The sequence below is a fragment of the Amylolactobacillus amylotrophicus DSM 20534 genome (assembly GCF_001434555.1).
Lineage (GTDB): Bacteria > Bacillota > Bacilli > Lactobacillales > Lactobacillaceae > Amylolactobacillus > Amylolactobacillus amylophilus.
Window position 1 is genome coordinate 158,593 of sequence record NZ_AZCV01000002.1, and the last position, 57,671, is coordinate 216,263.

A 57,671-nucleotide genomic window follows, 5' to 3' on the forward strand; every position below is an offset into this window, starting at 1 on the left:
TTCTTTACTCGACTTCTGCCCGATTAACAAAAACCTCATTAAGCCACTTGCCAGATTTGAACTGGCGACCCCCACCTTACCATGGTGATGCTCTACCTGCTGAGCTAAAGTGGCATAAATCCTCCAACAATCTTACTAATTACCTAGATAATCGTCAACTATTATCAATAAACAATTTGTCCAGATATTTTCGTGCTACAATAATGGTTAAATAAGTAGCTGTTTGCAACGGCTAAATCCAACAAAAATAAGGAGTTCCATGATTCAAGATATTAAAGTTCTCAGCCACAAAAACCTCACATTACACATACTCTGGCAATACATTAAGTACCACCCAACCAAATGGTGGCTTCTGGTAACGACGGCTTTCTATTTTTGTCTCTTCAAACTGCATATCTGGCGGGAGCAACGCTACCTCACTCAGCTCTGGCAATTTCTCAAACAGAGTGACTGGTCAGAAGCTGACTGGGCTACACACATTAAGCCGCTTAAACTAAAACACAGCACGCAATTCATGCTTCCAGAGACCATCATTGCACCCCTCCCGAACTTCCTATTACAAATCTTACTGGATGGGCAAGTACAACAGTTCTATGGAATCGACATTGATGTCAAGGGGCTCTCTGGTGAACCATATATGCCACTTGTGACACCATTAACAGATGCTAGTCGAATCCTGGTTACCCCTTCCTTTCAGCGGAGTTTTATCCAGCGGGTGAAAAAGCAGTTTAAAGCACCGATTCAAATCTATCATGCTGGTAAAATTTATCCCACCTACAGCCATTTCTGGTGGCATACATTCGCACTCAATGTGCGGGATGGCCTTATTCTAATTTACCTGGCTACATTTGCTACCTTTGTGATCACTACCATTGCCGGGGATCAGTACAACTTTCAGATGGTCACCGCAATCTTATTCCACCCGCGGCCTTTCCTTGCTAATATGTTCCCGGTCTTTATCACCATGATTTTTTGCTATCTGCTTTTTAGATCGCTCACTGTCGCCAGTCTGCTAGGGGCGTTACCATACCTCATTATCGGTCTGGTCAATCTCTTCATGCTTAAATACCGTAATTTTCCCTTTAAATACAGCGACATTGCTCTAGCAGGTGAAGCGCAGAATATGGGCACCCGTTACAGCTACATGCCACCCTACAAAGTTATTCTCCTAATTGTTGCGTTCGTACTTTTCAGTGTATTGATTGGATTACTGGTCAAAAGAACGGCGCTCAGTCCCTGGTTACGCACCGCCGGACTAGTACTCAGTGTCTTACTTTTCATCGTGGCCTTCAACAAGTTCTACCAGGATAATGAGCGCTATACGGCCGCATCAGACGTTAAATACGGCAACATATGGAACGGTACCAATCGCTATATGACGGCCGGGCCAATTTACTCATTCCTGCATTCAATTGGCGAAGACCAAATTAAAGAGCCCAAAGGATATGCTAAGCAGAAGGCCGAGAAGACATTAGCACAATACACTTATAAAGCTATTCCCGCTAAGAAAAAAATCAATATCTTAACAATCCAATTAGAGGCCTACGCTGACTTTGACCGATACAACCAAATTGACATCGATCCGTCAGTTTATGCCCCCCTGCGTGAAATCCAGGCACAGTCACTAACGGGTGATCTCACAACAACGATTTTCGGTGGCGGTACGGTAGATACTGAACGTAAACTTCTAACGGGATACAGTACACTGCCCCCACTCACGCACAACCAGAACTCTTTCGTGCACTATTTCAAGGAACAGAACTACGCGACACTTGCTCTCCACCCCGGCTATGGCTGGTTCTATAATCGGCAAAATACTAAAAAATATCTCGGTTTTGACAAATTCTATTATAAGGAGAATTATTACAATAAGAATGTCTCAAACGAACCTGTCGTGCCTGACAAATTAGTCTTTAACGACCTCTATCAGCAATTTAAGCAGGCAACCAATAATGGTAAGTTCCTCTTCAACCAGACCGTTACATACCAGAACCACGGCCCATATAAGACGACATATACGGGTACACCACTAGTGAAGTGGCAGGATGGTTATAACAAAGAAGACTACGCAATTATCAATAACTACCTCACCGGTATCCGTCAGACAAACGAGGCACTCCTGAACCTCATTAATAAGCTGAAAGGTGAAGATGCACCCGTCATCCTCGCCTTCTACGGTGATCACAAGCCATGGGGTGGTGCAAATAATAGCACGTACCAGATGCTGGGCATTGACCTTGACCAAGGAAGTGTGGCCGGCTACAGAAACTATTTCGATACACCATATGTAATGTGGGCTAATGCTAGCGCAAAGAAGTTAATGAAGACTGACCTTTCAGGCGCGGGGCCCAATATCTCACCAATGTACATTCTGCCAGAAATCTTTAGACACGCAGGCTGGCAAGGTAATCAGTACATGCAGTTACTACTAGATCAACAAGCCAAGCTACCTATTTTCGGTCTCAATGACATCTTTTGGTATAAGCAAAGTTATACACCAGATGTCCCGGCCGATCTCAAGCGGCGAATCAACCAGTTCCTGTACGTTCAATACTACTTGCAGACCCATTTCAAACCACAATCAATCACCAAATAACAATAAAAAACGAGATTATCACAAAGTTTTCCCCGGCTCAATGCCGCTTGTGTTAATCTCGTTTTTAGCTAATTATCAGGTGGTGAATTTACTCAGCTTCTAACACAACTTCGATGTTGCCAGCTGTTGCCTTTGAGTATGGGCAAATTTGTTCACCCTTCTTCATGTAAGACAGTGTCTCATCCTTACTGAGTCCCTCGATGTGACCAATTAGAGTTACGCGTAACTTAAAGTCTGTGCCAACACCATTGTAGAGGCTAACCTCAGCCCGTAACTTACGTGGCAAGTCCCCCTTGCCATCGGCTTCTAGTGGGAAGCTCATTGCACCGTTAAAGCAGGCAGAAAATCCAGCCGCAAAAAGTAGTTCTGGTGTAACTGTGTCTGGTGTTTCTGTCATTGAAGTCTTCACTTCAAAAGACTTGTTTGGGGTGTAGGAAACACCCTCACGGCCGCCCTCGTTAATTGCTGTCTTAACCGAAATCTTCTTCATTGCATCATAACTTGTCATGTTTGTAAAAACCTCCATTGTTTTTTCTAAAAACGCTTACAAATAAAGTTTAACATATTAGAATTAGATTGTATACAATCTTATGTGTTAATTTTGTAACATTTGCATTATCATTGTGTATTGGAGGTTTACAACATGTCATTAAAGAATTTTCTGGAATTTATCGAGATTCGTACCAAAACGCTCTCTGTGCTTGCGTTTATTGTCGGACTCTCGTTCACTTTCTACTACTTTGGTAACCTAAATTGGGTGAATACCGTACTCTTCTTCATCGCTATGTTCACGTTCGATATCGTGACAACAGAGATTAACAATACCATGGATTTCGTCAAGGCAAAGGATCAAAACTACCGTGACAACATTAATCTTCTCGGCCGTGAGCATATCTCTGTTGCGACTGCTGCCACCTATATCATCGTGGGGCTCGTCATTGCCAGTGCCATCGGCATCTACCTTGTCACACAGACAAACTTACTGTTACTAGCGCTTGGCGGGCTGTGCTTCATCATCGGTATCTTCTACACGTTCGGTCCGCTACCACTGTCTCGCCTTCCTTTAGGCGAAGTATTTTCTGGGGTGACCATGGGATTCGGTATTCCCTTTATCTTTGCCTACGTCAACCTAAATGACGCAGCATTACTGAGTCTAGAAATTGATCAGCATTGGAACTTTACGTTTAGCGGTTCCCTGATCGCCGTTGCTGCATTTGCGGTGGCCACGTACCCTATCGCCTGCTACATTGGCAACGTGATGCTCGCCAATAATCTGTCTGACATGGAGACTGATATCAAGAATCACCGCCTGACTTTTCCCATTATGGCTGGTAAAAAGCTTGCAGTACTCACATATGAATTTCTCGCCTTGAGCCCCTACCTGGCACTAATTGTCGCAGTGATCTTAAAATTCTTGCCAATCACTAGTTTATTAACATTCTTTACCTTGTTGAAAATTTATCCAAACGTCAAACTTTTTGCCAACAAACAAGACAAAAAGACAACCTTCCCCACTTCGATTCAAAACGCAACCATCTTTACTGTGGCCCTTGCGGTAACGACAATCGTTGGTGCGTTAATTAATTTCTAGAAGTAGAATGATTTGTTATAATAGGGCAAAGGCGGTAGCAAAATGACACTCTCATCAAATAAAGAAAATTATTTAAAAACGATTTTTGAACTCAGTTACGACAGGCAGAAGATTACAAACAAGAATATCGCGGATATACTCCAGGTGAGTGCACCGTCCGTGACCGAAATGATGGCTAACCTGACCAAATCAGGCCTCGTGACCCACACGCCATATAATGAGATATCACTGACCAAGGAAGGCCGACTACTGGCAACCGAGATGGTGCGCAAACATCGCCTGTGGGAGATTTTCCTCTACCAAAAGCTTGGCTATGGCATTGAGGAGGTTCACCGGGCAGCAGACACGCTGGAGCACTCCACCGATTCGAAACTAGCCGATCGGCTTAACGTCTTCCTTGAGAAGCCTGCACGTTGCCCACACGGTGGTATCGTACCTGGGAATTCTGTTGAAGAAGTCGAAAGCGACGTAATGATTTTGGCAGATGTACCGAACGATCAAACGGTCAGTATTGTGCGCGTGATGGACAATCACGAATTCCTCATGTATTTTGGTGAGCTAGGACTAAATATCGGTGAAGAGCTCACCGTGCTGCGCCACCAACCATTTGACGGTCCAGTCGAAGTTCAAGCTGGTAACCGTAAAATTCAGATTAGCCTCAAATCGGCACGCTATATTTTCGTGAAATAGGTTCATCTAAGTAATAATTCCAACTGTGGTAAATTCACCGCATGGTGGAATTTTTTTTAGTTAGCAAGTGGTAAAATGAACTTGGATAACAATCAAACAAAAGGAGAACCAAGATGACGAAGAACTTAAATTGGGGGATCGTTGGATTAGGAGCCATTGCGCACGACTTTGCCGCAAGCTTCAACCAGCCCGATAGCAAACTCTGCGCTGTAGCATCTAGAACAACGACCAAGGCTGAAGAATTTGCAACTAAATACGGGATCGAGAAAGCATATGGTGACTATGATGAAATGTTAGCGGACCCGGCACTCGATGTCGTCTATATTGCCGTACCAAACAAGCAACATATTGAGTACATCCTGAAAGCTCTGCATGCGGGCAAGCATGTCATGTCAGAAAAGGCAATCACGATTGATAGTCAGGAGTTGCAAGAAGCTATAGAACTCGCCGAAAAGAAGCAACTTGTATTAACAGAGGCCATGACAATCTTCAATATGCCACTCTACCGTGAATTACATTCAATCATCGCTTCTGGCAAATTAGGTAAACTCAAGATGATCCAGGCGCCTTTTGGCAGCTACAAGGAACCTAATCCGGAAAACCGCTTCTTTAATCCAGCACTAGCAGGAGGCGCTCTACTGGATATCGGGACGTATGCTGTATCCTTTGCACGTTGGTTCATGACCGCACAGCCGCAGGTTGTTGCATCCACTATGCAACCATTCTCAACTGGGGTTGATGAGCAATCTGTTACAATTCTCCAGAATAAGAATTCAGAGATGGCCGCCGTTACGCTCACCTTCCAGGCCAAGATGCCGAAACTTGGCATCGTTGCTTTTGAAAATGGCTACATTACAGTCGACGGTTATCCACGGTCAGATGTTGCTAAAATTTACTACAATGATGGCTCCGTGGAGACAATCGAATCAGGCGAGTCGGCTGAGGCGATGAACTACGAAATTGCGAATATGAACAAGATTATTAGGAAAGAGACTACAAACGAATCACTCTTCTATACCAGGGATGTGATTGATATCCTTGATCAGATGAGACAGCTATGGAACAGGTAGTGCCATAACACGCTTAGCTTTCGAGCACTAGTGAATTCAGGTGCTCACCACAAAGTGGTGACAAGCTGAAGAACTAGACGGAGAAAGTTGTGCTGGGAAACACAGTTAATAGGTAGTGCCACAGCACGCTTAGCTTTCGAGTACTAGTGAATACCTAAAGAACTGATTAAAAATTCCACATAACATAAAAAGAGCATTCCAGCTGGAATGCTCTTTTACTTTGGATTGATTTTATTTTAGAGACGACGACCAAAGCTTGGTGTGAAGTATTGCACGCTACCAACTTTAACGTTTTGGCCTGGTCGTGGTGCATGAATATATTGGCCACCACCAATGTAAATACCTACGTGATATGCACTACCAACGCCACCCCAGAATACGAGATCACCAGCTTGCAACTGTGAAACGCTGACATATGAACCAACATTACTTTGATCTTGTGATACACGTGGCAATGAAATACCAGCCATATTAGCCGCGTACTGAACTAGACCAGAACAGTCAAAGCCAGCAGGTGTTCGACCACCCGAAACATAAGGAACACCGATAAATTGTGCTGCATTTTGAATTAAGCTTGATGAACCCTTAAAGCTCTTAGCAGCCTGCGTTGTTGTCGCATTCCAAGCAGTCTTCACTAATTGCTGTGTCTTGGCAGAATCTGCCTTTTGCCTTGCCTCAAGTTCTTTTCTGTTGTCCCACATTTCTTGTTGTAACTTAGTTTGACTTTCTTTTGCCTTAGTTTTGGCAGCTTTCAGAGATGTCATTTCTGAATCAGCTTTCGCCTTTGCAGCAACAATCTTAGCTTGTTCAGCTTCTTGACTTTCCGCCAAAGCGTTTAACTTAGATTTTGCTTCGTTTACGTCATCGATTGCAGCCTTATTAGCTGAGCTAATCTTACCAACAGCCATTGAACGGCCAATCAAATCAGAGAAATTATCTGAGCTTAATAAATAGTCAATATAGATATTGCCCGAAACACTCTTGTTTGATTCTTTCTGTAATTCAACAACTTGGTCACGTAAAACTTCTTTACGCTCATCAAGTTCCTTCTTAGCAGCTTTAATTTCTGACTTAGTCTTAGCTATTTCAGCCTTAGACTTTTCAATCTTGGTGTTGATTTTACTTATCTCAACCTGTTTCATTGAAACTTGATTATTTAACTTAGCTACTTTTTGATTTAATTCGTTTAATTTTGTTTGTAATGATGTGTTGGGTGTTGCTTCAACTGTGTTACTAGTAACCCCCGCGAAACTAGTTAACCCCGTGGTGCCAACGCCAGCTAAAGCGAGCGCAGCTACTGCTGTAAAAGTAATTTTTTTAATGGATTTCAAAATATCTTCCTCGTTAACTTATTTTTCGAACGAGACTAAGTATAACTTAGTTACATTACAGCGCAATTACAGGCAAGTTAAGGTTCGTACCAATATGAATCCCCTTACAACAGGGTTTAGGTCAATTGCTGTCACACTAATAAAATTGCAAGCGTTCTATTTTACGGTGGTGTTACAAAAAAGAATTTATTCCTCCACCGTCACAAGTGTATATTTCTTCTTGCCCTTACGAACAATTACGAACTTTCCGTCAAATGCGGCGCTTGGATCCACGATAAATTCTAAGTCAGTTTGTCTCTCACCGTTCAGATAGATTGCCCCATTCTGGACATCTTCTCTGGCCTGTCTCCTTGACGGCTCAATTTTGGTTACATCGACCAAGAACTCAACAATATTAACTGGTTCGTGCGTCATTGTGGCACTTGGCATGTTCTTAAAGCCCTGTTCAATCTCAGCTGAAGTAAGATTCTTCAGCTCACCCGTGAAGAGCGCATGTGTGATGTGCTTCGCCTGTTGCAGTGCCTCTTCACCGTGGACAAAACGAGTAACTTCTTCAGCCAGTTTAATCTGGGCAGCACGCTGCTCAGGCGCTGTCTTCACCTGCTCCTCGAGGGCATCAATTTCTTCATGACTGAGGAAGGTAAAGTACTTCAGGTATTTGATTACATCGCGGTCGTCTTGATTAATCCAAAATTGGTAAAATTCGTACGGCGTGGTTTTCTCCGGGTCAAGCCAAACAGCACCGCCAGCGGTCTTACCAAACTTCGTACCATCGGACTTCAACATCAACGGAATAGTGAGACCGTAAGCCTCTTGCTCAGCGCCGCCCAGCTTATGAATCAAGTCTGTTCCCGCGGTAATATTGCCCCATTGATCTGCTCCACCAATCTGAAGTTGGACACCATAATTCTTATTCAACTCATAGAAATCAATCGACTGGAGGATTTGATACGTGAATTCAGTGTAGGAAATACCCACTTCCAACCGGCTGGCCACAACCTCCTTATTCAGCATGGTTTTCAGATTGAATAATTTACCATAATCACGCAAGAATTCTAGTAAGGAAATCTGGGACAACCATTCGTAGTTGTTCACTATTGTGAAATTCTCTGTGCCGAAAAGTTGCTCCATCATCTTGGTTAGAGCGACCTCGTTATGATGTACTTGCTCCATCGACTGGAGCACCCGCTCGGAGTTTTTGCCGGAAGGATCACCAATGGAGCCTGTCCCACCACCGATAACGATAACCGGGTGATGCCCGGCCTCTTGGAATCTTTTAAGAATCATGAATGGGATCAAGTGACCAATGTGCAAGGAATCTCCCGTGGGATCGACGCCACAGTAGAGCGAAATTTCCTTTCGTGCCACCAACTTACGGAGCCCCTCCTCGTCGGTCTGCTGATTGATTGCTCCACGCCATTCTAAATCGCTGATAATATCAAATTTTGCCATGTTTTTCCTCCATCAAAAAATCCCTAGTAGCAAAAAACTACTAGGGACGAATTAATATCTAAGTCGTGGTACCACCCAAATTCGGAGCAAAGCTCCCTCTACATTGTTATCGAGGTTTCCCCCGTCGAGAAATAATCGTATTTCGCTGACACAATCTGCCTAGTTCCCACTAACCACTAGTTCTCTGACCACTGAATTATGCCGCTACTCAATTGTAACTAAATCTCGCTAAAGTGATTCTAACAACAAAAGAAATTTTTAGCAAGTAACTCTGAATTATTGACAACCGCACCTTTAGCTATATTATTTGCCAATTCTCTCTTCAATGGTATATCTAGGTCGGTGTTTCACTTCAGTTGTAACTTTACCAATATATTCGCCGATTACACCTAAGCTAATCATCTGAAAGCCCCCGATAATCCAAATTGAAATCATTAATGAAGACCATCCTTCATTTGCTTTACCAATCAATTTGACGATCACAGAATAAACAAATGCAATCATGCCAAACAAACTAAACAGAATACCCAAAATTAGGATCGCTCTCACGGGAGCAATTGTTAACGATGTAATACCATCCCAAGCAAAGGCAAGCATTTTTTTCAAAGGATATTTTGATTCACCAGCAAGTCTTGGTGTTCTTTTGTAGTAAACTTTTACACTTTTATATCCAAGCATTGGAATTATTCCACGTAAAAACAAATTTCTTTCTTTATATTCAAGTAGTGTCTCCACAGCCCTCTTACTCATTAGTCTAAAATCTGCATGATTAGGTACGACCTTAACACCAAGAATATTCAATATACGATAGTATCCCTGGGCGGTAGTTCTCTTAAACCACGTGTCTTGCTCACGATTATTTCGGACACCATAGACAACTTCGTTACCTTCGTTAAATCGATCAACCATTATTTTGATGACATTAGGGTTGTCTTGTAAATCTGCATCGATGGTTACAATCATATCGGACGTTTCAATTGCTTCACTCATTCCAGCCACTAAAGCATCTTGGTGGCCAAAATTTCTGCTGAATTTAATTCCAGTAAAACGGTAATTTTCAGAATTTAACTCTCTTAGTATTTCCCAAGTATTATCTTTAGATCCATCATCAACGACTAAAATATTTGAATCTTCTGCTATTTTACTTTCGCTGATTAAGTCATCTTCAATTTGAAGAAGTGTGACCAAAGTTGTCTTCAGAACTTCCTGTTCATTGAAGGCAGGTATAACAATTGTCAGTTTATTCATAAATATCTTCTTCTCCACCATTATAAACAAATCATACTACACTTAAGCTACTAAACTAAAGACAAATTTATATTTAAGTAATTTAAAAGGTGTGTCAAAAACCTTGTGTAAACATAACAGCCGATTATGATAAACTTAATTTATTAACGTGGAGGAAATATTTTAATGACACAAAAAGTTTCAATAATAGTTCCCTGCTATAATGAACAAGAAAGCGTGCCGCTATTTTACACCGCCATCAGTAAGGTTTTTTCCAACATAGACTACGAAATAGAACTGCTCTATGTTGATGATGGCTCAAGTGACGACACCCTTAATTCGATACGCAAGGTTCAGAAATTAGACCCAGACCACGTTCATTATCTGACCTTTTCACGCAACTTCGGTAAAGAGGCTGCGATGTATGCAGGGTTACAGAACGTGACTGGTGACTATGTAGGAATTATGGATGTTGACCTACAAGATCCACCAGAATTGATTCCGAAAATGCTCGCAGAAATTGAAAACAACAACTATGATGTTGTCGGTTCACGCCGGGTTACTCGTGCTGGCGAACCAAAGATTCGTTCATTTTTTGCCAGAATGTTCTACAAACTAATCAACAAAATATCCGAAACCGAGATTGTTGATGGCGCGCGTGATTTCCGGATTATGACAAGGCAAGTTGTCAACTCCATCCTCACTGTGACTGAGTATAATCGTTTCTCGAAAGGTATTTTTTCTTGGGTTGGTTACAAAACCAAGTACCTAGAATATGAGAACCGTGACCGCGTAGCCGGTGAAACCAGTTGGTCCTTCTGGAAATTACTCCAGTATTCGATCGATGGAATTATTTCCTTCTCAGAAGCACCCCTCTCAATTGCAGTATGGGTCGGTCTTGCAACATCAATTGGATCTTTGGTTGCAATATTTATAATTGTCATTCGGACTCTGTTGTATGGTGACCCCACTGCAGGTTGGCCATCAATGGTCTCTATCTTCTTACTGGTTAGCGGAGTTATTTTACTCTCACTCGGAATCATTGGTAAATATATTGGCAAAATTTTCATTGAGGTGAAGAATCGACCGGTTTATATCATCAAAGAGAAGAAATAGCAAAAAACAAGAGTTAGTAGTCCGACGGACTTACTAACTCTTGTTTTTGTGTGTTGAGATTAGGAAACTAGTCCCGTTGCATGTCACTACTTGTTTAATTGTGTTCCCTGCAACAACTTGTTTAATTGTGTTCCCTGCAACAACTTGTTTAATTGTGTTCCCTGCAACAACTCTTTGCATGTCACTACTTGTTTTTAAATCTCTGTTTCGTTGACTTCAAGATGTCGACCTTCTTCGCATTGCCTTGAACCAAGTCTTTCAAATCAGTCCGAAACTGCCAAATCATGATTAACGTCAACACGAGGAAAACATACATTGTCTCCGTATCACCACGCATCATGTACTGCGCCGTCATCAGGAGCAACGCGAGTATTGGCGGTACAGTGAGATTCTGTGACACTACCAAGACAAACAATGCAACCAAAAGCTCGATTAGACCGAGCCGCCAATCAAAAATCAGCATGAACAGGACGCTAACTGCCACACCTTTACCACCCTTAAATTTCTGCCAGATTGGAAAATCATGGCCTAAGGTCAGTCCAAGGCCAGCATATAGCATTGCTAGTTCTGCGTCTGCTGTGAAAATAAATTGGACGAGTACGAGTGCCACGAGTGTCTTAAACAAGTCACCAATTAGTACCAATATCCCAGCCTTTTTGCCTAGAACAGCACCAACATTCGCCGTACCCGGATTGCCCGAGCCAAACTCGGTCGGTGCCGGCTGGCCGAAAAACTTGGCCACCACAAAAGCTGACAAGATATTACCAAATGCATATCCTATCAGTAATGAAACTATTCTCACTATCATCAATTCACCCATTAATTTGTGCCATCCCAAATCACACCAGGATTACTCTTCGAATAGATTGTGAATGGTTGTGTATAAACACCGCTGTGCCAATCAAACGTTGTATTCTGCTCATTCTGGTAAGTCTCATTATTATCCAATGTCTCAGTCTCAAGGCCCATCTGCTCCCTGATCAAGTCCGAGATTCGCTGAAGTTCAGTCGTTGCCATAATCTGGTATGATGCATCCCCGATAAACGCGGGCGTACCATGCAGATAATCACTCTTCATATTATCCGCTGCACTAGTATAGTTACGCATAATACTTATCATGTTGTTAAAGGTTAGATTAGTACGCACATTATCCTCAAAGGAGTCAAGGATGGTCTCCAGGTTCTTGACCGTGTTCAATGAAATTGCGTTTTTTACAATAGACTTAATCACCTGACGTTGACGCTTCTGACGCCCATAATCATTCTCGGGGTCATCATAACGCATCCGAGCATACGCCAATGCCTGTGCACCATTCAGATGCATTGGGCCCTTCGTAAACGTGTAGCCGCCGTAGGAAAATGTGAATGGTACCTGAACGTCCACACCGTCAACCGCGTTGACAATCTTCTCAAGCCCGGCCATATTAACCTCGACATAATACTTCAATGGTACATTCACAAGGGCGCTAACGGTGTTCATCGCCATCTTGGCCTTACCAATACTGTAGGCAGCATTAATCTTCTGCACGTTAAAACTGCTAGTGCCGATCATCTCAGCCATCGTATCACGGGGTACACTGAACAGCGCTGAGCGTTTATTCTGAGCATCAATCGTCGCAACAATAATTGTATCGGTATTTGAAATCTCATCGCTCCGACCGAACTTACCAGTATCTGTACCTAGTAACAGAATCGAAACGGGATTCTTACCATCAAAAAAGCCAGGATCAACATTAACAGCATTCTTAGAATCATATGTTTTATCAACCGCGTTTTTCGCTCTAAAGTATGTATAACCCGCATATGTACCAAAGCCAATCAGCAGCAAAATCAACACAATCAATATGTTTCTCAGAAAATGATGTTTTTTCGGTTCTCTGGCCAAATTATCATTCTTGTGTAACTCAGCCCGCGTCATCGTTGATTTATCATTCTCGCTCATGAACGTTCCTCATTCTTCTCATGTCTAACGGTATTATAGCAAGAAACTAACGAAAATGAAGAATTATTGTCATTTCTTAAGAAAAATAATATTAAAAACCACCTAAAGCTCTCTTTACTCGGAGGTTAGGTGGTCAATAATGCCTACTAAATTTTAAAGAAGTTTCATCATATAAGAACCGTTGTACTTAGAGCCCGGTTCGAGGGTCACATTACCCTCCTTCGTCAGCCAATCGGTTGGCTCACCGTGGACATCAGGTAATCCATTAAACGGCTCAATACACAGAAATGGTTCCTCGGCGTTCTCCATCGTCCAAAGTGTGACATACGGGAAGTCTTCAAGCGTCAATTCAATGCTGTGTTCGGACTGTGGACTGCTTAACTTGATTGCCGTCAATCCCTGATTAGCAATAATAATCAGTCCGTCATCAAACGTCTCATGCGTGAGCGGCAGTGTAGAACCGCGTCCGGCAGTCAAATCAACTACTTTACCGGTTCTAAAAGGTGCTGGTCCAATCTCAAACTTCTGTAATTGTGGTACCTCAGGTGAGACTGTGATTTGATAATCCGAGAAGGCCAACTGGTCACCATTCATTGGTACGTTGAAGCCAGGATGTGAGCCCAATGCAAACGGCATTAACTCCGTTGAATTATTAATGACTTCGTATGACGTAATCAAATTTGACTCACTCAACTGATATGTCACGCTTAGTGAGAATTGGAACGGAAACTTCACTAATGTTTCTGGATTATCCGTCAAAGTGAGTGTCACGTGGTCATCGCCCTTATCAACCGGCGTCCATGCATAGTCGCGCGCAAAGCCATGTTGCGTCATCGGATACGTTTTCTCGTTTAATACATATTGGTCCTCATTTGAACGACCAATGGCTGGAAACAGAATTGGTGCATGCCGTTTCCAGGCGGTACCATTCCAAATAAAATCAAAATTATCATTTTTTTGAATAATATGAGTAATCTCGGCCCCAACTTCATTAATTTCAACCTGTAAAAATTCATTCTCAATTGAAAGCATTCTTGTCCCCATTCTAAAAGCCAACCGGCAAGAAATGAACGGGACCCAAACCGTTCTAGTTGAAACATCTAGACCAATTGACGCAATTATTTATTATTTTACCACATAAAAAACAATGTCGTTAACACATTGTCATTTTTCTCTATTTATTTTGTTAGACCAATCTTTCTATAGCGTAGCATGTAATAGATCCACGAGATTAAAAAGCCAATAATGCTTGGAATAATCCAGGTTAAGCCAATGTCATAGAATGGTAAGTGGCTCTGAATATTGGCAATTGCTTGGCCAAATGCGCTACCACTAATTTGCTTCGGTAACTTCACCACAAAGTCTAGTAAGGCGGGAACAATCGTCAACAAGAGCGTCCCCCGATAGAGCTGCTTAGCAGCAGGTGCATCGTAGACCGTGAGCCCCAGTAAGACGAGTACGATCACAATTGGGTAGAGGAACATCAGGATAGGAACCGACCAACGAATTAGTTTCTCCAGTCCGATGTTCGCTACCCCAAACGAAGCAACCGTTGAGATAGTCAGCCATGCCCGGTAACTCAACTTACTAAAACTGCGGTGGAAGTCTTCAGCGAAGGAAGTTAATAGGCCAATGGCCGTAGTCAGACAGGCTAGAATAATCAACGCTGCTAAGAACAATTGTCCCGGTTCGCCCATCAGGTGCCGCACTATTTGAACCAGTGTGGTTCCGCCTTCGGCCGCAATTTGCTCTTTGCCAAGCGACATGGCTCCGAGCAGAATCAGGCCAACATAGATTAAGCCGGTCAGTAGGAAGGTTAAAATACCCGATAAACTTGTAATGCGCTCAACATCACGCTTCTTACGGTAACCCATCTCTCGAACAGAGTTGACTACGGCGCCCCCGAATACCAACCCCGCTAGCATATCAAGCGTATTGTAGCCTTCCAAAAAGCCCTTGAAATAGGTGCCATTACCGAAGTTTGCCTGTCCCGCCTCTAAATTTGGATTACCCATCGGGTTCAGCATGGCCAGAACGAACAAAGTCGCTAATAATATCAAGAATAATGGATTCATGATTTTGCCAACTGTATCGATAATCGTCGATTCACGATTAGCAAAGTAGAACGCTACCGCAAAGAAAAGCGCGCTGTAAATCAACAGTGCTAGCTGCGAATGCTGTCCACCTAAAAGTGGCTTGATGCCAACGGCAAACGACACTGTGGCTACCCTAGGTGTGGCGTATAGCGGACCAATCGTTACTTGTACCAGAATCATGAACAATAAGGCGAACTTGGTGCCAGCAGGGTTGCCCAAGTCACGAATACCCGAGGCATTCGACTTGCTAATCACCAGGATGGCCAGCAGCGGCATCAACACGGATGCGGTCAAGAAGCCCAATGTGGCCACCAACCAATGTGAACCGGCCATCTGCCCCAGGTGAATTGGGAAAATCAGATTTCCTGCACCGAAGAACAGCCCAAAGAGCAACGAAGCAATCACAAAATATTTTTTTATGCCCGTTTGGGGCTCGTTTAAATCATTCACTAGAAAATCTCCTCAACTGGTCATCGTTATAACACTAAATATGCATACTAGTTGACGAGCCGCTCCTTGTCAACTAGGCTGGACGGTAATCATTTTGCCCGAAATACTGATAGCCAGGAAGTAGTTTTTGTCCCAGTAATTCTTTGACCGTCTTGAGCTCATATCCCTCTTGTTTGAGGTAACTAATTATCCCCGGCAGGGCCGCAACAGACTGCGGATGGGTATCATGCATCAAGATGATTGCGCCCGGATGCGCGCTCGCACGTACCTTACCAATAATGGCCGCGACATCGTTGGTTGCCCAATCATCTGTGTCGATGTCCCACTGAATCAAGGGCATCGGTAACGTAGCACCCACTGTCGTGCTCACGGCACCGTATGGTGGTCGAATGAAGTCTGCTAGTTTGCCCGTTGCACTGTATATCGCATCGTTTGTTCTGGTGATTTGGTCGGTCATCTGTGCGGGAGAGAGTGTATTCAGCTGGGGGTGATCATAGCTATGATTGCCTATCTCATGGCCTTTTTCTAAAACCTCTTTGGCAAGCGCAGGATAGGCACTTGCGCCGGTTCCCACCATGAAGAAGGTGGCTTTTACTTGTTGTTCTGCCAGTGTCTTTAGAATAGCTGGTGTTGTCGCTGGGTTTGGACCGTCATCAAACGTCAACGCAATAAATTTCCCGGTCGCTGTAGGCACCCGGTCGCTTTCTAAAATATATTGTGGCGCAATAAAAGGGGCGACTTCTGCAGCACCCAAAGTTATACCAGAAATTTCAAGGCCCTCTTTTGAATAACTAAAGTTTGTTGTCTTAGTCTCTGACAAAAAACTTTTGTTGAGCAACTCGTTTAATTGAGTGATGGAGAGGCCACGATCATCTGCTTGTTGCTTAATTAGCTGGTAGTTTAAAGCCCTAACCGCGGCATTATCTGGTACCAATTCTGCCAGTGTGAGAAGATGACCATTCGTCTGGTTAACCGTCTGACTTGCCAAATTAACCGTCTGTCGCAGTCGTAAGCGCTGATTCTTCTGGCGTGTATAGACTTTCACGACCGGTTTAATTGCAACAAACGACTCAGGTCCCTGCTGCACCGAAAAGCTGAGGTAGGCCGTGCTACCTTTCTTGCTACCAGCTTTAGTCAGAATTTCCTGTGCATCTACCTTAACCGCCGGAGAATACTTGACCTTCTTGCCGTCTAACTCCGGCTCGATTACAACCAATTTGCCGTTTTTTGACTTAGTTTCACTCGCATTTTGTGCAGACTTGTCCTTCAATTTATTAACCATATGCTGTTCTACTCGTGTTGCTTGTTTCTTTTGATTAAGGTAAATCCATGATCCACCGGCAACTAAAAGCGCGAGTACAATTATTACATCGCTAATCAAAAACTTTCTCATGATTTAGTACCATTCCCCAAAGCGTTATTTAACCTTATTCTACATGAGACAAGAATGGAGATAAAGAAAAACGCCACGTAAAAAAGGATAGCCACAGCCATCCTTTTTGTCTAGCAACAGTTTATCCTAACAGCATCGCATCGTTATTTAATTCCTTACCACTACGTTCCTTAAAGAGTTGCATCAACTTCGGCACGGTCATCCCCTTTTTCTCCGCAGCATTCAGCTCAACGGCTATCTGTCCGTGGTCCAGCATAATTAACCGATTACCATACTTAATGGCGTCATCCATGTTGTGCGTAATCATAAGTGTCGTAATGTTCTGTGCCTTGACGAGCTTGTCAGTCAGTTCCATCACCGTTGCGCTAGTCTTTGGGTCTAGTGCAGCAGTATGTTCATCGAGTAGTAATAAGCTCGGAGTCTCGATGGTTGCCATTAAGAGAGTAATGGCCTGCCTTTGCCCGCCTGATAACAATCCTATTTCTGTCGTCAGCCGGTCCTCTAATCCGAGTCCAAGCTGGGCCAATTTCTCCCTGAATAATGCTTGATCACTCTTCTTAACACCAGTTCGCCAAAAGTTTCGCCACTCAACACGATGTAGCGCGAGTGAGAGGTTTTCCTCCACTGTCAAAAGTGGTGCAGTACCAGATTTGGGATCTTGGAACACACGACTGATGAGCCGGGATCTCTTGGCCACATTCTGGTAGGTTACGTTTTGGCTATTAATCTTAATTTGGCCGCGAGAAACCGGGAGCGAACCAGCGATGCTGTTTAAGAGGGTCGATTTACCAGCGCCGTTACCACCAATGATCACCATAAAGTCACCCTCGTTTAGACTTAAGTCAATCGACTTCAGTGCATGATTCTCATTTGGCGTTCCTTGTTCGAAAATTTGTTGTAATTTCTTCACTTCTAAAACAGGCATTTACTCATCCTCCTGCATTGCGCGGTTATTCTGGCGCCTTTCTTTTTGTCTTTTCATGGTTTTATTAATCAACGGAATTGCCAAAAATACGGCAAGCATCAGCGAGTAGAACAGTCTTAGCGCGTTAGGATCGACACCACGATCGAGCACAAATGCAATGATCAGCCGGTAGATAATTGAGCCAACGATAATCGTCATGAGCCGCTTGCCAAAAGAAAGGTTGTGCAGGATGATCTCGGCAATAATAATGGCTGCGAGCGCGATCACAATTGTCCCGATACCCATCGAAACGTCCGCGTACCCGTTCATCTGCATCATCAAGCTACCGGATAGTGCAATCAAGCCGTTTGAAATCATGTAGACAATAATTTTCATATTATCGTTATTAATACCGTTCGCCGCACTCATCTGCTGGTTATTTCCCACAGCCCGTGCAGCGAGCCCCATCTCCGTGTTGAAAAAGAAGACGAGAATCGCAATCACGATGACCACCATCACTGCGCCGATTACCATCACATCCATCGTTGAGCTGCCAAAGTCATGCATTGTAAAAATGGTTTTGATGTTATTCAACAGCGAGATATTCGCCTTGCCCATCACGAAAAGATTGACCGAATACAGGCCAGTCATCGTCAGGATACCAGTTAACAATGCCGGGATTTTCAACTTGGTGTGCAACACCCCGGAGACAAGCCCAGCGGCCGCGCCGCCCAGGAAGCCGTATAGCGTCGCCAGAATGGGCGAGATACCGCTGACCAATGATTGGGCCGTGATGGCAGCCCCCAAGGGGAAGCTCCCTTCGGCAGTCATGTCAGCAATATCCAATATTCTAAATGTCAGGTAGACACCAATGGCCATAATTGACCACAGCAACCCTTGATAGATGCTTGAAACCAGGATATCGACATCCATTAATAAAATCCTCCACGTAGTTAAGTTAATTGAATACTATTTTAGCATATCTTCCGTAATTCCGAATAACTTCATTCGTTTCGTGCTGGTCATCAGCTCTGTTTTCGCAGGGGCCTCAACTGGCAGCTGATCAATCTTCTTACCCTTTAGAATCTTCACGGCCATCTTAGCGGTCTGCTTACCTAATTCCTTGTAGCTAATTCCCCGGGTTGCCACACCAGCGTATTTAATCATCGTTGCATCGGCGTTAATCACTGGTGTCTTGACCTTCTCGGATACCTTACCGATGGTCGGCATCGCTGCAGCGGCAATATTATCTGTTGGGATGTAGATTGCATCAACTTGATGGGCAAGTGCCGTCACGGCCTGTTCTACATCATTCGTAGTAGCTGCAGTCTTCTCAACCGCAGTCAATCCCAATTTCTTCAATTCCTTCCTCGCAATCTTAATCTGGAAGACTGAATTAGGCTCACCGGCGTTGTAGAACAGTCCCACTTTCTTCGCCTTCGGGAAAATCTGGTGCAAGAAGTCAATCTGACCCTGAACATCAACCATATCGGTGACCCCGGTGGCATTCATATCTGGCTTCTTTGGGGTATTTACTAACCCGGCAGATTTGGGGTCAGTGATTGCGGTGAACAACATTGGCGTATCTGGATCAACCTTTTGCAGCGTTTGTGCTGCTGGAGTGGCGATGGCGAGGTTTAAATCATTCTTATCCTTCTTCAATCGCTCACTCATCGAACGTAGATTACTCTGATCTCCTTGGGCATTTAAAAAGTCGATTTTGACCTTATCACCTGAGTAACCAGCTTCCTTTAATCCCGCCTCGAACCCCTCACGCGCATCATTCAATGCCGATTGGTCCAGCAGCTGCAGGATCCCAATTTTGACGGTATCCTTGTCCGCTGACTTCTGCTCGTTACTGCAAGCCGTCAATCCCACCAGCACTCCCGCAAGGGCAGCTCCCGCAATTAATTTCTTCATATGTTTCTTGATACCGCGCTTTTTATTCGTCGTATTCATCATTACTCTTCCTCCAAATTTGTCTATTTCACTAATTTTTTAACCAGTTTAGCCAAATAAAAACCAGTCATGGGATAATAATCCATGTGACTGGCCAGAAAATATCTTTTTTTATTTTGATACAAAACTACCTAAAAAAAGACCACATGGATAAATCTCTCATCCATGTGGCTGTTATTTGCACTTTGAAAAGTACGCCTATCATGGATGCAATTCGCTCTCCGCGCTTGCATCCGTTGATACTAGACGCAACCGCTATCCGTAATAGTCGTAATAATAGGCTTGATTTAATTGTCGATTAGTAAGTTTATCCATGACTCTTCTCCTATTGTTACCAGAACTGTGTCGCCACTTTAGATAGCTGGTTTTTTAAAGCATACTATCATTTATTTCTCACGTCAAGCGGTAATTACAGAAAATTTTTGGTCAACGCGAGCATTTTTAACTGTATAATTGAGTCAACTAGACGATTTGAAGGACTGATAATAATGGCAAAGGCACAAGAGACTATTACGAAGACGCATCACGCATTAGGGACCAATATTGTGCTCACACTGTTTGGCACAACAAATATGCAAATTCTTGACCAAACCTGTGCGCTAATCGACTTCTACGAAGACCAATTGACAGTAAACCGCCAAGAATCAGAAGTAATGTCGATTAACCATGCTGCCGGCCAAAATGCGGTCAGCGTATCCAATTCCACGTATGAATTGGCTAAGCGGGCCATCTTAGTCAGCCAGGAGAGACGCGGATTTGATGCATTAATCGGGCCATTGGTGAAGCTTTGGAAAATTGGTTTCACCGGGGCTAACGTACCCGACGATGCGGCGATTAAAGCCAGACTAAATCTAACAGACCCCACCGCGATAGAAATGAACGACCAAGAAATGAGTATTTTCTTGCAAAAGCCGGGGATGGAACTGGATCTCGGCGGAATCGCTAAGGGCTACATTGCCGATCGTATCCGGGACTTCTGGCGCGCCTACGATGTCCGTGCGGGCATCATCAATCTCGGCGGTAATCTCCTATTTGTGGGGAATTCACCAGCTCACGCCGACGGTAACTGGCGCATTGGCGTCCAGAATCCTTTGTCGCAGCGGGGTGAAATTATTGCTAGTGTCACCAGTGGTGAATGTTCGGCCGTCACCAGCGGCATCTACGAGCGTTCTTTTACAAAGAATGGCAAACAATACCACCACATTCTAAATCCAAACACAGGCTATCCGACGGAGAACAATCTGTTGGGGGTAACAGTCTTCACTAAGAATTCTATTGATGCGGAAATTTACACCACGCAGTTCTTCTTCGCTGGTCCAAAAGCCCCGGAGTGGTATCTGAATCACCCAGAGGTCTACGGCGCCATTTTTGTTACCAAGGACAATCAGATTAAGATTTCTGGACTAGCAAACCTAGAGGTCATAATTCTTGACGCATCATTCACATTAGAACAATAAGAAATTAAAAAAGCGTATTCCGAGGATGGAATACGCTTTTGCTATACAAATAATTAGTCGTGTAATTTTTCTTTTGAAACAACGTTTAATTTATCATCAAATGTGTAAACAACAGGTTCACCAGTAGCCATTTCAACATCCATGATGTCTTCGTCGGAGATGTTTTCGATGTACTTAGTCAATGCGCGAAGTGAGTTACCATGTGCAGCAACAATCACGTTCTTGCCGGCTAATAGGTCTGGTGCAATGTGGTCCTCCCAGAATGGCAATGCCCGTTCCAGAGTAACCTTCAAGTTCTCACCACCAGGTACTAAACGTGGGTCTAGGTCTGCATAACGACGGTCGTTGACAGCTGAGCCTTCATCAGTAGCTTCCATCAATGGAGGTAAAGTATCGTATGAACGGCGCCAGATGTGCACTTGTTCGTCGCCATACTTATCAGCAGTCTCCTTCTTGTTTAGGCCTTGTAATTTACCGTAATGACGTTCGTTCAAGCGCCATGACTTAGTTTCAGGAATCCAAAGTTGGTCACTTTCTTCAAGCACATAGTGCAAAGTCTTGATGGCTCTAGTTAAAACTGAAGTATAGGCTTGATCAAATTCGATTCCAGCTGCTTTGATTGCAGCACCAGCGGCCTTAGCCTCACTCACACCTTGTTCTGATAAATCAACATCGTGCCAGCCAGTGAACTTGTTCTCAAGGTTCCATTCACTTTGACCGTGACGAATAAATACTAATTTCGACATTTTCGTTCTCCTTTAAATCCTTTATAGTACATACCGTTAATTATTTTACACGTTTTAGCAGTTTTTTCATAGTCGGGTTCAAGTATTTTTACCACAAACAAAAAAGACTCCTACCAACAATAGGAGTCTTCATGTAAAAATAAGCCACGAAATGTGAAAAGAATAAACCGAATCAATACTTAGAGGAGTGTATCTGTTTTGGCTTGCGCCAACAACGATTTTAATTTCTGCTAAATTTTTACAAATTAAGTATACTACATCTAAACCAAATTACCAATAATTGTTTTCAACGTTATATTACTAGATACTTGGAATCTTACTGTACCCTTCCACGTAGACGTATCCGCTTGGAATCCAGTCTACAGAACCAACCTTGTACCAAGTTTGTGTTCCTACGACTCGCTTACCAAAAATTTTCCACCTTGTGTTCATACCCAATACTCTATGGGTAATATTAGCGCCAGCTGTACCGTAAACCTTTATACCCCGACTATGCATTACCTTAGCTACAGGTTCACCGGAATTGACAGCTAATCCTGCACCAGATGATACAACAGGTATACTGCTGTATCCCGTAATCGAGATTCTGTTGCCTTGAATCCAGTTATCAGTCCCAACGTTATACCAAGCTTGACCGTTATAGTTCATCCTAGCAAATACTTTCCACTTTGTCTGAGGATTAAGTGTTTGCCCTGTAGCGTTTGCACCAGGTGCTTTATAGACAGGAATTGCTCCAGCTACTTCAACTTTAGCTACAGGTACACCAGAATTAGTAATAGTTCCTGCAGCTGATCCACCACCTGGGTTTACAACAGGTATTTGACTATAGCCGGTCACATAAAGATATTTACCTTCAATCCAGTCATTTGAGCCAACCTTGTACCACATTTGACCGTTATGTGTTGTCCGACCAAAGACTTTCCAGTTTGACTGTGGTGGCAATTTTTGGCCAGTGGCACTAGATCCCGGTGCCTTATAAACTGGAATATCACTACCATTTTCAACACGGGCAATTGGTGAACCTGAATCAGTAGTAGTCCCTATAAATGGATTTACAACAGGAATTTGACTATAGCCGGTCACATAAAGATATTTACCTTCAATCCAGTCATTTGAACCAACTTTATACCACATTTGACCGTTATGTATTGTCCGACCAAAGACTTTCCAGTTTGACTGTGGTGGCAATTTTTGGCCAGTGGCACTAGATCCCGGTGCCGTATAAACCGGAATTTTGCTGCTATGTTCAACTTTGGCAACTGGTGTACCGGAATTACTAGTAGTTCCTGTAACCGAGCCGGAATCGATATTTACTACCGGAATACTACTGTATCCCTTTACATACAGATACTTACCTTCAATCCAATCATTTGAGCCGACCTTATACCAAGACTGGCCTTTATATGTTGCTCGACCGAATACCTTCCAGCCAGATTGTGGCCGCAACTTTTGACCAGTGCTACTAGAGCCTGGTGCTTTATAAACTGGAATTTCTGTTCCATGTTCAACGCGTGCAATAGGACTGCCACTATTGGTCACCTTACCCGCATCGAGATAGTTCATCAAAATCTTGCTGTAACCAGTGACATAAGAATATTTACCCTCTATCCACTGATTAGTAGCAACACGATACCATGTCTGACCGTTAACGGTTGCTCGACCGAATACCTTCCACCGTGAATTCTTTGGTAGAGTTTTATTAGTTTTGCCTGATCCAGGATCAGAATAAACTGGTGCCCCTGAATTATTTAGAACCTTAGCAATCGCGTCACCACTGTTTGAGGTCGTTCCCATCAACCCAGACTCATCAGGTGGTTGAACCGTCCCGCCGAGTGAATTGTACTTCTGAACAATCAGATCGTAAAATTGGTCCATAGAGTAGCCAAAGCTTGCAAAATAGCCATCGGGATCACCATGATCGGTACCATGTAGATAATATGAAATATTTCTATGTGACCAGATAGTACCTGTGCCATCTCGCTTAGCTTTACTTGGTTTTAGACCATATTGTTTCAACAAAGTCGCGATATAATACGCATCGTTACTGATAGAATGGGCAAAGTTATAATTAGAATGTTCATGAACCAGTTCAATCTGAATAAAATGCCCATTAGCATTTGGCCCTGCCCCCCAAACAGTCTGGTTTGTAGTATGAATATTTCTAACCTCATTACGGTCCACGAAAGCATGAACATAGGCAAAAGATGTTTTATTCCACTCTCGTTGCATATATGTAACTTCGTTTTGCAACGTAGATGCCGAGTTCCCTGTCTCATGAACAATAATCCCTTCGGGTCTGCCCTTAGCATATGCTACACCTTCAGTAAAGGTAGATTTGGTGTAGTTGATTGGTGGATTTGCAAATTTTTGTGCATTGATGTAACTATTATTAACAGCCGCTTGGACTTCAACGATGGGGGCCGTAGTCTGCTGGATAGCAACCCCCACAAGGGTGAGCGCAGATGCACTAGCGAAAGCACCTACCAATTTCTTATTTAATCCCATTTTAACTCCTCCTAAGACAATAAAACTGTTCTACTACTAAACTAGCATGAAAACGTTATTAAATCAACGATAATCTATTTTATGTAACACTTTAGTAACAACAAATTAAACTGTGATATACTGCCGTAAATATTGCCTTGTCCTCTTTTGCGCTCGATAGATTGTTTGAATACTGATATCACACTCTTTTGCTAGATCTTTCAAACTTTTTCCTCGTAGAAAATGTTCTTTTAGAATTAACTGTTCAACGTTATTTAATCCATCTATAGCTTCATTGGCTTCCATACAAATCACCATTTTGTCTGAATCTGCGGCATTCTCCGTCAATTCTTCATGATCAAATCCATCATCCAGTGAATAACTAGTCTTTTCAGCCAGAAACTTCTGTCTTCTTAAGGTATCAATACTTTGCCAAACAATCTTACGGAAGGCTAACTTATCCATCTCGGCCTTCGTCAGTCGAGGATTTGCCACAATCATTAGTGCATATGTAATTAGTCCCTCCTGCACAAAGTCTTCATAATCATTGTTATGTGGCAGAATTCCCGCCGCCTTAACCGCTCCATAAACCAGACGAATATTGTTGATTGCTTTTGTAAAACTAACTTGAGTAATTTCGTTCGTTATTTCGTTCATTGCGGAACCTCCCTCGGTATCCACAAGCGCTTGTGGTACCTCAAGAATAAGTTTTCCAATTTGTCAAACCAAGCCGAAATAGGGTAACTCAAATACGTATCACAATCACGTTTTAGCCACTTATATTTTTACGCTACCAACTCTCCCTAATATTAATTACGCTAAAAGTCGGGTAAAACTTTTTTATAATAAAATTTTTCCAAAAAAAAATTGGTTGTCCACCAATTAATCCCATTTATACTTTCTTTTGTTAACCCTGGTCCTAAACACTTTCATATCGGAAAGTGTACACTTGATATCATACTCACTTTCCAGTAACCTCTTCATAAAGATCAGTTCTTCCTCAACAATATTATCAATGAAGTCCTGAGTAAGTGTGCTATCAACGGAACTAATAATATCTGCCTGTCCATAATCCCAATCTAATCCAAGATTACTTTCATCACCCATCTTATGCTTTATGCTAAATCCCATTTCACTAACGAAACGCTCTGTAACAAGGCAGGATAGATAATTCACCGCAATTGATTTACCAAGATGGGATTTCACATAACTGAAATCCTGTTCAAAGTGAAAAACAATACCAGATTTACTAGAAAAACTACTTTGATTATGTATGAAACTAAAGTCATTCATCTGGTGCAGTGCCACCCAATCCACAATCTTCTTTGAATAACCGTTGAGTGAAAAATAAGAGTAATTACCATATGAAAGTACGTGGTATCTCTTAATATTTAATTGTTGATGCATCTGCTTACTTTGTGTGAAGCTCAAAATATTCTGCCGCACATATTCGTTAACTATATGTTTCGTCGTTTGTGTAGTCACAACAATGCCGCAGCTTAAATCAAACACAACAGAATTATAACAACCTGCAATTTGTTGATCTGAAAAATTGTATAGTACTACCACAGCTGGTGTCATTTTATAGTCGTTATCAATGGTGAATAATTCATCCAGTCGATGATCAATAAAGAAAGACTCTCGGATTTTATTTCTGTTCCAACATTTTAAATCATGGTCTAAAGTCATCTTAAAAATGTTTGTCATATGCTCACGAGCCATTCTTCAATTTATGAAATCTTAAGTTGTGCTTTATCAGCTTAACATAGACCAAAGCTATATAAAAGCGCTTACAATAATATACTCGGTTATTTTTGAATTAAAAAAATCCACAAATACTGTGGATTTCAAAGGGAAGAATTCAAGTTTCTTAAACTAGTGGAATCTGGCTGTACCCTGTCACATAGACATACTTGCCGTTAATCCAGTCATTGGTACCAACTTTATACCATGTCTCGTTATCAACAATCTTACGGCCGAAGACTTTCCATGAAGTAGCTGGATTAAGCTGCTGTCCCGTTCTAGTTCCATTGGGAGCACTGTGAACTGCAATACTCTTAAGGTAATCGACCTTTGCAATAGGACTACCATAATTGCTGATTTTACCGGCATGTGTTCCTAAATATGAATCAATTGCTGGGATACCACTGTAACCTGTGACAGATAAGTACTTGCCCTCTATCCAGTCATTTGTACCAACTTTATACCAAGTATCACCAGCATAGTTTGCCCGACCAAACACTTTCCAGCGACTACCTGCTGCCAATGTATTAGTCTTCTTAGATACTCCCGGAGCTGTCCAGACGGAAATTGCATGACCAACCTCGACCTTAGCAACTGGTTCTCTGGAATTAATGGTTGTTCCAGCATTAAAATAAACCACAGGAATCTTACTGTAACCCGTTACATAAAGGTACTTGCCCTCTATCCAATCATTTGTACCAACTTTATACCATGTCTCGTTATCAACAATCTTACGGCCGAAGACTTTCCATGAAGTAGCTGGATTAAGCTGCTGTCCCGTTCTAGTTCCATTGGGAGCACTGTGAACTGCAATACTCTTAAGGTAATCGACCTTTGCAATAGGACTACCATAATTGCTGATTTTACCGGCATGTGTTCCTAAATATGAATCAATTGCTGGGATACCACTGTAACCTGTGACAGATAAGTACTTGCCCTCTATCCAGTCATTTGTACCAACTTTATACCAAGTATCACCAGCATAGTTTGCCCGACCAAACACTTTCCAGCGACTACCTGCTGCCAATGTATTAGTCTTCTTAGATACTCCCGGAGCTGTCCAGACGGAAATTGCATGACCAACCTCGACCTTAGCAACTGGTTCTCCGGAATTAATGGTTGTTCCAGCATTAAAATAAACCACAGGAATCTTACTGTAACCCGTTACATAAAGGTACTTGCCCTCTATCCAGTCATTTGTACCAACTTTATACCATAACTGCCCATTAACCGTCTTACGGCCAAATACCTTCCAGTTAGATTGCGGACTGAGTTTCTGACCAGTAACACTAGTACCTGGTGCCTTATAGACGGCAATACTCCTTGAACTTTCTACCCTCGCAATTGGGTTACCATCATTACTTACAGTCCCCATTAAAGAGGGGCCCTGAGAAGAGGAGTCAGTCATTGCAGAACTCATAACCCATTGACCGCTTGCAATCTCGTTATACTTAGAACCATCAGGTAAAGTAACTTGACGTAACACCTTTTTGACAGTGCCAGCCGCAATAGAACCCAAGCTCTTCTTCTGGCCACTAAAAGTATTATAAATGTTTGTCTGTACCTTCACTTTTTGATCTTGATTCAAAGTTTTGTACTGAGGGTCGTACTTTGTCAAACCAAGAGTTGAAATGAGACTATTAAGTGCGGCAGCATAGGTTCCACTCGTAGCATAATGAACACCAATAGCAGCTGTTGCTGCAGTATATGATGATGCATTCTCAAGCCAGGCACCCTTGTATAGTTCTCGATTCCAGGCAAACGCGCTCCTGATTTTCAGACCATTATCTGCAAAAGAAGCCTCTAAGTTGGGATAGGTTCTAAATGGTTTATTAACCTTATACGCATTGTCCTTATCATACTCCCAGGTCAACATGTAAACAGCACCGTATTTCCCTTTGTCTGAGCTCTCCACATAATTAATACCGAAATAATTGTTATTTGGCGCTTGGGCTAATTCAGACGTTCCGGAGCCACTCTCTAAGACGGCCTGAGCAATCATGACAGAAGGATAAACTCCATACCTCATAGATTGAGTCTGAGCAATTCTCGCAACTTTCTCTACAAATACTTGTTGAGCCGTTGCAGCTTCAACTATATTCTCAGGTTGATCCTTTAGCACTATCTCATTAAGAACCGCCGCTGAGCCACCCATCACCAAAATTGCAGGTATAATCGCTCTAACCATCGTCTTCTTCATAGATACTCTCCTAAATAATACGTTCTAATTATTTATACGCTAATTTAACATTATCACGTCTTCAAACAAGCAGCAACAATCATACATTCACAGATTACAAGATATTTATTGGAAACTTAGCGTTATTTAACAATGCTAATATCTTGGGCCTTCTCTTGATCAACTTTTCCAAGTAAACTAGACAAACCAATTGCGCCCATTGAAATAATAAACGGAATGATAAAGAATCTGTATCTAGTCTGAATTTCAATCAATAAATGGACTGCAATATAGCCAAAAATTAAAATAATCAACAACATCACAAAACTATTTTTATTTAGCATAATATCTGCTGATTTAAACATCATCACTAGTGCAATGACTAGTAGCATAAAGATGAAAATCCATTGGATCTTCTGAGCGAGTTCGATTCTTCTTATCACCAATTTTCCGTTCAATGTAGTTACATTGACTTGGACATTTGGGTTATTCGCAGACCACCTCATTGAAGAATCATTATCACTCCACATAGACTTGTACTTCACTAAGAATAGCTTCAGTACATTGCCGTTCTTGAGCTCTGATTTTATTATTCTTTTACCCAAAGCATCACGTTTCACTCCAATTGGTTCTTTATTAAGCTCAGCCAAGGCTTCAGTAGAATAATGGCCGCGAGATTCTGAATTAAGACCAGTAACGAATTTCCACATTGGATCACGATTTACCAGTCCATAATCTGAGACACCACTCGCCTTTATTCCAGCTCCGGCAGCAAACATACCAACAAAATAAATAACCAAGATTACAACAATTGCCAACAATGATTTGATATTCCCGGAGAAGAATTTTTTTCTGTATTCTAAAACATATACTAAGTAGTAAAGTACGATAGCGATTAAAATAACCGGACCTAAAGGTCGCATGATATTCCCCAAAAGAATGAACAGAGCCCCGAAAGATAACTTCATTAGACCTAGCCAACTATCTCTCAATTGCTTCTGACCATCAATAAGTAGGTAAAAACCAGCTACATACATTAGTGTAGCCACAATTTGGTTTGTAAGCACACTTGTCATTAGGATAGCTGGTAGATAGAACGCATACATAAACATGGCAATCATAGCGGTACGATCGTTGCTGATGAGCTTGACCATGAAATAAAGTAAAATAATTGTTAATCCGCCTAGTAGGACGTTCATAAGTTGAAGACTAAATACACTTGTGCCAAACACTTTCATTATCAAAGCTTGGTACAAAACAAACCCATTTTGATATGGGTAAGCTAGAAAGTAACCGGATTCCTTAAGCACATTCAGATTATGCCCACTCGCTAAATCACGAGCGGCATGGTACATTACCGCAAAGTCGGATTCAGGTACAGTATTCGCAACCTTAATCCACCAATACCGAATCAATGCTGCTAAAATAACAATTGTTGCTAGTACAATTACCCTAACCAATCTCTTATTCGGTATGAAATACAAGCCCACACTAACGCCAATATAAAAAATCACAAATAATGTAGTTACTACATCTAAGTTTGCCAGTCCAAATTTTTTTAAATTTAGCAGGCTGAATAGGACAATAAGAACGCCACCCAAGCTACCCACAGTTAGTAAAAATACGTTACTCACTTTACGCAATATTCGCATAGTCTTCTTTTTCTCCAGCATTATAATAAACAGATTAATCCATTAACCTTCAGAGTATAAAAAAAGCCTTGAATATACAAGAGAACCTCTGTTCACAATCTCACACAAAAAGGTCCGCCAAATTTGGCGGACCCTATATTTGCTATTTAAATTTAAAGAACCCTCGCCCCAGTTTAAGTATCTTGTTAAGCAACTGGAGTAGCTGCAGGAGCTTCATAAATAGGTGTAACGTGGCGCTCAACATATCTTGCATTTTTTGGTGTTTGATAAACGATCACCCCATCTTTTTCAAAGATGTTCTCGGTGACGATTGCCTCCATCGCAGCCTGCGCCACCTCTGGAGTAACACTCTCATTCATTTCGCTCAATGAGATAGATGTGTTCTTTCCTTCGCCATTGAGAAACGATAACGTTAACTGTTTAGTAACTGTTGTTTCAGCCATTAATAAAATCCTCCAAGTGTAGTTTCAAATAATTAATCAGTCCAGGTTATGCCCTATGCTACAGTATCTAGATCGATAGTTTGATGTTGTACAAGCTCGATATCCACCAGAACATCCCCGTCTAACAATGGTAACAACGCTTCAGCAACCTTTTTCAGTCCCGCAGCGGTCGCATCCTGTTTAACGTTTCGGAAGCTTCTAGTCTTCTTACCTTTAACATATTTGGCATCATTTTGAAAAGTAATGTTGACAGATTGGCTCAGAAATTCATAACCCATAATCAATTCTCCCTTGAATTATATTTGTAATTGTAAGCTTCACCGCCGGCTGGTGCTCCTTACATTATTACTAACGTTTCAGGGCGTCCAAAAGTACCATTTTTTATAAAAAAACGTGAACACGCCCCTCGGACAGGCGGAGCGTTTTAAAGACCGGGGATATTTGTTATAATAGTTGCAGTTACAAATCCGGAGGGAAAATAACATGAAGAAGAAATATTGGATTATTGGTGGGGTAGCCGCTGTGGTCGTGGTTATTGGAATCGCGCTCGCAGTTAATGCCAATAACACCGCAAAGAAGAACCAATTGGCTGACCAATACAACACAGCAATGAATGCGGGTAAGGACGCCGTCGATGCAAAGGAATACAGCATAGCAGCTAAATACTTCGAACGTGCTGAGAATTACCGCGAGGATGACGTGAAGGCTGAAGCCTACGGAAACCAAGCCGAGAGTTTTGCCGAAGCAATGGACGAAATTAACGATTATAAATTCGACTCCGCCAACGATAAGTTAAGCGATGTGCTATCAGAACCCGATGGCTATTCCGTAATGAATACCCAGGCGAGGAAATTACAGGCTAAGGTTGCTGAAGTTTTAGACAACATCGAGAACGAGATTCAGCCATTAATTGACCAGGCCGAGAGTAACGAAGACTCGGACAAGTACGCCGAGGCAGTGGAACTTTACGATCAAGTTATCGCACTGGATTACATTAATGGTAAGTACTACAAGAAAGTACTACGGGAAGTGAAGTCCAGCCGGGCAAAGGCGGCGGCTGCACAGGCTAATAGTAGTTCCAATGCAAGTTCTGACTCAGAAAAACCTACAGATCAAAATGAGCCACACGGAGAGGGCGCTACTGAAGATGATCGCCAGGTTAACGGGAAGCAAATCACACCCGAGATGATTGCTGATGCCAGAAAGCAACTGACCGCACTCGGTGAAACCTCCGCTTTCTACAGCGACTTAGACGTAATGCGTGTAATCAAAATCGCGGCCGAAAACGGTCACTCTACGATTACTAAAGAAGACATTGCAGAATATCTTAAACCAAGTGGCAACTAACAATTGACTTAAGTGGGATTTTAATAATATTATTTCTAGTGCTGATATAAATATCATACAGGAATCAATTTAATGGCCTTTTAGGCTAGGGGGAATAATTGTGAATAATAGTGAAACTATGAATGTAAATAACGAGGATGAGACGACCGAAGAACTGGGTGCGGGCTTTGACGTGGTCGTACCTAAGCCGGAATTAGTTGAGATGCCTACATCTAATATACCAACATTTGATGCACACATTAGCTCTTTTGCCAGCTTCTACATTAAGAAGTTCAAGACAGACAACTTAGAGGTAATGGAAAGCTTCGACGCCCACAACGGAATGATGGAATTGAACAAATACATCTTGAACAATATTAGTCTTCCAAGAAAAGACTTGGCACAGAAGACCATTGCGACTCATCAAGCCAAGTTCGAAACCTTGCTGGCAGATATCGCCGAACAGTCGGATGTTAACGTCAATAACCTCACCTCCTACCCACAATGGGAAGAATGGTATGAGTCAATTCGTAAAGAAGGCAAGACAGCTTTATCATAAAGTTTGGTATAATTGAAGAATGCGGATGCATTCTTTTTTTAGATAATTCCTTAAGGAGTAATAATGAATAAAGACACCAAAAAGAAGCTGAGTATTGCTGGTATCCTGATTACAATCGGAATCGTGTATGGTGATATCGGTACCTCGCCTTTGTACGTCATGAAATCGATTGTGAATGGAAACGGCGGAATAGCCTCCATCAATCGAGATTTAATTATTGGTAGTATCTCTTTGATTATCTGGACCATCACACTACTGACCACCGTCAAGTACGTCCTGATTGCCCTTCGCGCTACCAACCATGGTGAAGGTGGTATTTTCGCACTCTATGCCATTGTGAGAAATAAAGCCAAATGGCTCGTCTTCCCCGCCTTAATTGGCGGCGCGGCTCTGTTAGCTGACGGCGTCTTAACACCCGCTGTGACTGTGACCACTTCCATCGAAGGTCTGACGGGTATGAAATTTGGCAACCTCGTTCTCGTCCCCAATCAAACGGTCGTCATTGTCATCACAATTGCGATTATTTCCGTCCTCTTTCTCATTCAGAGAATGGGTACAAGCATCATCGGTAAGGCTTTTGGCCCCGTAATGCTGATCTGGTTTAGCTTTCTCGGGTTAATGGGAATCATTAATATGTTAGGCGATCTTTCGATTCTCCAGGCTCTCAATCCACTTTACGCAATCAAGGTCCTCTTTAGCCCAGCAAATAAAGTTGGTATCTTTATTCTTGGCAGTGTCTTCCTGGCTACTACAGGGGCGGAGGCCCTTTACTCTGACGTAGGACACGTGGGCAAGCGAAACATTCTTGCCTCATGGCCATTCGTATTTATCTGTTTAACTTTAAACTACCTCGGTCAAGGAGTTTGGATTTTACAGAATCAGAATTTCAAAACCAGCGGGGAACTAAATCCATTTTTCGAAATAATCCCTGCAGAATTCCGCTTAGTAGGAATTATCCTGGCAACACTTGCGGCAATCATTGCCTCTCAGGCACTGATCACAGGCTCCTTCACGCTTGTATCAGAGGCTGTTAAGCTTAAGTTCCTACCAAGAATGAACATCGTTTTCCCTTCTAACCAACAGGGGCAAATATTCATTCCAGCAATCAATAAAATGCTCTGGGTGTCTACAATTGGCGTGGTTTTATTCTTCAAAAACTCCGCACATATGGAGGCAGCGTATGGCCTAGCAATCACTGTGACCATGCTGATGACAACCCTCTTATTAGATAAATTCATCGGAATGAAGGGGGCCAAACTATTCTGGCGCGCCCTCTTCTTAGTCTTCTTCGCTGCAATTGAAGGCATGTTCTTAATCTCCAGTTTAATCAAATTCGTTCACGGCGGATACGTCACGGTAATCATCGCTGGGGTAATTCTCTTCGCCATGTACGTTTGGTATTACGGCAACCGGATTCGGGATAAACGCGAGAACAAGAACTCATACGTCCGCCTTGATAAATACACTGACATGTTGACGGATTTGAGCCACGACAATGGCTATCCAACCTATGCGACTAACTTAGTCTATATGGCAAAGGTGAAGCACGATAAATTTATCAAACGTGAGATTCTCTACTCCATCTTGGATAAAAGACCTAAGCGAGCTCACGCCTACTGGTTCGTGACCGTGAATGTTACTGATGAACCTTTCACTGCCGAATACGCAATTAACACCTATGGTACAAAAAACGTGATAAACATCCAATTATACCTTGGGTTTAGACAGGAGCAACGGGTTAATGTCTATCTGAGACACATCGTACATGACTTAATCGAGAACAAGACTATTGAGTCACAGCCGCAAGAATATACAACCACGCCAGGGCGCGACGTTGGTGATTTCAGTTTCGTCATCGTACAAGATGTTATTTCACCGCAAACAGAGCTCACGAGCTATGAGAAGTGGATCATTCAAGCGCGTGTCTGGCTGCAGAATCTTTCAAGTAACCCCGCTAGTTGGTTTGGCCTTGAATACTCTGATACCGTCATTGAGAAGGTACCACTGATCTTGGGTAAACAAGGGAAACACCGCATTCGCGAAATCACACCGGAACGTAAAGCAAGATTCGACCAGTTACCAAAATAATGACAAATAAAAACCCAGATGCGTAAACATCTGGGTTTTTATTTAGATTAAACGATCCGCTGATATTTAAAAGAAAGAAGGTAAAAACAAATTAGAATTACGAAAAGGAAAAAAACGATTATCAGTATATTACTGGATATTTGGTATTAAAGGATTTACTAACCTATTGTATTGGTTGCGAGTCTATTTAGCAGAAATACGGATCTGTTCATCTAGTTTAGTGATTGAGTGTAAGCTGGTCTCCCCCTGAAGCAATAAGCATTGTTACCGCTTACATTATTAATATAACAGTGTTTTAACCATATGTCTAGATGTTTTTGGTGATTTTTTTGCTAGAAAACCACTACATAGGTTAGGGCGAGCCACGCCAGAAGTAGTAGAACGATAAAAAATCTACTATGAGCGGTTAACCGCTGCTCATTTAACCTGCTAACTCGCGTTTTTGCTTGGTACTTTGTGCGCTTAACACTGTAGACAAGTACAGCAATCGGTACTAAATATCCGACCACCATGTAGAGGTATTCCCAAATTCGTGTCACAATCAACTACTCTGATCATCCATATTGTATCTTGAACTAGTCTATTTTAACAAAAAAGCCCAAAACTAGAATGAACTAATTTTGAGCTTTTAGCAATTATATCACTTAACATAGTTATCGGTATTTATCTTTGATTAAGCACGTCTCTTACGATCAACACCGGCTAAAGCAAGGATCCCTGAAACAATTGCTAAGCATCAGCTAGAATTGATTATTTAATTACTACCATGTAAGTAAGCACAAGCCAGCCAATAAATAAAATAGAGCCCATTACCCATGCCTGCTGCGTAATTTTACGCTTATAAAAACGATCCACGCGCGAATCGCCAACTCGCGGCCTTCTAAGTAATGTTGCCGCAATTGCAAGAACGCCAATTACGCCACCAATAATCATGTAAATATATTCCAAAGTCTGACTCATTATTACTCCTCAAAAAAAGATAGATAGCGCAAGGCTATTTATCTTTAATTTTACCCTATTTACCTAACTTATTGAGGATTTTTTTTGGAGTGGGAAATTTTCCACTCATAATTGTTGCTCCGGCACCGAGACCAAGACCTAGGGTAGCAATCGCTGCAAGTGCAACGACCAATGGCACAGAACTTCTATTGGTGTTCTTGGCATGCGCTTTTTTCGCAATTTTTTGTGTATTATTAGTCCTCTGTTGCTTACGTTTGTTACTACGTGCGGGTGTTTCATTTTCACCAAAAGCAATTATATTATGCCTTAGACGAGCGTTACTTCTCAGGGAACTTGCTTTCTTCTTGGTGGTTGCTCTATGGACACCTTGAGTTACTGCATGGGCTCTTTAGGATTACTGCTTGCCTCGTGTTCTTGTGCACTTTGAGCGTTTGAAAAAACAAACGCCTCAGCCTCATTGTTGGCAACTGGCAGAACTTGAGTATTTTCTACAACATTTGTTGCGACAGAATTACCTGGCGTTTCAGCATCATTAGCGTGATTATCACCAGTCTCATAGTTATCCACTTGTTCTGCAACCTGATTAGGCTCTGCAACGTTTAGACCATTATCTTGATTATCATAGGACACATTGGTGTAGACTGACTCACCAACTTTAAAACCGGTAAATTCTTTGTCATTAGTTGGATCATCATCGGTATTATCATAGAACTCGTCCGTAACCGAATCACCATCGACCTTCGTGTTAATAACCTCGTGGTTGTTGCTCAGCACTATCCTTGCTAACAGATAGCGGTTCACCAACTTGTGTGCCAGAAATATTTAGATTATTTTCAGTATCAACATCCGTGTTGTGGTACGCATTAGTCGTCGAAACAGGTTCGCCTAATGATTCCTTGTTTTCATAGTAATCTTCGGCGTCTGAACTAAACATAATCCCCGTCATACCTACAGCTAGTTCCCATAGTATTGCCTGCGTTTTAAAAGTACGCTCCATCATCATCTCCACTCCCTAATAACTGATATTTCCTAAATTTCACATACAACATAGCACGATAAATTCTGTTTTTAGTTTTATAACTAGAAATCTTTCAGTCACCATAATTGGTCCATACCTGTTTGCCGAACGTCTGCTATTAGAGCGTTTAAGATGCCACTATTGTTACCCGTTTCCAAATGTCTAGGCCAGAATCCTTATATGGACTATACTTTTCATTTCATAACGCAGGTTGAGTTGACAAGATTGAATAACAAACGTTTTAGTCTAACTTCTAATCGATTTGGGGCACACAAAAAAACGAAGCTGCAGCTTCGTTTTCCATCTATCATCTTTACTTTTACCAAATATTAACGCGCTTCTCAGGTTCTAGATACATGCCATCTTCTGGCTGAACGTCGAATGCCTCATAGAATTCAGCGAAGTTTTGTGGTTGCACATTGGCCCGCATTGGACCTGGAGCGTGCACATCGACCGCCAGCAACATATTAATATACTCTGGTGAAGCCTTCATTGCCCAGACGCGAGCCCAATTCTCAAAGAGCTCTTTCATATTAGCATCAGCCTCCGACTTAGCCGCCTCGATAGCGTTGGACAATCCACCGACATCAGCAACGTTCTCCGAGACAACCAACTTACCATTAATCTTGCCCCCGCCGTATTCGATACCGTCAAAAAGATCAATCTCTGCCTGAGTTCTTGTTTTGAACTGCTTAAAGTCCTCGTCCGTCCACCAGTTCACCATGTTTCCGAATTCATCGAATTGTGCACCGTTGTTATCGAATGCGTGTGAAATTTCGTGGGCAATTACTGCACCAATTCCACCATAATTTGTTGAGCTTGAAGCCTGCAGATCATAGAATGGTGCCTGCAGAATTGCTGCTGGGAAGGTCAAGTCGTTCTTCGATGGGTCATAACCGGCATTGACCAAATTACCAGGCATGTTCCAGGTTGTCCGATCAACATCTTGATCCAACTTCTCTAGGTTATACTTAATCTGTTCCAGACGAGCAGCATGAAGGTTCTCGTACAACGAACCGCCCTTGCTAGTAGGCTTAATCTGGTAACGTGAATAAATCTCTTCGATTTTGTCAGGGTAACCAACCTTCAGCACCATTGCCTGCAACTTAACCTTGGCCTTATCCTTCGTTGCCTGAGAAAGCCAATCATTGTTCGATAGGCGTTGTTCATAGATGCTAATCATCTTGTGAATCATCGAGATTACATCGGCCTTAGCATCATCACCAAGATATTTCTTACCGTAATAGATTCCGACCACTTCATCGAAAAGTCCGTTAGCAGTCTGATAAGCATTCTTCTCAGGATCAGCTAGTTCCTTCACACCAAACATTGCTTGTCTGTATGGGAAACCAGCATCCCGGAATTCCTGACTCAACGAATTCGTCACGCCATTAATAAACTTCACAAACATCCATCCCTTGATTTCAGCGAAGTTTGCTTCATTGACAAGTGATTCAGCGTTCTCAAGGAAACGAGGATCAGCTTCAATCACCCGCTCCGGTACCTTACCAACAATCTGCTGTACGAAACCAGTCACATCAAAGCTCTTGAAGTATTTAGCAAAGTCGTCAAAGTCGTATGGATTGTAACTTGCAGGATAGTCAGCCCACTCCTCATTACTCTTAACAATCTTCGCAACCTTAGCATCGAATTTCAGGGCAGCACTGACATACTGAGCGGCTTCTTCAGCGCTAAGACCGGCCAATTGCAACAGATTTTCACTCTGTGACTCAAAGACCTTGAGTAACTTATCTCCAGCTTCAGTACCGTACTGGGTCGTATCTTGGAGGAAGATGCTTGGTCCACTCGTTGCGAGAACATGGTGCTTCGTATCCTTCATATCGGTATCAACACCAAAATCTACAGGTACAGCGAAACCGTTCAATGAGAAATCAGCAGCCTTCTTGTTGAAATCAGCAAAATCCTTTAAATCCGCTAATTTTTGTAGTGCTCCCTGAATTGGTTTTGCACCGTCAGCATTTCTCTGCTCGAAATCTAGTGCTTGACGGTACAATTCGACCGCATTCTGAAACTCGGTGCCGGCAGGCGTCTCTTTCTCGCCACTGGCGAAAGCGGCAAATTCAGCCATCAAGGCCTTTTCCACATTTTCTGCCAAGACATTGAAGCTTCCTGTTGCCGGCTTGTCAGCAGGAATTTCAGCATTCTTTAAGTATTCTGCATTTACAGCAAGATACAAGTTATCTTGTGGGCGTGCATTCTCTGGTACGGTTACATCACCAGCACCGCCACGAACTGTCATAAATTTAGACATTTTATATACCACCTTTTCTAGTCATGAATCCATGATAGCATAATGAAAAGTTTTTTGGTGTTTTTAATTTTGCTCGTACAAACTTTTTTAAATCAATCCACCTATTTTGCAATGTAAGCATATAATTAAGGAGATTAATAATAATGATAAGGAGTTTAACTATGCCAAAACTTTTGTACGTAATAGCCCACCCCGGAACCGCTGAGAAGTCGCTCACATTAAAGGTTAGCGACACGTTCATCAATGCTTGGGAACAGAATAACCCTGAAGGAACTGTTGATGTCGTCAACTTGTTCGAGCAGGAGCCACCATACTACACGCAAGGCTCTTTCGACACAATTGCAAAGGAGAAATTCAGTACCATCACCGGTCAAGAACTAACATCGGAGGAGACTGAAGTGATGCACCAATTTAACTACTACTTCAATGCGTTCGATGAGGCCGATGTAGTAGTCTTCGCAAACCCAATGTGGAACTACTTCTTACCTGCCGAGTTAAAGCAATACCTCGATTTAATCCAAGTTTCTGGTAAATCATTTAAATACACGGCAGAGGGACCAGTTGGTTTGCTCCAGGATAAGGAAATCGTCCACATTCAGGCCGCAGGTGGTTTCTATCACGGAACAGCAATGGAAGACGAGGATCTCGGTTCGAAATACATTGACCACGTGATGCAATTTATTGGGCTCAACCAAGTCCACCACATCTACATCGAAGGCGCTGCATTTGCGCCAGATAAGGCAGATAGTATCTTGCAAAATGCAAAAGATCAGGCAACTCAGTTAGCTGCTAAGTTAGTGTAATTTATTTTCCGAAGAGGTTTGACTCCTTTCTTGCATATTTATATATAGATGGGAGGAAAAATATTCCATTCTAAACCATGGAATTAAAAGCAACGTTAGTATCATTATCTAGGTGTTTTTACTAAGATATAGTAAATATAACTACTATATGATTAATTTTAGATGGGGGCATTTTGATGGCAACGACAGAGAAACGTAAAATTCAGGTCCAGATAGATCAACCTGTTACTATTAAAGCTGAAAAAATCATGCAGCAACTCGGTATAACACCAAGCGTAGCAGTAAATGCCCTTTACTCTCGAATTGTTGCAACCGGTGGTCTTCCATTTCCTCTACAGCTTACCAAAGATGAGCAAGTTGCAGAGCGGTTACATGCTGCAACAGAACGAGCGATAGCAGAGAGTCGGATTGAATCCAGCAGTCTGAAAACACCAGAAGAAATTAAATCATGGTTAGAAGAAGAATAGTCTATCTTAGATGCAGGAAAATGATATTTACACTGTTTATGTTGGTTACGCTGGTAACCAGGGAGGGAAGCGTAGACCTGTTTGGCTAAGTTCAGTTAATCAGTCCACAATTAGCGTGTTTCGCATTACAACAAAGTATCAGAGTAAATCTGTCAATATTAAGAAAAGACTGATTTTATTACATGATTGGCAAATATTTTATTGGGTTAGTTTCCTGCTCAAGAAGTGCGGAATAACCAAAAATATGAAAAAAACAAATACATAACAGGTGTTAAATTCTAGAATTTTGTATTATTCTTTAGCCAACTAATCAATGGATGGGGGAAAAATCATGGCAGCGAAAAACACAAAAACCGAATAAAAACAAAACACAAATGATGAACTACCATCGAACGGTCTAATCACACTCTTATTTTGGCTGATCATCGCTACATGGTTTTATCTTGCAAACTTTATTTGTGACTACTTATTGAACCTAAATGACGCACCTTGGTCCGTCTTTATTACGGCCTTGTTACTTATTTTTTATTTTGGTTATAACTGCTTTTTCGTTTTGTTTAAACTGTTTGGTTATCATCCGAAACCCACAGCCATCAAATTAGGCGGATCTAGGCTAAGAATGAGCGTGCCAGTTTTTACCCCCATGACACCTGAATTTAAACAATTAATCGCTTCCAGATTAACGTTGGTGAGATTTTACCAAGGATTATTTACGATTACTAAATTTTGTTTTTTAATTATTTTTGCTTATCTATGTGGCAAGTACGCTTTCTACAACACGGAAATATGGCAATTAATTGTTGGGCTCAGTTCCCTCTTTATTATCTTCTTGATGAACACGATTATAACTTGGATCTTTGTCCACGCATTCCGATTAAATGTTATAGCCAAGGAGTTCAATCGCCCGATTTTCAACTTAGAAGAGAGGCAATAGTTCAACTATTTCCAGCTCCGATTTCTTCATAAATCAAAGTCGTTGAGCGACAAAAAGACCCAGACGTGGCTAACGAGCCATATCTGGGTCTGTTTCGAACAAAATTTCAATTAAATTATATTGTTTATCTGTAAACTATTTTACTTCAACCTTTTGGTGCCAGTCTTTAGCGCCACCAAGCACAGCATTCAGAGCTTCAATATTTGCCTTACCCTGAGTTTGTAACCACTGCCGACCAGCTTCTTCTCCTTCAGCAGCGAATGGCTGAATACCTGGTTTCCAAGTTGCACGGCCACAAAGCACACCGTTAAAGTCTGCACCAGCTTCAGTTGCCATCTTGATTTCGTCGATGAACAATTCTGATGTTACGCCGGCTGACAAGAAGATGTATGGCAACTTCGTTGCATCACTTTGTTCCTTGAATAACTTCTTGGCCTCATCCTTCGTCCAGACTACTTCACCATCACCATATCCTTCAACGTACTTGATGTTAAACGGTACTTCAACCTTCAATACAGTGACGTTGTATTCAGGCTTTGAGAATTCCTTCATCATTTCTAGGACTTTGTGTGGCTTAACCTTTGCATATTCAACGCTCTGCACGTCATCAATCTTGGCATCGTAAGAAACGAGTTCCAAGAAGAATGGTAAACCAACTTCTTTGGCTTCTGCACCAACACGCTCAACGAAAGCGTGTTTTCTGTCGTTAATATCTTGATCCTCATCTGTATCGTAGTAAAGCAGGAACTTCACTGCGTCAGCGCCTTCTTCTTTCAGACGGCGTGCTGACCAGTGTGTTAAAAGATCTGGGAAACGGCCTGGCTCCGTTGCGTCATAACCGGTCTTTTCGTAAGCAGTCAACAAACCACAGTTTGCATCACGTACTTTTGCTGCTGGTAAGCCATATTCTGGGTCAAGCAAGATGGCTGAAGCATACTTGGTTAATTCCTTTGATACAGCAACTTTGAAGTCAACGATTGTTTCCTCGTCGGCTGGCTTATTTGCTGCTGCAGCAAGCATCTTCTTCAGTGAACCACGTTGATCAATCGCAAGGGCACTGATAACACCATCCTTATTTGATAAATTCTCTAAATGTTTTGCAACTTCTGTTGAAATAGCAGTCATGAAAAAATCTCCTTTTGTCCTAGTTAATTTAACTTCCGCACACCACTTATTATAAGGACATAGAAAGCGTTGTCAAAGGGTCTAAAAACGAAGAAAGCGCTATCATTTGTGCTGGGTAACGCTTCCAAGAATTTTAAAATATTTTTTCGTTTTTGTTCTATTTTTTTCGTTTTTGTTATTTTTTACTGACGTACAATTCCTTCGTCCAACAACTTGGTGAAGAGCTTAACTTTCTCGATTAATTTATCCATCTCTCCGATCTCTGTAATCTCGCCAGGAACAGCTTGAATATCCCGCATAACGAGGTTGAGAATCGCCCCCATCACCGCCTGCACGTATTCCTCCACCAGCTTTTTGTCGACATCCTCGCGCACATTCATGTTAGCCAAAATTTGTTTACTCAACTTCTGGCTCAGTGCGATTGACTCCTGCAGAATAAAGCCCAGCTTTTCTTGGATTGATTTAGGTAGGATGGCAATTTCGGAATAAGCGTGCACAATAATCTTGAATTGGTGCGGGTACTGGCGCTCCAACTGCATCTTGTAGTTGGTGCTACGAACAATTAACTCGGCGAAGTCATGAATATCCTGCCACTCAGTGAAATCATAAACCGCAAGAATCTGCTCGTACGCAGTTCTAATTGCGGTGACATAGAGGTTTTCTTTTGAGTCAAAGTAATTGAAGACCGTCCCCTTTGAGACGCCTGCCTGCTCCGCAATGACGTCGGTACTCCCCTTCTCATAGCCCTTTAAGCCAAATTCTACAGTGGCCGCCTGAAGGATTGCCTCTGTTTTCGCCGGATTATTTTTCTTGTTCGCCGTTTTACCCATAATTCACCATATTCTTAAACTAAATCCTTTCTACGATAACCGATAATGCTAACAAAAATCAAGCTAAAAGCAATCACGCAAAGCGTGGTAATCGCGGCTAAATCGAGACTCTTCACCGGAATATCCTGCAACCAGCCAAATGGTGTCAACTTCTGAATGTTACCATCTAATTTCAGCAAACCACCAAAATAAATTGAGCCAAAGCCAAAGACGAGGTAGAGCCAATTCAGCATGTATAACTTGGGCAGATAAACCGTGAAGACCAGGGCCAGACCAATGAAGATGCCAATTGCCGGCAGATATGCGAGGTACATCTCCCAGTATTGGCTGAATTCAATGGGCTTCTCCAGTACCGAATTACCAGCAAAGTAGAGTCCAAGTACACCAGCAAAAAAGACGATTGCCGCTCCAAGCAAAGAAACGGTGAGGTAACTTGTCACGAACTTAACGCGTGAAACCGCCTTTGATTCGAGTAATTCGAGCATTCCTTTGGTCTGCTCTGTCTGCAATTTATGGATGATGTTACTGCCGAAAATTACGGCCATCACAGCAAAAACCACAGCTAACAACGCCACGAACTGTAGCGCCACTTTCTGTGAGAGCGCGTTTTGCTGATTGGCACCAATCAATTGTGCGAGCGTTTTGTTATTTTTTACCAAATCGTCAAATGAACCAAAAATTGATCCGTAGGTTGCACCGAAGACTAAGGCAGCAACGCTCCACCAGAGCAGTCCCGCTCGCTCAAGCCGTACGCGCAGAGAATAGAGGCCGCGGAGGGCTGAGCCCGCGCGACTATTACCCGGTCTCTGAGCTAACAGTCCCACACCGACATCACGGTTTCGTGAGACCAGAAAAATTGCGCAGCCTAATAAGAAACTTGCCGTCAAGAAGTAGACCAACGGAAAGTAATCATCATAAATATACGGCTGTGTCTGTCCCAGCCAGCTGAAAGGGCTGAGCCAATCTAGCCCCAGGTCCGAGACATTGTTCATCATCGTCAGAACATAGAAGACACCAATCGCCCCGAAACTAGCTGCGCTAACAGTGCGGGTATTCTCAAAGATTTGAGCTAAGAAGATCGCCAGGAGACCAAATAGTAGCCCCACGGCTCCTTGAACTAGCCCCAGTAAGAATGCCCCTTTAAGCGAGCCACCGTAAATGCCAGAGTTTCCCACCAACAAGCCGATACCAAGTGCATAGACACCGTTCAGGAGCACCAGCTCCCCAATTGCTGCCAGGTTCACGCTACCACGACCAACTGGACGAGAACGGAGCAGCTCAACCACGCCATCCTCTTCAGCTCCTCGTGTATTTTTAACCACAATGAGCACACTCATAATTGCCGCAATAATTGACATGAAGAGATTCATCTCCGCTGCAAAAACCATGGCTGTAGTCAACGTTTGAACGTGGGGCATCTTACCAAGCAAGGCAACCATAGATGGCGTATTCAAAGTCTCAGCCATGGATGTAAGCTCGGCCTTGGTACCATAGAGAGTATTCATGTATGGACCTGTATAGGCGAATAAGCCCAGTAACATGACCAACCATAATGTAAGTTTCAGCCAATCCTTGCGAAGGTTCAAGAGTAACAACCGCCACGTTCGTGCGAAATTATTTGTCATTTGAAAGCCCCCTACAGATCCATGCCAGATTCTTCATAATAATGCATGAAGAGATCCTCAAGTGTTGGCGGCGTACTCTGAATGCTCAAAATTCCGAGGTTCCCCAAATCAGCCATCACGTGCTCCAGGTGGTCTGCTTCAACCTGCATAGTGGCACTATTGTCACCCTTCAGCTCAAAGGCGTGGACTCCAGCTGCCTCGGATAAATCCGTGAGACTTTGTTTCGTCGTGACACTCATTTGTACCCGCGTGAATTGACGCATTGAGTCCAGCGTTCCTTCCTCAATAATCTCGCCAGAACGGATAATTGCCACTCGGTCACACATCTTCTCCACTTCTGAAAGGATATGACTAGAGAGCAACACACTCTTCCCTTTTTCTTTTAGCTGTAGCACTTCTTGCTGGAAAATCACCTCTTGCAACGGATCGAGTCCACTCGTGGGTTCATCAAAGATATACAAGTCGGCGTCAGTAGACAATGCTGCGATGATGGCTACTTTTTGACGATTACCCTTTGAATATGTCCGAGCCTTCTTACTGGTATCTAACTCGAAACGGCGAATCAACTCATCTGTTCTGGTCGTGTGCTTTTGACCACCCAATTTCAGGAGTAAGTCGATGACTTCTCCCCCAGTAAGATTTGGCCAAAGATAAACATCTCCTGGCACGTATGCAAGTCTGCGGTGAATCTTGACGCTATCATGCCAGACATCAAGTCCGAATATCGTTGCACTACCACCAGTCGCCTGCAACAGTCCCAATAATGTTCTGATGGTGGTTGATTTACCCGCACCATTTGGTCCAATGAATCCTAGCACCTCACCAGCATGCAGCTCAAAGTTAATATCTTTCAGTGCCTTAAATTTACCGAAATTCTTTGATAAATGCTTTATTTCAAGCATTTTTTCTGTCATTGTTATCTCCTCCGAAATCTTTCTCTATCAATGATGACCCGTATTATATTCTCATATGACTGACTAGTCAATGACTTATCAGTCATTTTTTGTCAAATAAAAAAACGCCGTAGCGTTTAGAATGATTAGTAGCGAATTCAACTATGTTACTTAAAGTCCCTACCCTTATTTTCCTCGAAGTATTTCTGATAACGTTTGAAATAATTGTGGAACATGTACCGCATTAGGATATTGTGTTTCAGGCCGCGATCGCCCTTATAAAAGACAGTTGTACCAACACGACCTTGCTTAATTAACTCAAGTGCCTTCCTCTTTGAATCATTCTCTGTGGCGTATTTGACGAATACTTTGGTCGGAACGCCTAACCATAAACGATAGCTATTCTTAATCTTATTTGCGTAGACGGTCTCCCGTTCGTTGAGTTCCCCAGTCACATAATCTTCAACATACCACTTAGCAAGATTGTACCCATTGAGCGTTACATAAAAACTTGAACGGCCTTGACGCAAGTTGATCTCGAAGAATTTGAACTGACCATCACGGGCGTCATATTTAATATCAAAGTTTGCAAACCCAACGTAGTCAAGCTCCTCGAGGAAACTCTGAACCGTTTCATAAAGATTCTGATTATATTCAGGCAAGATTGCCGCGTAATTGCCGATTGATTGTGGTGCCGGATCCTCTAGCAATGGATGTCCGAGACACATCATCTTCACCTGATGATTCTGGTCAACATACGCATTCAAGACACGCATGTTGCTATCGTCACCTGGAATGAAATCTTGCATAATCAAGTCTGCCTCGTAGCCATTAGTGTAAATCTTCCCCACCACGTCGGCTAGTTCTGCCTCATCATGAATAATAAAAGCCTTTTTGCGCCCAGCAAACTGCACACCAAGCCAGGTTACACTGTCAGCCGGCTTCAAGGCCACCGGGAAATTAAAGGGAATAGTTAGGTAATTTTCAGCCTGATAATCTGCCTTTGTAATGATTTTTGTCTTTGGAAATGGTAGGCCGTGCTCCTCAGCTATCTGATAGAACTTCTCCTTATTAATCAGCTGCTGCAGTAAATCATAATTAGTGTACGGCACGATAAAGGTTGACTCTAATTCTGCCTTATGTTTCGACAATAATTCAGCATAGCCATCACCGCAAGAAATCAATATTACAGGTCCAGGGTGGTTTGCGTATTGCTTCATTTGTTCCTGCATTACTTCAAAAAAGACGGGATCTTCGCCGAAGCCCTCATGTACCTCTAAATCGACAATTTGTGAATACTTTGTAGCCGCCAAATGTGCCGCTGCCAACGCTTTAACCTTTATGCCATATGCCTCGTGAAAGGAGCGCGCCATACCATAAACATTGATGTCGCTCCCTAATAAGATAGGTGTAAAATCTGGATTTGTCATACAATACCTCAATTCTTGTTCAGTCCCGATTTTACACTAAATTATGTCCAAAAAAAAGTTTACTATGCGCAAAAAACCTTTAGCTTAATGAAACTAGAATATTGTTCACAATTTATTCTCTAAATATCTTCCGCTATTCTGTGTAAATGTTAAAATGAAGTCGGTTACATAAAGGAGGATTCAAATGGAAAATAAAATTAATACTGACTATTTTTTCGATGAAGCTGCATTCAATACCCACGATGGCGGTTATGTACCACTTGAGGTCTATGATGCACCAGAAGTTCCGCTTGCAATCCCGCCCCTCTTAGAGCCCGATCAAGAGACCGCGACGGATGCATACTACACAGTTGAGGCCCAGGCCGGAGAAACGCAAATTCTCCCTGGTGCGAAAACTAAGACATGGGGCTATAATGCCAGCTTACTGGGCAAAACCATTGTCTATCATGTCGGCAAACACAATCACGTGACACTAAAGAATAGCCTACCAGAGCTAACAACCTTCCACTGGCACGGTTTAGGCGTTTCCGGACCATACATAGATGGTGGCTGCCACGCTCCCGTCTATCCTGGCGAAGAAAGCAAAATCGAATTTACATTACATCAACCAGCTGCGACTACCTGGTTACATGCACATCCCTGCCCATCGACAGCGGAACAGGTTTGGCATGGACTAGCAACGATGGTCATTGTAAAGGATGAACACGAGGAAAGCTTACCACTGCCACGGAATTACGGCGTGGACGATATTCCTCTAGTTTTGCAAGACCGGCGCTTCCATGAGAACAACCAGTGGGATTACCGCGAAGACTACGATCCAGATGGTGTTCAGGGACCAACAGCTCTAATCAACGGAACTGTCAATCCGTATTTCGACGTAACGACCCAGAAGCTACGGCTACGAATCTTGGACGGTGCTAACAGACGTGAGTGGCGGCTCCACTTCTCAGACAACCTCGAATTTACGCAGATTGCCGGAGACAGCAGTCTTTTGCCAGAGCCGGTTAAATTCACAAAGTTGATGCTGACGTGCGCAGAGCGGGCTGAAATAATCGTTGACTTCAAGGACTACAAGGAAGGGGACGTGGTCACATTATTCAGTGATGATGTGCCAATCGTTCGTTTTAGAATCCACGATTTCACGCCAGACAACACAGTTGTACCTGACAAATTAATTGACTTACCAAAGGAAGAGGCCGATCCTGACCTACCAGTGCGTGCAATTCTAATGAGTGGCATGGATGAAGAAGTGATGCTCAATGGCAAGAAATTCAACATGCAGCGCATTGACGCCACACAGCCGGTTGGCAAAGCGCAGTACTGGGATATTACGAATAGTAACGATATGGTTGGCGGCATGGTGCATCCCTTCCACGTGCATGGCACGGAATTCCTCGTAATCTCAAGAAATGGCCACGAACCTTACGCAAACGAGCACGGCTACAAGGATACCGTCGGGGTGAATCCCGGTGAGACGGTTCGGATTCTCGTCAGATTTGCGCAAACCGGTGTCTACATGTACCACTGCCACATCATTGAACACGAGGATGGTGGTATGATGGCGCAGATTCAATCATACGATCCAGCAGAGAAGGAACTAAAGAAGTACAAGCTGATGGATATGGATACTCTGATGAACGCTTTCGCAGAGGAACGGGGCATTAAGACTGAGGAGCTCTGGATGGCTGGCATGGAGAGCTACGAGAAGATGGGAATGGAAATGTAACAAATAAAGTTGTGACACCCCACGCTTAGTTTCTGAGCACTAACGAACTTGGCTAGCAATCACAAAGTGATTGGTAAGACAAGAAGTTAGGCGGAGGAAGTTGTGGGGTGGAACACGTTTAACAAGTTGTGACACCCCACGCTTAGCTTCTGAGCACTAACGAACTTGGCTAGCCATCACAAAGTGATTGGTAAGACAAGAAGTTAGGCGGAGGAAGTTGTGGGGTGGAACACGTTTAACAAGTTGTGACACCCCACGCTTAGTTTCTGAGCACTAACGAACTTGGCTAGCAATCACAGAGTGATTGGTAAGACAAGAAGTTGTGCCACCCAATTATGCAGTTAAATACTACAAAACCCACAAGCCAAATTTGCTTGTGGGTTTTCTGTTCTGTTCTAAATTAAAAAGCTCAACTCATCCTCGTCTACAATCTCTATCGTGTTGTGTGGCAGATTTTTGATCAGCTCGTCTTTCTCCAAGTTTTTCAACTGACGCGATAATGTTTCTGGTGTCAAATCCAGTAAATTAGCCAACTCATATTTCTTAAAAGGTAACACGAATCGCTTATCATTCACCTGATTACTGTATTCAAGCAGATAGCTAGCCACCCGCCCACGTGCATCCGTTGTCGAATTTCGAACAGATTCCTTCTGTTGTTTAACCAGCTTATTACCAAATGCATTGAGCAGGTGTAAGGCCAGTTGGGGCGACTCTTGAATGACCTCTTGGAATACGTCACGCTTAACAACGCAGGCCTCACCGTTAGTCACAGCCACCCCATATAAGGTATGCTCCTCCGGTTCAAACAGGCTGGCCGTTCCGTCGAAGTCACCCGCTTGTAGCAAAGAAACAATCTTTTCCTGACCTTCACTACCATAACTAGTCAGCTTAACCTGGCCCTGATGTAAGATCAGTAACTTATTAGCGACCTCGCCGGGCCCGAAAAGGGTCTCACCTTTGGCAAACTTTTCGTGGGTAACAATCGCATCAATCTTCCGCAAATCCGCCTCGGCGAGTCCTGCAAAAATCGGCACGATGGATAAACATGAATTATACTCTGCTGTCTCCGTCATCTTAAGCAACCTCATTTCATTCCATCAATAATATCGAAAAAATAGAAGACTTCCATCTCCTATTTTAACCGATTAATTGATATTTACTATTAATTCCAACTATACCTTTGTTAATTCTCGTGTGCTACCCGCTGAACTGCGCACTCTAGTCTTCGTCATCCTCGTCGACTTCAACGATATCTTCCCAAGCAGTCTTGCCCAAGATGGCCTGCAACTTTCTCTGCATCCGATTATTGTAGCGACGTAAGTCAACCAAATACTGTGCCAACGCTGGCCGATTCTCTCTTTCGGCCAACTTGATAGCCCGATCGATAAACATATCCTGTGTGACAAAGTCTGCGGCGGTCTGTCCAACTAATTCTGCGCTGTCGAGGTACTTATAGCTGCCATCCTCCGTCAGTTTACCGTATTCGTGTACTTCCTTAGTTGTGGTTGGGACAACTTCGTTCTCATCCAAAAGCAGTTCGCCCAGCTCATCGATATTCGCCCGGTTCTTTGCAATCATCTCATCAAACAACGGTTGTGCTGCCACGGCAAGGGCGCCTGTCAGATACCACTTTGCTTGGTGCAACTTCAGTTCGAACACCCAGAAGTTTGCCAAGATATGGCCGGTCATTGCACCGGCTGTTGGCTTGTGGTGGTCAAGATCAGCTTGTTTTACTTCGGCCTCATACTTAGCCGCAACATTTTTAGGATCACTCATGTTTCTCTACCTCAATTTCATTTTTCTTATTTACTCTTATTTATCTGTCTTTATTAAAATTGCACTTGAAACCTAGATGTCTTTAACTTTGGTGCTCTCAACTTCATACCCCAGTCCGGCAACCACGCTTGACAGGTTCTCAGCTGATGTTTGGCCATCATCGAATTCTGCCTTCACCTTACCCGAGTTGAACAGGACCTTCACGCTATCACCGTTCACACCTGGTGTATTCTTCACGGCAGTCTCAATCTTGGTCAAGCAAGATGGGCATGTTAGTTCATCCAATTGCATAATAATTTTTTTACTCATTTTTGTTACCTCCATTATTTTCTAAGCTTTCTTAATTCTTACCTGTAGTATATGCTGCAGGCTCGTTTGAAAAATTGATCTGGGTCAATTTTTGTTCTTTTGTCCGAAATTTCAATAGCCGCATCGCATTCAGGATGACAACCAAGATGCTTGCTTCGTGAACAAACATTCCGCTGGCCATGTAGATGAATCCGAGTAAGAGACCAATCAACAAGAAGATGACGACGCCGATTGAAATAGCAATATTCTCACGTGTATTCAGAACTGTCTTTTTCGCGAGCTTGTAGGCGAATAGCAGCTGGCTCATGGAACTTGCCATCAAGACGACATCAGAAGTCTCAATCGCTACATCAGTACCGGAACCCATCGCAATCCCGATGTCTGCTGTCGCTAGAGAGGGGCTGTCGTTGATTCCGTCACCGATGAAGGCGACACGATTACCGTCATGCATCAATTGCTTGATAATCTCCGCCTTTTGGTCAGGCAGTAGATCAGCCCGCACCTCATCTAAGCCCAGCTTTTTGCCAACATAATCAGCCGTCACTTGGTTATCACCAGTCAACATGATAAGCTTCTTCGCTCCCGCGGCTTTCAAAGCTGCCAAACGATCCTTCGCCTCGGGCCGCATCTCGTCTGAGATACCGATCAATGCCAGCACTTTTTGCTCGTTCATCACGATTACTAATGAACTACCAGTTTCCTTAATTTGTTGAATCTCATCTAACTGTTCGTCAGTAGCACTGACTTTTTGCTCACGGAGCATCTTTTCGTTACCCAAGAGTAACTTATTAGCACCGAAGTTCACGACTAGTCCCTGACCTTTAACAGCCTCATTGTGGTCAATGACGAGATTCTGGAAGTCTAACTTCTTATTATTAACGTAGTTGATAATTGCCGTACCGAGCGGATGGTCTGACAGGCTCTCAGCCTTCGCCACCTGCTGCAATAACTCATTTTCGGTGACATCTTCGTCAGCACCCAGGTAGGAGATGTAATTAGTTACCGTGGTTTTACCAGTAGTCAACGTCCCTGTTTTGTCGAACACGAACGTATCAATCTTCGCGAATTCGTCCATCACTGATGCACCCTTGACGAGCACACCATGCTTTGCACCATTACCAATTCCGGCAACGTTCGAGACCGGTGCGCCGATGACGAGGGCACCAGGGCAACCAAGCACGAGAACGGTGATCGCCAGCTTAATATCTTGGCTGAAGATGAAGACAATCAGGGCAATCAGCAGCACAGCCGGCGTGTAGTACTTCGCAAATTTATCGATGAATTTCTCGGCTTTCGACTTCGTATCCTGTGCATCCTCGACCAACTCTAAGATCTTGGCGAATGTAGTATCCTCACCAACCTTGGTCGCCTCAATTGTCAGGAAGCCGTTGCTCAAGACAGCTCCAGAGTAAACACTATCGCCAATTTCCTTCTTAACCTCACGCGACTCACCTGTGATGGCAGACTCGTCTAGGTAACCGTGGCCTTCTATGACCGCCCCATCAACGGGCGTCTGGGCACCAGGCTTGACCAGGATGTGATCACCAATTAGAACGTCATCGACGTCAACTTCTTCTGTTGATCCATCATCCTGGAGCACTAAAGCCGTTGTTGGTGCCATCTCAGCCAAGGACTTGATTGACGATCTTGTTTTTGCCAGTGTCTTCTGTTCGAGGAAATCCCCGAACAAGAACAGGAACGTGACGATGGCTGATTCATTGTACTCGCCAATGATGAACGCACCAATCACCGCGATGGAAACCAGCAATTCGATGCTGACCACCTTAGCCCTAAGCGCTGAATATGCCCGAATGATAATCGGGAAACCTGCGATAACGGAAGCTGCCGCCAACAAAATGTTACTGATGATGGTCAGCGGCCCCAAATACTTAGTTACTAGACCGAGGACAATCAATATTGCCGCGATCAATGTGATGTGCGTGCTATGTGTTCGTAGAAACTTCTGTAGTTTAATCATTTTTCTCACCCAACTTTTACTCAACTAATATTTCTTTCGCTCATTTACAAAACCTATCATAGCCCGCACTCGGCCTTAAGAAATTGACGTAGGTCAATATTTACTTTTTTTCTCAAAAAGTTGAAAACGTTTTAAGTAAGGCTAACCTAAACTCTATATTTACATACTCTAAAATAGGCGTATGATAATAGGTGGTTAAAATAACTGGAGGAAATGGAGGAAGTTGTATGAAAGATAACAAACAGGAATCACACAAGCTGATTCACTACGCTAACGGACCAAGTCTCGAGGAGATCAATGATACGGTTGCAATTCCAAAGGGAGGTAACTTCTGGAAGAATCTGCTCGCATTCTCCGGTCCTGGCGCGCTCGTTGCCGTCGGCTACATGGATCCGGGTAACTGGGTAACTTCAATCGGTGGTGGTGCACAATATGGCTACCTATTAATGTCAGTAATCTTAATCTCAAGCTTAATTGCGATGTTATTGCAATACATGGCCGCTAAGCTTGGAATTGTGACTAATATGGATCTGGCTCAAGCCACGCGGGCACATACCGGTAAAAAAATGGGCATTTTCCTCTGGATCACGACAGAACTCGCCATCATGGCGACAGATATTGCCGAGGTAATCGGTGGCGCGATCGCTCTGAAACTATTATTCGGCTTCCCACTCACGGTCGGTGTTGCCTTGACAGTGCTCGATGTGCTCCTACTATTGTTGCTAACGAAACTAGGTTTTAGAAAAATCGAGGCGATCGTAGTTGCACTGATCGTTGTCATTCTGGTCGTATTCATCTACCAAGTTGTGATTGCCCGCCCAGATATGGCGGCCGCCTTCTCAAACCTGGTACCAAGAAAAGAAATTCTCCACCCCGGACAACTACACATGGCACTGGGAATTGTCGGTGCGACGGTCATGCCTCATAACTTGTACCTACACTCGTCAATCTCCCAAACCAGACAATTCGACCGCAAGGACGAATCATCTGTACGTCAAGCAATCAAGTACACCACTTGGGATTCCAATTTACAACTGACGGCGGCATTCGTTGTTAACTGTCTCCTTTTATTAGTTGGTGCAGCACTATTCTTCGGCAAGGATGCTTCCCAACTTGGGACATTCGGTCAACTCTATGATGCTTTACAAGATCCCAAGATGGCTGGGGCAGTGGCTTCACCCGTACTCTCAATGCTGTTCGCCGTCGCTCTACTCGCATCGGGCCAAAACTCGACGATCACCGGTACTTTGACTGGACAAATCGTCATGGAGGGTTTCGTCAACTTGCAGATGCCCCTTTGGGCTCGGCGCTTGATCACACGACTCATCTCAGTTGTGCCGGTACTGATTATCGCCATTATTTTCCATGGTCAAGAATCGGCGCTCGACTCGCTATTAGTTAACTCACAAGTATTCCTGTCAATCGCGCTACCATTCTCGATGATTCCCCTCACAATCTTCACCAGCTCGAAGAAGATCATGGGTGAATTCGTCAACAGCAAGTGGGTGACCATCCTAGCTTGGATCTGTACGATCACTTTGACTGTCCTAAATCTGCAGATTGTATTATCATCGATTCAAGGACTTTTCTAAGAGAGGTGTAAAGGATGACTGAAGAATTAAAGGATATTTATTTCAAAAATATTTTGGTAGCGGTTGACGACTCAGATGACGCAATCTTGGCGTTCAAGTATGCGATTCATCGGGCAATCAAGGATAACGTCGGGTTGAACCTGGTCTCGATTCTCGAGAAAGACGACATGAACGTCTTTCAAGCGTTGAGCAAGGACTTCGTCCATGGTAAACGCGAAGATTTGGAGAAACACCTACGTGAATACAAGCAGATTGCGAACGATGCCGGCGTGAAGAAGGTCCACTCAATCATCGCTACAGGGGATAATCCTGGCCAGGTGATCGTCGAGGAAGTTATCCCCCGCGTCCACCCCGATTTATTGATTATCGGTTCGAAATCGAAGAAAGGGATTGCGAAACGCTTCGGTAGTCAGGCTGCCTACATGGCAAAGTACTCACCCGTTTCGGTACTCGTAGTTCGGTAAGATAGAGAAATAAGTTACAACTAAAATAACCACTTGGGCAGCAACTTTAAGCTGATTTCAAGTGGTTATTTATATCTAATCTAAAAAATTTATATTTCCGTTTTTCTCAGTATTGGCGTAATAGCGGATAACAGAGCAAATCCCAGTAATCCTCCAGTAGTATTCAAAATGACATCGCCAATATCAAAAATACGGTTGCCTAAGTAAAAGTAGTTCATTACTAACTGAATTATTTCAATTGCCACAGTGCTGAATAAAACCAACAAAATCGAATATTTAAAACTACGACTTTTTTTAAACAACACACCCACAAATAGAGGAAGTGGCATAAGCAACAAAATATTACCAACAATTTGTAGAGTTGAATATTTTGTCCAAGCCAACGGATTTAATTCAAACATAATCTGCAAGCCAAATGAAAATTCATTAATTATGCTTGTTTGTTTAAACAAAAGCACTGGGAATATCGTTAATGAAATAACAAAATATAGGTAGCCGAGAAATAGCCAAAATGGCAGGACGCTTTTACTCTTTTTCCTATGCAATAAAATCATTGTGGAGATGATTCCAACAAGGATGAGGAACGGAATGAGTACAACCGAATTAATAATTACGTCCGGGGCAAAACCGTGGTGCCCATCCTCACTGACGATACTAATCATGAATAGAACCTGTTAACTTTTTCAATTAGTTGATCTCCTTTTGTTTCTGTCCGTTGCAACATAATAAAAGTATCATAATTAATTATATTTATAAATGTTTTTTAATTATTTTATTTCAAACAACGTTAACTCAGTCCTCTAATTTATCAAATTTATGTCAGATATCAAGAAAATTCACTTTTATTTTTATTTGTGAAGATAATAATTTTCTAGTCCATTTTTAGTGCCCACTACCCCAACAAAGTTTTTTAATAACATGTAAACCCTTGTTCACAATTGATATTTACCAACTGCAAATGTAAATTATAAATTTTATAAGTATGTGAAAAAATTTCATATTAACTATCAAAATTAACCCTGAACACCTGTTACATCAGTATTTGTGGTCAAAGATTAATAGTTGAGGTACAAATGGTTGCGTCCTCGAGCCGTTTTCCGCTATACTCCTACTTGTAAGCGATTACATAAAATTTATTTAGGAGGATTAGTTAACATGTCAGATTTCATTACAAGTAACGCAGAGGGACCTATCGAAAATTTTTTCAACGTTTACGATTTGGAACCAATGGCTCAAAAAGTGATTCCTAAAGGAGCATTTGGCTATATCGCAAGTGGTGCCGGAGATACATTCACCCTGCGCGAGAACATTCGCTCATTTGATCATAAGTTAATCGTACCCCACGTATTGATGAACGTAGAGAATCCGGATACCTCCATCGAATTCGACGGTGACAAGCTCACCTCACCAATCATGTTGGCACCAGTCGCCGCCCATAAGTTAGCCCACGTTGATGGTGAAGTAAAGAGTGCCCAAGCGGTGCACGACTACAACACAATCTACACCATTAGCTCATACTCAACTGTTGACCTCCCACCAGTAACGGAGGCCTTGCAAGGGACACCCGAATGGTTCCAATTCTACTTCAGCAAAGATGACGGCATTAACCGCCACATTATGGATCGTGTGAAGGAGCAGGGAATCAAGGCAATCGTACTCACAACAGATGCAACAGTTGGTGGCAACCGAGAAACGGACGCTAGAAACGGCTACGTTTTCCCTGTTGGCATGCCAATTGTCGAAGATTATCTACCAAATGGCGCTGGTAAGACCATGGATTTTGTTTATAAGAGTGCTAAACAGAAACTATCACCAAGGGATGTTGAATTCATCGCCTCTTATTCAGGACTACCCGTATATGTCAAAGGCCCACAAAGTGCAGATGACGTTGAGCGTTCACTAGATGCAGGTGCAAGCGGGATTTGGGTAACTAACCACGGCGGGCGCCAACTAGATGGCGGGCCAGCAGCATTTGATTCACTCCAGGAAGTAGCAAAGGCCGTTAATAAGAGAGTCCCAATCGTCTTCGACTCCGGCGTTCGGCGCGGCCAACACGTCTTCAAAGCTCTAGCATCAGGCGCAGATCTCGTGGCAATCGGTCGACCAGTAATGTATGGCCTTGCTGCCGGCGGACGCACAGGTGTTAAGCAAGTCTTTGATAAACTCACCAGCGAACTGGAGATGGTCATGCAATTAGCAGGTACGCAGACCATCGCAGATGTGAAGAATTTCGAGTTGCGTGACAACCCTTATGATCCTGGTTTCGGTAGCTACAATCCAGATGCACTGCAGCTTTATTAAACACCTGGTTCAGTCGTCACTGAAATTTGGAGGATAATTATGTTACCATCTTGGGCTTTAGTTATTTGTGCAATCATTCCCATTATTTGGCTGATTATCTCCCTGGCAGTCCTTAAGATGCCCGGGCAACGCGCCATTCCAATCGGCCTGATAATCACTATCGGACTGGCCATCTTTGCCTTTCAGATGCCCGTGCTTGACTCACTGACAGCGGCGCTCCAAGGAATTGTGAATGGTCTTTGGCCAATCGTCTACATCATCATTGCGGCTGTTTTCACCTACAATGTGGTCACCAAATCCGGCGGGATGGATACCATCAAGGCGATGCTTTCAAGCGTCTCAAATGATAAAAGAATACTGGTTCTCATCCTGGCCTGGGGACTTGGCGGCTTCTTAGAGGCAATTGCGGGGTTCGGGACGGCTGTGGCCATTCCGGCGGGAATACTCGCGGCATTCGGCATGAATCCAGTCCTCGCCGCCGTGATCTGTTTGGTGGCCAATACGACGCCAACGGCTTTTGGTGCAATTGGGCTGCCGGTTTCGACACTGGCACAGGTTGGTGGTCTAGATCCACTTCAGCTTTCACTCTTTGTGTCGTTACAACTTTTCTTACTTATCTTAATCGTACCGTTCATTCTGGTCTTCCTGGCTGGCGGTGGTTTAAAAGGTCTAAAA

50 protein-coding genes and 1 tRNA gene (1 of these 51 running past the window's edge) are annotated in these 57,671 nt (G+C 42.9%); 16 read left to right on the top strand and 35 right to left on the bottom strand.

All coding sequences use genetic code 11. The annotated features are described in order from the left end of the window. Nucleotides 1-41: 41 nt before the first annotated feature. Nucleotides 42-114 (bottom strand) — tRNA-Thr (locus FC62_RS03665). Between the two features lie 145 nt (nt 115-259). Here FC62_RS03665 and FC62_RS03670 point away from each other — a divergent pair. Beyond that, nucleotides 260-2,596: an LTA synthase family protein gene (locus FC62_RS03670; protein WP_056946744.1), complete on the top strand. Its 2,337-nt coding sequence runs from the start codon at nt 260-262 to the stop codon at nt 2,594-2,596. An 88-nt stretch (nt 2,597-2,684) separates the two neighbouring features. Here the strand turns inward: FC62_RS03670 and FC62_RS03675 are convergent, their stop codons facing one another. Then, on the bottom strand, nt 2,685-3,104 hold the full coding sequence (locus tag FC62_RS03675; protein WP_236693771.1) for an Ohr family peroxiredoxin: 420 nt from the start codon (nt 3,102-3,104) through the stop codon (nt 2,685-2,687). Between the two features lie 135 nt (nt 3,105-3,239). Here FC62_RS03675 and FC62_RS03680 point away from each other — a divergent pair, with 135 nt between their 5' ends. From FC62_RS03680 to FC62_RS03690, 3 genes are all read left to right on the top strand, one after another. After that, nucleotides 3,240-4,187, top strand: a complete 948-nt coding sequence (locus tag FC62_RS03680) for a UbiA family prenyltransferase (RefSeq protein WP_054746265.1) — start codon at nt 3,240-3,242, stop codon at nt 4,185-4,187. Nucleotides 4,188-4,229: 42 nt separating this feature from the next. Beyond that, a complete protein-coding gene (locus tag FC62_RS03685; RefSeq protein ID WP_054746266.1) occupies nt 4,230-4,877 on the top strand; it encodes a metal-dependent transcriptional regulator in 648 nt (215 codons plus the stop codon). 113 nt (nt 4,878-4,990) lie between these two features. Continuing rightward, nucleotides 4,991-5,947 (top strand): Gfo/Idh/MocA family protein, encoded by a 957-nt coding sequence (locus FC62_RS03690; protein ID WP_054746267.1) that lies wholly within the window; start codon nt 4,991-4,993, stop codon nt 5,945-5,947. A gap of 236 nt (nt 5,948-6,183) precedes the next feature. Here FC62_RS03690 and FC62_RS03695 read toward each other — a convergent pair whose 3' ends face one another. From FC62_RS03695 to FC62_RS03705, 3 genes are all read right to left on the bottom strand, one after another. Next, entirely contained in the window at nt 6,184-7,278 is a 1,095-nt protein-coding gene (locus FC62_RS03695) for a C40 family peptidase (RefSeq protein ID WP_056946747.1), read from the bottom strand. Between the two features lie 186 nt (nt 7,279-7,464). After that, nucleotides 7,465-8,730, bottom strand: coding sequence for a tyrosine--tRNA ligase (gene tyrS / locus FC62_RS03700; RefSeq protein ID WP_054746269.1), 1,266 nt, complete (start codon nt 8,728-8,730; stop codon nt 7,465-7,467). Between the two features lie 303 nt (nt 8,731-9,033). Next, on the bottom strand, nt 9,034-9,978 hold the full coding sequence (locus FC62_RS03705) for a glycosyltransferase family 2 protein (RefSeq protein ID WP_056946750.1): 945 nt from the start codon (nt 9,976-9,978) through the stop codon (nt 9,034-9,036). A gap of 165 nt (nt 9,979-10,143) precedes the next feature. Between FC62_RS03705 and FC62_RS03710 the strand changes: the two genes are divergently transcribed. Continuing rightward, the gene (locus tag FC62_RS03710; RefSeq protein WP_056946753.1) at nt 10,144-11,073 is read left to right on the top strand and encodes a glycosyltransferase family 2 protein; all 930 of its coding nucleotides are present in this window, start codon (nt 10,144-10,146) and stop codon (nt 11,071-11,073) included. Between the two features lie 184 nt (nt 11,074-11,257). Here FC62_RS03710 and FC62_RS03715 read toward each other — a convergent pair whose 3' ends face one another. The 8 genes from FC62_RS03715 to FC62_RS03750 form a co-directional block, all read right to left on the bottom strand. After that, entirely contained in the window at nt 11,258-11,878 is a 621-nt protein-coding gene (locus FC62_RS03715; RefSeq protein ID WP_054746281.1) for a glycerol-3-phosphate acyltransferase, read from the bottom strand. Nucleotides 11,879-11,892: 14 nt separating this feature from the next. After that, nucleotides 11,893-13,014: an LCP family protein gene (locus FC62_RS03720; RefSeq protein WP_056946756.1), complete on the bottom strand. Its 1,122-nt coding sequence runs from the start codon at nt 13,012-13,014 to the stop codon at nt 11,893-11,895. A 153-nt stretch (nt 13,015-13,167) separates the two neighbouring features. Beyond that, nucleotides 13,168-14,046 carry an aldose 1-epimerase family protein gene (locus FC62_RS03725; protein ID WP_056946760.1) on the bottom strand — a complete coding sequence of 293 codons (879 nt, stop codon included), beginning with the start codon at nt 14,044-14,046 and terminating at the stop codon, nt 13,168-13,170. A gap of 146 nt (nt 14,047-14,192) precedes the next feature. After that, the gene (brnQ, locus tag FC62_RS03730; RefSeq protein ID WP_056946763.1) at nt 14,193-15,560 is read right to left on the bottom strand and encodes a branched-chain amino acid transport system II carrier protein; all 1,368 of its coding nucleotides are present in this window, start codon (nt 15,558-15,560) and stop codon (nt 14,193-14,195) included. A 73-nt stretch (nt 15,561-15,633) separates the two neighbouring features. Continuing rightward, complete coding sequence (locus FC62_RS07970; RefSeq protein WP_236693772.1) at nt 15,634-16,953, bottom strand: polysaccharide deacetylase family protein; 1,320 nt, start codon at nt 16,951-16,953, stop codon at nt 15,634-15,636. Between the two features lie 121 nt (nt 16,954-17,074). Next, entirely contained in the window at nt 17,075-17,878 is an 804-nt protein-coding gene (locus tag FC62_RS03740) for an ABC transporter ATP-binding protein (protein ID WP_054746273.1), read from the bottom strand. Then, nucleotides 17,879-18,790 carry an ABC transporter permease gene (locus FC62_RS03745; RefSeq protein WP_054746274.1) on the bottom strand — a complete coding sequence of 304 codons (912 nt, stop codon included), beginning with the start codon at nt 18,788-18,790 and terminating at the stop codon, nt 17,879-17,881. Nucleotides 18,791-18,826: 36 nt separating this feature from the next. After that, nucleotides 18,827-19,816, bottom strand: coding sequence for an ABC transporter substrate-binding protein (locus FC62_RS03750; RefSeq protein WP_236693779.1), 990 nt, complete (start codon nt 19,814-19,816; stop codon nt 18,827-18,829). A 488-nt stretch (nt 19,817-20,304) separates the two neighbouring features. On the opposite strand from FC62_RS03750, the gene FC62_RS03755 reads away from it, so the two are divergent. Then, nucleotides 20,305-21,273 (top strand): FAD:protein FMN transferase, encoded by a 969-nt coding sequence (locus tag FC62_RS03755; RefSeq protein ID WP_056946765.1) that lies wholly within the window; start codon nt 20,305-20,307, stop codon nt 21,271-21,273. Nucleotides 21,274-21,326: 53 nt separating this feature from the next. On the opposite strand, the gene FC62_RS03760 is transcribed toward FC62_RS03755, so the two are convergent. The 8 genes from FC62_RS03760 to FC62_RS03795 all read right to left on the bottom strand — a co-directional run bounded on the left by FC62_RS03760 (nt 21,327) and on the right by FC62_RS03795 (nt 30,798). Next, on the bottom strand, nt 21,327-22,019 hold the full coding sequence (locus tag FC62_RS03760; RefSeq protein ID WP_054746275.1) for a 2,3-diphosphoglycerate-dependent phosphoglycerate mutase: 693 nt from the start codon (nt 22,017-22,019) through the stop codon (nt 21,327-21,329). 300 nt (nt 22,020-22,319) lie between these two features. Then, a complete protein-coding gene (locus tag FC62_RS03765; RefSeq protein WP_056946768.1) occupies nt 22,320-24,524 on the bottom strand; it encodes a peptidoglycan recognition protein family protein in 2,205 nt (734 codons plus the stop codon). A 105-nt stretch (nt 24,525-24,629) separates the two neighbouring features. Further along, a complete protein-coding gene (locus FC62_RS03770) occupies nt 24,630-25,160 on the bottom strand; it encodes a sigma-70 family RNA polymerase sigma factor (protein WP_056946770.1) in 531 nt (176 codons plus the stop codon). A gap of 225 nt (nt 25,161-25,385) precedes the next feature. Beyond that, nucleotides 25,386-26,210, bottom strand: a complete 825-nt coding sequence (locus FC62_RS03775; RefSeq protein WP_056946773.1) for a hypothetical protein — start codon at nt 26,208-26,210, stop codon at nt 25,386-25,388. A gap of 163 nt (nt 26,211-26,373) precedes the next feature. Further along, a complete protein-coding gene (locus FC62_RS03780; protein ID WP_057890705.1) occupies nt 26,374-28,446 on the bottom strand; it encodes a glucosaminidase domain-containing protein in 2,073 nt (690 codons plus the stop codon). Nucleotides 28,447-28,568: 122 nt separating this feature from the next. Next, nucleotides 28,569-30,077, bottom strand: a complete 1,509-nt coding sequence (locus tag FC62_RS03785; RefSeq protein WP_056946819.1) for a glycosyltransferase family 39 protein — start codon at nt 30,075-30,077, stop codon at nt 28,569-28,571. A 185-nt stretch (nt 30,078-30,262) separates the two neighbouring features. After that, nucleotides 30,263-30,520, bottom strand: a complete 258-nt coding sequence (locus tag FC62_RS03790; protein ID WP_056946822.1) for a DUF2922 domain-containing protein — start codon at nt 30,518-30,520, stop codon at nt 30,263-30,265. A gap of 53 nt (nt 30,521-30,573) precedes the next feature. Beyond that, nucleotides 30,574-30,798, bottom strand: a complete 225-nt coding sequence (locus tag FC62_RS03795) for a DUF1659 domain-containing protein (RefSeq protein WP_054746475.1) — start codon at nt 30,796-30,798, stop codon at nt 30,574-30,576. 205 nt (nt 30,799-31,003) lie between these two features. Between FC62_RS03795 and FC62_RS03800 the strand changes: the two genes are divergently transcribed. The 3 genes from FC62_RS03800 to FC62_RS03810 all read left to right on the top strand — a co-directional run bounded on the left by FC62_RS03800 (nt 31,004) and on the right by FC62_RS03810 (nt 34,493). Beyond that, entirely contained in the window at nt 31,004-31,867 is an 864-nt protein-coding gene (locus FC62_RS03800; protein ID WP_054746476.1) for a hypothetical protein, read from the top strand. Between the two features lie 100 nt (nt 31,868-31,967). Then, nucleotides 31,968-32,405 (top strand): hypothetical protein, encoded by a 438-nt coding sequence (locus FC62_RS03805; protein WP_054746477.1) that lies wholly within the window; start codon nt 31,968-31,970, stop codon nt 32,403-32,405. Between the two features lie 63 nt (nt 32,406-32,468). Further along, nucleotides 32,469-34,493, top strand: a complete 2,025-nt coding sequence (locus FC62_RS03810) for a KUP/HAK/KT family potassium transporter (RefSeq protein ID WP_056946825.1) — start codon at nt 32,469-32,471, stop codon at nt 34,491-34,493. A gap of 750 nt (nt 34,494-35,243) precedes the next feature. Here the strand turns inward: FC62_RS03810 and FC62_RS03815 are convergent. From FC62_RS03815 to FC62_RS03830, 4 genes are all read right to left on the bottom strand, one after another. Then, the gene (locus tag FC62_RS03815) at nt 35,244-35,453 is read right to left on the bottom strand and encodes a hypothetical protein (RefSeq protein ID WP_054746478.1); all 210 of its coding nucleotides are present in this window, start codon (nt 35,451-35,453) and stop codon (nt 35,244-35,246) included. A 372-nt stretch (nt 35,454-35,825) separates the two neighbouring features. Next, a complete protein-coding gene (locus FC62_RS03820; RefSeq protein ID WP_056946827.1) occupies nt 35,826-36,227 on the bottom strand; it encodes a hypothetical protein in 402 nt (133 codons plus the stop codon). After that, nucleotides 36,199-36,453, bottom strand: a complete 255-nt coding sequence (locus FC62_RS03825) for a hypothetical protein (protein WP_141322602.1) — start codon at nt 36,451-36,453, stop codon at nt 36,199-36,201. Before FC62_RS03825 ends, FC62_RS03820 begins: the two co-directional genes overlap by 29 nt. Nucleotides 36,454-36,790: 337 nt before the next feature. Continuing rightward, on the bottom strand, nt 36,791-38,743 hold the full coding sequence (locus FC62_RS03830) for a M13 family metallopeptidase (protein WP_056946830.1): 1,953 nt from the start codon (nt 38,741-38,743) through the stop codon (nt 36,791-36,793). Between the two features lie 161 nt (nt 38,744-38,904). On the opposite strand from FC62_RS03830, the gene FC62_RS03835 reads away from it, so the two are divergent. Next, complete coding sequence (locus tag FC62_RS03835) at nt 38,905-39,546, top strand: FMN-dependent NADH-azoreductase (RefSeq protein ID WP_054746447.1); 642 nt, start codon at nt 38,905-38,907, stop codon at nt 39,544-39,546. Nucleotides 39,547-39,722: 176 nt separating this feature from the next. Continuing rightward, nucleotides 39,723-40,013 (top strand): type II toxin-antitoxin system RelB/DinJ family antitoxin, encoded by a 291-nt coding sequence (locus tag FC62_RS03840; protein ID WP_056946833.1) that lies wholly within the window; start codon nt 39,723-39,725, stop codon nt 40,011-40,013. A gap of 1,069 nt (nt 40,014-41,082) precedes the next feature. Here the strand turns inward: FC62_RS03840 and lacD are convergent. The 5 genes from lacD to FC62_RS03875 all read right to left on the bottom strand — a co-directional run bounded on the left by lacD (nt 41,083) and on the right by FC62_RS03875 (nt 46,850). Next, complete coding sequence (gene lacD, locus FC62_RS03855; protein ID WP_054746450.1) at nt 41,083-42,072, bottom strand: tagatose-bisphosphate aldolase; 990 nt, start codon at nt 42,070-42,072, stop codon at nt 41,083-41,085. A gap of 182 nt (nt 42,073-42,254) precedes the next feature. Beyond that, nucleotides 42,255-42,902, bottom strand: coding sequence for a TetR/AcrR family transcriptional regulator (locus FC62_RS03860; RefSeq protein ID WP_054746451.1), 648 nt, complete (start codon nt 42,900-42,902; stop codon nt 42,255-42,257). Between the two features lie 14 nt (nt 42,903-42,916). Beyond that, a complete protein-coding gene (locus FC62_RS03865) occupies nt 42,917-44,527 on the bottom strand; it encodes an ABC transporter permease (protein ID WP_056946842.1) in 1,611 nt (536 codons plus the stop codon). 11 nt (nt 44,528-44,538) lie between these two features. Then, nucleotides 44,539-45,441: an ABC transporter ATP-binding protein gene (locus tag FC62_RS03870; RefSeq protein ID WP_056946844.1), complete on the bottom strand. Its 903-nt coding sequence runs from the start codon at nt 45,439-45,441 to the stop codon at nt 44,539-44,541. A 146-nt stretch (nt 45,442-45,587) separates the two neighbouring features. Further along, the gene (locus tag FC62_RS03875; protein WP_056946847.1) at nt 45,588-46,850 is read right to left on the bottom strand and encodes a carboxylate--amine ligase; all 1,263 of its coding nucleotides are present in this window, start codon (nt 46,848-46,850) and stop codon (nt 45,588-45,590) included. 184 nt (nt 46,851-47,034) lie between these two features. Between FC62_RS03875 and FC62_RS03880 the strand changes: the two genes are divergently transcribed. After that, a complete protein-coding gene (locus FC62_RS03880; RefSeq protein ID WP_056946849.1) occupies nt 47,035-48,576 on the top strand; it encodes a multicopper oxidase family protein in 1,542 nt (513 codons plus the stop codon). A gap of 395 nt (nt 48,577-48,971) precedes the next feature. Here FC62_RS03880 and FC62_RS03885 read toward each other — a convergent pair whose 3' ends face one another. The 4 genes from FC62_RS03885 to FC62_RS03900 form a co-directional block, all read right to left on the bottom strand. Continuing rightward, nucleotides 48,972-49,649 carry a Crp/Fnr family transcriptional regulator gene (locus FC62_RS03885; protein WP_054746309.1) on the bottom strand — a complete coding sequence of 226 codons (678 nt, stop codon included), beginning with the start codon at nt 49,647-49,649 and terminating at the stop codon, nt 48,972-48,974. 145 nt (nt 49,650-49,794) lie between these two features. Further along, nucleotides 49,795-50,352 carry a ferritin-like domain-containing protein gene (locus tag FC62_RS03890; protein ID WP_054746308.1) on the bottom strand — a complete coding sequence of 186 codons (558 nt, stop codon included), beginning with the start codon at nt 50,350-50,352 and terminating at the stop codon, nt 49,795-49,797. A gap of 72 nt (nt 50,353-50,424) precedes the next feature. Next, nucleotides 50,425-50,661 carry a heavy-metal-associated domain-containing protein gene (locus tag FC62_RS03895; protein WP_056945926.1) on the bottom strand — a complete coding sequence of 79 codons (237 nt, stop codon included), beginning with the start codon at nt 50,659-50,661 and terminating at the stop codon, nt 50,425-50,427. A gap of 31 nt (nt 50,662-50,692) precedes the next feature. Next, nucleotides 50,693-52,636: a heavy metal translocating P-type ATPase gene (locus FC62_RS03900; RefSeq protein ID WP_056945928.1), complete on the bottom strand. Its 1,944-nt coding sequence runs from the start codon at nt 52,634-52,636 to the stop codon at nt 50,693-50,695. Between the two features lie 230 nt (nt 52,637-52,866). Between FC62_RS03900 and FC62_RS03905 the strand changes: the two genes are divergently transcribed. After that, nucleotides 52,867-54,231 carry an Nramp family divalent metal transporter gene (locus tag FC62_RS03905; RefSeq protein WP_056945925.1) on the top strand — a complete coding sequence of 455 codons (1,365 nt, stop codon included), beginning with the start codon at nt 52,867-52,869 and terminating at the stop codon, nt 54,229-54,231. Nucleotides 54,232-54,245: 14 nt separating this feature from the next. After that, entirely contained in the window at nt 54,246-54,695 is a 450-nt protein-coding gene (locus tag FC62_RS03910) for a universal stress protein (RefSeq protein WP_056945924.1), read from the top strand. An 89-nt stretch (nt 54,696-54,784) separates the two neighbouring features. Here FC62_RS03910 and FC62_RS03915 read toward each other — a convergent pair whose 3' ends face one another. Further along, a complete protein-coding gene (locus tag FC62_RS03915; RefSeq protein ID WP_056945923.1) occupies nt 54,785-55,357 on the bottom strand; it encodes a VanZ family protein in 573 nt (190 codons plus the stop codon). A 493-nt stretch (nt 55,358-55,850) separates the two neighbouring features. On the opposite strand from FC62_RS03915, the gene lctO reads away from it, so the two are divergent. Both lctO and FC62_RS03925 read left to right on the top strand, forming a co-directional pair. Further along, nucleotides 55,851-56,996 (top strand): L-lactate oxidase, encoded by a 1,146-nt coding sequence (gene lctO, locus FC62_RS03920; RefSeq protein ID WP_056945922.1) that lies wholly within the window; start codon nt 55,851-55,853, stop codon nt 56,994-56,996. Nucleotides 56,997-57,035: 39 nt separating this feature from the next. Continuing rightward, on the top strand, nt 57,036-57,671 hold the start of the coding sequence (locus tag FC62_RS03925; protein WP_056945921.1) for an L-lactate permease. Its footprint extends 921 nt past the window's final position; only the first 636 of its 1,557 coding nucleotides appear in the window; the start codon lies at nt 57,036-57,038; the stop codon falls past the right edge of the window.

Coding starts and splice junctions, on each gene's coding strand:
- FC62_RS03670 (WP_056946744.1), top strand. CDS start 260: ATGATTCAAGATATTAAAGTTCTCAGCCACAAAAACCTCACATTACAC.
- FC62_RS03675 (WP_236693771.1), bottom strand. CDS start 3,104: ATGACAAGTTATGATGCAATGAAGAAGATTTCGGTTAAGACAGCAATT.
- FC62_RS03680 (WP_054746265.1), top strand. CDS start 3,240: ATGTCATTAAAGAATTTTCTGGAATTTATCGAGATTCGTACCAAAACG.
- FC62_RS03685 (WP_054746266.1), top strand. CDS start 4,230: ATGACACTCTCATCAAATAAAGAAAATTATTTAAAAACGATTTTTGAA.
- FC62_RS03690 (WP_054746267.1), top strand. CDS start 4,991: ATGACGAAGAACTTAAATTGGGGGATCGTTGGATTAGGAGCCATTGCG.
- tyrS (WP_054746269.1), bottom strand. CDS start 8,730: ATGGCAAAATTTGATATTATCAGCGATTTAGAATGGCGTGGAGCAATC.
- FC62_RS03705 (WP_056946750.1), bottom strand. CDS start 9,978: ATGAATAAACTGACAATTGTTATACCTGCCTTCAATGAACAGGAAGTT.
- FC62_RS03710 (WP_056946753.1), top strand. CDS start 10,144: ATGACACAAAAAGTTTCAATAATAGTTCCCTGCTATAATGAACAAGAA.
- FC62_RS03720 (WP_056946756.1), bottom strand. CDS start 13,014: ATGAGCGAGAATGATAAATCAACGATGACGCGGGCTGAGTTACACAAG.
- FC62_RS03725 (WP_056946760.1), bottom strand. CDS start 14,046: ATGCTTTCAATTGAGAATGAATTTTTACAGGTTGAAATTAATGAAGTT.
- FC62_RS07970 (WP_236693772.1), bottom strand. CDS start 16,953: ATGAGAAAGTTTTTGATTAGCGATGTAATAATTGTACTCGCGCTTTTA.
- FC62_RS03740 (WP_054746273.1), bottom strand. CDS start 17,878: ATGCCTGTTTTAGAAGTGAAGAAATTACAACAAATTTTCGAACAAGGA.
- FC62_RS03745 (WP_054746274.1), bottom strand. CDS start 18,790: ATGGATGTCGATATCCTGGTTTCAAGCATCTATCAAGGGTTGCTGTGG.
- FC62_RS03750 (WP_236693779.1), bottom strand. CDS start 19,816: ATGAATACGACGAATAAAAAGCGCGGTATCAAGAAACATATGAAGAAA.
- FC62_RS03755 (WP_056946765.1), top strand. CDS start 20,305: ATGGCAAAGGCACAAGAGACTATTACGAAGACGCATCACGCATTAGGG.
- FC62_RS03760 (WP_054746275.1), bottom strand. CDS start 22,019: ATGTCGAAATTAGTATTTATTCGTCACGGTCAAAGTGAATGGAACCTT.
- FC62_RS03765 (WP_056946768.1), bottom strand. CDS start 24,524: ATGGGATTAAATAAGAAATTGGTAGGTGCTTTCGCTAGTGCATCTGCG.
- FC62_RS03770 (WP_056946770.1), bottom strand. CDS start 25,160: ATGAACGAAATAACGAACGAAATTACTCAAGTTAGTTTTACAAAAGCA.
- FC62_RS03775 (WP_056946773.1), bottom strand. CDS start 26,210: ATGACAAACATTTTTAAGATGACTTTAGACCATGATTTAAAATGTTGG.
- FC62_RS03780 (WP_057890705.1), bottom strand. CDS start 28,446: ATGAAGAAGACGATGGTTAGAGCGATTATACCTGCAATTTTGGTGATG.
- FC62_RS03785 (WP_056946819.1), bottom strand. CDS start 30,077: ATGCGAATATTGCGTAAAGTGAGTAACGTATTTTTACTAACTGTGGGT.
- FC62_RS03790 (WP_056946822.1), bottom strand. CDS start 30,520: ATGGCTGAAACAACAGTTACTAAACAGTTAACGTTATCGTTTCTCAAT.
- FC62_RS03795 (WP_054746475.1), bottom strand. CDS start 30,798: ATGGGTTATGAATTTCTGAGCCAATCTGTCAACATTACTTTTCAAAAT.
- FC62_RS03800 (WP_054746476.1), top strand. CDS start 31,004: ATGAAGAAGAAATATTGGATTATTGGTGGGGTAGCCGCTGTGGTCGTG.
- FC62_RS03810 (WP_056946825.1), top strand. CDS start 32,469: ATGAATAAAGACACCAAAAAGAAGCTGAGTATTGCTGGTATCCTGATT.
- FC62_RS03815 (WP_054746478.1), bottom strand. CDS start 35,453: ATGAGTCAGACTTTGGAATATATTTACATGATTATTGGTGGCGTAATT.
- FC62_RS03825 (WP_141322602.1), bottom strand. CDS start 36,453: ATGATGGAGCGTACTTTTAAAACGCAGGCAATACTATGGGAACTAGCT.
- FC62_RS03830 (WP_056946830.1), bottom strand. CDS start 38,743: ATGTCTAAATTTATGACAGTTCGTGGCGGTGCTGGTGATGTAACCGTA.
- FC62_RS03835 (WP_054746447.1), top strand. CDS start 38,905: ATGCCAAAACTTTTGTACGTAATAGCCCACCCCGGAACCGCTGAGAAG.
- FC62_RS03840 (WP_056946833.1), top strand. CDS start 39,723: ATGGCAACGACAGAGAAACGTAAAATTCAGGTCCAGATAGATCAACCT.
- lacD (WP_054746450.1), bottom strand. CDS start 42,072: ATGACTGCTATTTCAACAGAAGTTGCAAAACATTTAGAGAATTTATCA.
- FC62_RS03860 (WP_054746451.1), bottom strand. CDS start 42,902: ATGGGTAAAACGGCGAACAAGAAAAATAATCCGGCGAAAACAGAGGCA.
- FC62_RS03865 (WP_056946842.1), bottom strand. CDS start 44,527: ATGACAAATAATTTCGCACGAACGTGGCGGTTGTTACTCTTGAACCTT.
- FC62_RS03870 (WP_056946844.1), bottom strand. CDS start 45,441: ATGACAGAAAAAATGCTTGAAATAAAGCATTTATCAAAGAATTTCGGT.
- FC62_RS03875 (WP_056946847.1), bottom strand. CDS start 46,850: ATGACAAATCCAGATTTTACACCTATCTTATTAGGGAGCGACATCAAT.
- FC62_RS03880 (WP_056946849.1), top strand. CDS start 47,035: ATGGAAAATAAAATTAATACTGACTATTTTTTCGATGAAGCTGCATTC.
- FC62_RS03885 (WP_054746309.1), bottom strand. CDS start 49,649: ATGACGGAGACAGCAGAGTATAATTCATGTTTATCCATCGTGCCGATT.
- FC62_RS03890 (WP_054746308.1), bottom strand. CDS start 50,352: ATGAGTGATCCTAAAAATGTTGCGGCTAAGTATGAGGCCGAAGTAAAA.
- FC62_RS03895 (WP_056945926.1), bottom strand. CDS start 50,661: ATGAGTAAAAAAATTATTATGCAATTGGATGAACTAACATGCCCATCT.
- FC62_RS03905 (WP_056945925.1), top strand. CDS start 52,867: ATGAAAGATAACAAACAGGAATCACACAAGCTGATTCACTACGCTAAC.
- FC62_RS03910 (WP_056945924.1), top strand. CDS start 54,246: ATGACTGAAGAATTAAAGGATATTTATTTCAAAAATATTTTGGTAGCG.
- FC62_RS03915 (WP_056945923.1), bottom strand. CDS start 55,357: ATGATTAGTATCGTCAGTGAGGATGGGCACCACGGTTTTGCCCCGGAC.
- lctO (WP_056945922.1), top strand. CDS start 55,851: ATGTCAGATTTCATTACAAGTAACGCAGAGGGACCTATCGAAAATTTT.